This window comes from Flavobacterium sp. GSP27 (genome assembly GCF_003970395.1).
Lineage (GTDB): Bacteria > Bacteroidota > Bacteroidia > Flavobacteriales > Flavobacteriaceae > Flavobacterium.
On record NZ_RYDP01000002.1, the window covers coordinates 288357 to 346027 of the forward strand.

Below are 57671 nucleotides of genomic sequence, written 5' to 3' on the forward strand. Positions count from 1 at the left end.
ATAAATGATACCTTAAATGGAGTCGCTGTTTTGGCTTCGCAAGTAGTCTTAACAACCGTTTCGGCTTCGAATGCTGGAATAACACTTTCTGGTACTAATGTGATTGTGGCTCCGGGTACGCCTGCGGGAAGTTACACTTTGGTATACCAAATCTGTGAAATTATAAATCCAAACAATTGTGATACTGCCACGGTTACTGTTACCGTTACTGCGCCTGCTATTGTCGCTAATGATGATGCCGGAACTGCTGTAAATGGTGCCAACGGAGGAACAGCTTTCTCCAATGTTTTAATAAATGATACCTTAAATGGAGTCGCTGTTTTGGCTTCGCAAGTGAATACGACTTTTGTGTCGGCTTCGAATGCTGGAATAACGCTTTCTGGTACTGATGTGCTTGTGGCTGCCGGTACGCCTGCGGGAAGTTACACTTTGGTATACCAAATCTGTGAAATTATAAATCCAAACAATTGTGATACTGCCACCGTTAGCGTTACCGTTACTGCGCCTGCTATTGTCGCTAATGATGATGCTGGAACGTCTGTAAATGGTGCCAACGGAGGAACAGCTTTCTCCAATGTTTTAATAAATGATACCTTAAATGGAGTCGCTGTTTTGGCTTCGCAAGTTGTCTTAACAACCGTTTCGGCTTCGAATGCTGGAATAACGCTTTCTGGTACTGATGTGATTGTGGCTCCGGGTACGCCTGCTGGTAACTATACATTGGTGTACCAAATCTGTGAAATTATAAATCCAACCAATTGTGATACTGCTACCGTTACTGTTACCGTTACTGCGCCTGCTATCGTCGCTAATAATGATGCCGGAACTCCTGTAAACGGTGCCAACGGCGGAACAGCTTTCACTAATGTATTGGTTAACGATACTTTGAACGGGGTCCCTGTTTTGGCTTCGCAAGTGGTCTTGACTACGGTTTCATCTTCGAATGCTGGTGTGACTTTATCCGGTACTGATGTGGTAGTGGCTGCGGGTACGCCTGCCGGTTCTTACACTTTGGTTTACCAAATCTGTGAAATACTAAATCCAACCAATTGTGATACAGCTACCGTTACCGTTAGCGTTACCGCTCCTGCTATCGTCGCTAATGATGATGTTTTTTCAATCGAAAATTGTACTTCAGTAGGATTGTTAGGAAGTGTTTTAATAAATGATTCAATAAACGGAAACCCGGTAGTGGCTTCAGCGGTAAACATCTCTTTAGTTTCTGGACTAAATTCAAACATTCAATTGGATAACCTTGGAAACATCAATATATTAAACGGAACAATTCCTGGAACGTACGTTTTAACGTATCAAATATGCGAAAAATCAAACACTGAAAACTGTGATACTGCTGTAATAACAATAATCATTAAAGATAGTACTGCGCCTGTCTTTGCATCATTACCAGTGCCATCAACGATACCATGTAGTACTACTCCTGATTTTGCACAAGCAACAGCTACTGATACCTGTAGTTCTGTTACACTAACATTTGTTGACGCAACGGTTCAAGGAAGTTGTATTGGTTCTTATACGATAACAAGAACATGGACCGCTACTGATTTAGCAGGAAATGCAACTACTGCTTCTCAAAGGATCAGTGTACAAGATACTAACGGCCCAACCACAACAACTGAGTTTGCATCTAATATTAATGTAAATTGTGATGCTATTCCTTTGAAACCGGAACTTATATTTACAGATAATTGTTCAACTGTTTCCCCCGCACTATTTACTGAAAAAATTACTAACAGCTCTCTTAACTCCTACTCAATTGTCAGAGAGTGGTCTGTTTCTGATTCTTGCGGGAATGTTTCTAAATTTACTCAAATTGTGAATGTAACAGCATCAAATAACTCCACACCAATTGTAAGCTCTGCGTGTAATGGTGACTCTTCAACAATCAATATCTTTAATTTGTTACCCGAGGGAACTCCAATAAACGGAACTTGGACAGATGTTGATAATACTGGCGCATTGCAAGGAAATATCTTATCGCCTTTTGGTTTGACTTTAGGAAACAAAGTTTTTGAATATCGAATTAATGACGAAACGTGTCCAAAAAGCATCCAGTTAACAGTGAATATTAACGATGATTGTATCGTTTTAGGATGTGGAAACATAAAAGTCCATAATGCTTTTTCGCCAAACGGAGATGGAATAAACGAAGTATTTGTAATCGATAATATTGAAAGTACAACTTGCTACCCAGAGAATACGGTAGAAATATATAACCGTTGGGGTGTATTAGTTTTTGAAACAAAAAACTATAATAATCAAACTAATAATTTTGAAGGTATATCTCGTGGAAGAACAACTATTAGTCAATCTTCTGGATTACCTACCGGTACTTATTTTTACATCTTAAATTACAGTGCTATTAATGGGAATGGCAAAGTGGAAATCAAAAAATTAGACGGGTATTTATACCTTAGTAAATAATCTTGAATTAATTTAAAAATCGGAGGATTCTTTTTTGTCTTTCGGTTTTAAAAATGAATTAGCACTATTCTTTAACAAAAATAGAATTGACATTATCCTAAATACCCTTTTGAACCTTTTTTAAATAATTAGTTCAAACAAAATAAAAAAGCAACTATGAAAACAAAAATATTTTTAATCCTATTGATGTTTACAGCATTTACAAGTTATGCACAACAAGATGCTCAATTTACACAATATATGTACAACACAATCAATATCAATCCGGCCTATGCAGGATCTAGAGGAGCATTAAGTATTTTTGCTATGCACCGCACGCAGTGGGTGGGTTTAGATGGTGCTCCTGTAACAAATGTAGCTTCGATTAATACACCGCTAAATAATAACAATCTAGGTTTAGGAATTTCTTTTATCAATGATAAAATTGGTCCCACCAATGAAAATACTATTTCTGCCGATTTTTCATATACCATACAAACCTCAGAAACATTTAAACTTTCTTTTGGCATAAAAGGTACCGCAAATTTATTCAATTTGGATATATCTAAATTAAATCCTGTAGATGCTTATCCTGTAGACCAAAGTATACAAAATATTGATAATAAGTTTTCTCCAAATATTGGTACAGGTGTTTATTTACATTCGGATAAAGCGTATGTAGGTTTTTCTATTCCTAACTTTATTGAATCAGACCGCTATGATAATAATGAAGTTGCCATATTCAAAGAAAAAATAAATTATTATTTAATTGCAGGATATATATTTGATTTAAATAGAACCATAAAATTTAAACCCGCGGTTCTGTCAAAATTTATTGAAGGTGCTCCTCTTCAAGTCGATATTTCAGGAAACTTTATGTTTAACGAGAAATTTGTCGTTGGTATTGCCTACAGATGGAGTGCTGCACTTAGTGCTATGGTTGGTTTCCAAATTTCTGACGGGATGTATATAGGATATGGGTATGACAGGGAAACCACTCGATTAAACAACTATAATTCTGGCTCGCATGAATTTTTCTTGCGCTATGAAATCTTTAAAAATAATGGTAAAATTATAACTCCAAGATTCTTCTAAAAAAATTAGTATGAAAAATAATATACTCCTTTATACAATTGTAATAACTGCTTTATCTATTCATGGATACTCACAAAAAGGGGAAGTTACTGTAGCCGACAAAAAATATGACAACTATGCCTACATTGATGCCATAAAAACCTACGAAAAAGTAGCCAAAAAAAAATACAAATCGGCTGATATGTTTAAGAAATTAGGAAATTCTTATTACTTTAATGCAGAGTTAGAAAAAGCAGCCAGATGGTATGGAGAGTTATTTGCAATGAATACTATCGATTTAGAACCTGAATATTATTTTCGTTATGCACAGTGCTTGAGATCCATTGGTCAAAATCACAAAGCCAATGATCTATTAGAACTATTCAATCAAAAATCTGGAAACGATAGCCGCGGCAAGATTTTTATGAAAAATGTAAATTATCTTGACGCAATCAAAGCAAATTCCGGAAGATATAAAATCGAGGATGCTGGAATAAATTCTATATATTCCGATTACGGTACTGCATTTCATGCAAATGAAATCGTATTTGCATCGGCAAGGGACACCGGAAGTGTAGGCCAAAGAAAACATAAATGGACAAATCAATATTTTACCAATTTATATACTGCCAATTTAGGGGAAAATAGGAATCCGGGAAACCCTCTCCAGTTCGATGCCCATATAAATTCTAAATTTAACGAGTCTACTCCTGCTTTCACAAAAGATGGAAAAACCATGTACTTCACCCGTAACAACTATCTTGATGGAAAAAAAGGAAAAGATGCTAATAAAATTACTTTAATAAAAATATATAAAGCCACTTTAGAAAATGACAAATGGTCTAATATAACCGAACTTCCTTTTAATAATGATAATTACAGTACGGCTCATCCTACACTAAGTCCAGATGAGAAAACATTATATTTTGTCTCGGATATGCCCGGAACTATAGGTCAATCTGATTTATTTAAAGTAATAATACACAATGACAAAAGCTTTGGCACTCCAGAGAATTTAGGTGCTGTGATAAATACTGAAGGTAGAGAAACATTTCCGTTTGTAAATGATGAGAACGAAATATATTTTGCATCAGACGGCCATCCTGGCTTAGGAGGTTTAGATGTTTTTGTTGCCGCTATAAATCCCAATGGAACTTTTGGTGAGGTACAAAATGTGGGGGCAGATATTAATTCTCCAAAAGATGATTTTGCCTACTTAATTGATACAAAATCAAGAAAAGGTTTTTTTTCTTCCAATAGAGATGGTGGTTTAGGATATGATGATATTTATAAATTTTCAGAACTGAAAAAAATTATTTGCCAACAGTTATTATATGGTGAGATCACTGATATTGCTACAAAAGAATTCCTTCCGAACACTAAAATTACTCTATTTGACAATCATTTTAACATTGTAAATACAACCCTTTCAGATGATAAAGCTAATTATTTTTTTCCTGTTGAATGTGGTAAAACATATTACGTAAGGGCTCAAAAACCTGAATATACTGCAAAAGAACAAAAGATTACAATAGCTGATGAAAATGGAAAGACATACGTACCAATCGCATTAGAAGATGCAAAGTGCAAAGTAACCATAGGGGATGATTTAGGTAAATGTTTTAATATAAAAATGATTTATTTTGATCTGGATAAATCAAATATCAGGCAAGAGGCAGCTTTTGATTTAGAAAAAATATTAGATGTTTTAAATCAAAACCCAACGATGAAGCTTGATATTCGTTCTCATACAGATAGCAGACAAACGTTCAAATACAATGAAGCGTTATCTGACAGAAGAGCTAAATCTACTATTAACTGGCTGATAAAAAATGGAGTACATACAAGCAGATTAATTGGAAAAGGATATGGTGAAACCCAACTGGTAAACAAATGTGTAGACGATCTAGAGTGCACTGAGGAGGAGCATCAACTTAACAGAAGAAGTGAATTTATTATTACTGATTTATAAAAAAAATTATCAAAGTAGCTCCTACACTGCTAACTATGCTGCAACATTATCTTTATAGAAATAGGAACACAAAATGATGGTATTATTTAATTGCCTTGCTAACCCAAGCATCGTTCAAGCTGTCATAATTAATAGGCTGTGCCGGAGTTTGATTTTGTAATCTTCCTGAATCAAATCCTCGTACTAGTATAGTTTCTATTAAATAATCCTCGTTGACATAGTAGGGTTCGTATTTTGTTTTTAGATTAATGTCAAACATGCTTGCTGCAGTATTGGACCAAAAAGCTTTCCAGCCACTTTTAAGGTTTTTTACTAACTCATAAGTGGTAGTGCCTGTTTGACGGTGAATTAACTTTACCAATATTTGACCTTGTTTACGAGATAGCTTTTTAAGTTTAGCTTCGAACTCCTCACTCAAATAACTTTCTACTATCTTAAAGTATTTTTTTTTCTCCTTATTTGTTTTAAGGTTTGCCATTCCTTTATTAAGAATCGTCAATCGCTCCGAAGCTAGTTTTGCATAAGGATACGTTTTATAAACCCGACTTTGAAGTAATAAAAATTGCTTTCTTGCTTCGGGATCTGTTTTTCCTTTGTATATTATTATTTCTGGTAATTGAATGGTGTCATTAAGAATCAATTCGTCATCTTCTAACTCATTCCCTATTTTTGTAGTATCCTGCGGCATTACCTGTGCATTAACAGACAAAGTTATCAATAGAAAAAACAACAAAAATTTAATTAGCTTCATATTAGGAAAGTTTAATTGCCAAAATTATACATTATATACGCAACTGTAATGCCAAATTTATAATTTAGCAAAAAAATAATTTTATGAGCACAAAATCAATATTAAACAAGTCGTCACTTGAGTTTTTAGAAAACTATCTTAATAATGCCTCGCCTACCGGTTATGAAAGTGGTGGACAAAAATTATGGATGGATTATTTAAAACCTTACGTTGATACTTTTATAACAGATACTTACGGCACAGCGGTAGGAATTATAAATCCGGATGCACCTTATAAAGTAGTAATTGAAGGTCATGCAGATGAAATTTCATGGTACGTAAATTACATTACAGACGATGGATTAATCTACGTGATCAGAAATGGTGGTTCCGATCACCAAATAGCACCTTCAAAGCGCGTCAATATTCATACTAAAACAGGAATTGTAAAAGGTGTTTTTGGCTGGCCTGCTATTCATACACGAATGAGAGACAAAGAAGAAGTAGCTAAAGTTAACAATCTATTTATTGACATTGGTTGTGAAACCAAAGAACAGGTTGATAAAATGGGCGTTCATGTAGGTTGTGTGATTACCTATCCTGATGAATTCATGATTTTGAACGAAAATAAATTTGTTTGTCGCGCGATTGATAATCGTATGGGTGGGTTTATGATTGCCGAAGTGGCTCGTTTGCTACACGAAAACAAAATAAAACTTCCTTTTGGATTGTATATTACGAATTCAGTTCAGGAAGAAGTAGGGCTTCGCGGTGCCGAAATGATTACCAAAACCATCAAACCGAATGTAGCGATCGTAACCGATGTTTGTCATGACTCTACTACTCCAATGATTGAAAAGAAAATTGAAGGAGATACAAAAATTGGTAAAGGTCCTGTAGTTACTTACGCTCCTGCTGTTCAGAATAATTTGAGAGAATTAATTTTAGAAACCGCCATGGCAAACGAAATTCCGTTCCAAAGATTAGCTTCATCTCGTGTTACGGGTACTGATACCGATGCTTTTGCGTATAGTAATGGCGGCGTAGCTTCTGCATTAATATCGTTGCCGTTGCGATATATGCACACCACGGTTGAAATGGTGCATCGTGACGATGTTGAAAATGTAATTAAATTAATTTATGAAACCTTATTGAAGTTAGAAAACGAAGAAACATTCTCTTATTTCAAATAGTTTTAGGAGCTAATCCCGCTATCCGTTTTAAATGAAATTCACTGAACTCAAATAAAAATAAAAGTATAGTGAAGTAATCTTTTCCTTTTTAAAGTAAAAAGGAAAAGGATTTCCACTTTTATCGGGGCTAAAAACCGCAATTCATAATTATGAATTGCGGTTTTGCATTTATCTTTTAAAAAAACAATTATCTATTGGCTAGATATTCCAAAACATTTTTCTCTATTCTTTGATCTATATTGGTGATATCTGCTTTTACAAATTTCTCTCCTAAGATATTTTCATATAATTCAATATATCTTTCAGAAACTGTTTGAATGTATTCGTCCGTCATATCAGGAATTTGTTGTCCTTCTAATCCTTGAAAACCATTTTCGATTAACCAACGACGAACAAACTCTTTCGATAATTGTTTTTGTTCCTCACCGTTGTTTTGGCGTTCCTGATATCCTTCAGCATAAAAATAACGAGAAGAATCCGGCGTATGAATTTCGTCAATCAAGACAATTACCCCTTCTTTGGTTTTTCCAAATTCATATTTGGTGTCAACCAAAATCAAACCACGACTGGCTGCAATTTCAGTTCCCCTTTGAAATAGATCTCTTGTGAATTTCTCTAAAACCACATAATCTTCTTCAGAAACAATTCCTTTCGATAAAATATCCTCACGAGAAATATCAGCGTCATGTTCGCCATTATCCGCTTTGGTAGTCGGAGTAATAATAGGTTCCGGGAATTTATCATTTTCTTTCAAATAGTCAGGCATTGTAACTCCGCAAATTTCTCTTTTTCCAAGAGCATATTCTCTGGCAGCATGACCAGAAAGATAGCCCCGAATGACCATTTCTACTTTAAAAGGGGCACATAAATGCCCTACCGCCACATTAGGATCAGGAGTTGCAATCAACCAGTTAGGAACAATATCCTGCGTCAGCTCCATGAATTTAGTAGCAATTTGGTTTAGAATCTGACCTTTATATGGAATTCCTTTTGGCAAAACTACATCAAAAGCCGAAAGCCGATCCGTAGCTACCATTACCAAAAGTTCATCATTGATATTATATACTTCTCTTACTTTACCGCGGTAAACAGATTGCTGGTTTGGAAAATTAAAATCAGTAGTTGTGATGGTGTTGCTCATTATACTAGTTGTGTGTGTTTTTGTTCTTGCAAATTTAAAACTATTTCATAGAGTTTTGCAAAGAAGCGAACTCATAAATTTCACTTTTATCTCTAAAATTATTTTTTAAGCAACGTATCGTTGAATAAGTTTAAGATTCGGCTGTATTCATCAACCCAGGAATAGGTTTCTTTAAAACCATGAGCTTCAACGGGAAAACTAGATAAGCTCCATTTTTTCTTTCCTAATTCGATAAAACGCTGAGACAAACGAACAATATCTTTATATTCAACATTGTCATCTACCATTCCATGAAGCATTAATAAATCGCCTTGTAAATTATCTGCAAAATAGATTGGAGAACTTTTCTTGTAAGCATCTGGATCCGTTTCCGGAAAATTAAGAATGTTTCCGGTGTAGCCATGATTGTAATGCGCCCAATCAGTTACAGAACGCAATGCAGCACCCGAAGCAAACTCTTTTGGAGTAGTTAACATTCCCATCAACGTGATGAAACCGCCGTAAGAACCGCCATAAATCCCAACTCTTGTCGCATCGATTCCATGATTTTCAACTAGGTATTTCTTTCCGTCAATTTGATCTGTTAAGTCCTTCCCGCCCATAAAACGGTAAATTCCTGTTCTAAAATCACGTCCATATCCATCGCTGCCTCTATAATCAATATCTAAAACAGTATAGCCTAAATCGACCAATAAATTATGAAACATGTATTCTCTGTGGTACGTACTCCAATAGTTGTGCGCGTTTTGCAAATAACCGGCACCATGAACAAACAAGACAGCTGCTTTATTCGCATTGGCATTTTGTGGTTTGTACAATCTAGCATGTACAGAAGTTCCATCCTGCGCTTTGAAAGTAATCACTTCCGGTTCACGCCAAGAATATCCTTTGAAACTTTCCGATGTGGAAGACGTTATCTGATTTAAGTTTGTATTCTTTTTATTAGGCGCTACATACAATTCCCAAGGTTTATTTTTATACGAGTAACGAACCAATAAAGTTTTTTCGTCTGGAGACAAACTTACTTCATGAGCACCATCTTTAGTTAAAATTGGCTGTAAAACCATATTTGCCACTTCGAATTTATAGAAATTTCTGTTTCCGGGATGCGTGGTCGTTGTGGTCAAATAAAAAGACTTTTTATCTTTTGCTAAACTCACGTTGCGCACTTCCCAATTTCCTTTAGTCAGTTGAGTTTTCTTTTTTGATTTTAAATTATAGCTGTACAAATGCGAATAACCAGTTTCTTCGGATTGGAAATAAATGGTTTCATTGTCTCCCAAAAACCCCAGTGTTCCTCTTCCATACGAATTAGAAGGAATTCCGGGCCCGCCAATCCAAGATTCGTCATGCTGATGGTCTAATTCCTGAAAAGTTCCTTGCTCTAAATTCAAACTTACAATCCATCGGTCTTTGTTGTCCTGACTTCTTATTTCGGAAATAGCGTAAGAGCCATTTTCATTGTAAATAGGTTCCTGAACTACAATTAGTTTATTCTTTTTTTCTGTCGTTTTTGATTTTTCATACAACTCAAAATATTTAGGAACATCCTGAATGTGGCTTAATGTTGAAAAATTTATCAAATAAACAGAGTCTTTGGCAATGTTGTACACTCCGAATTTAATTGGCAACAAATTATCTACAGAAACTTTCTCCTTAGTATCTTCAATTTGGTTGTAGCCATCAGCAGTTATGAAAAGTTCCATTTTTTCACTTTTACGTTCTGAATCTTCTATTAATCTGAAGGTGGCGAAGTTTCCTTTTGGATCTACTTTTAAGCTTCCAAAGGTGTTTTTTCCATAATAATAAGGCTTTGGAAAATCAGATTTTGTAGTTTTTGATTTTGCCAAATTCCATTTTTTCAGTGCTTCCTGATCTCTGACAAATTGGAATAATTCTGCTTGTTGACTTTTCAAAAAAGATTCTTTATCTGTGGCTTTCTCATCTAATTTTCCTTTACGAAAGTTTGTGATTTGAATGATAGAACCTTCATTGGTATTGAACTGAAAAAGATTTTCATTTTGCCTGAAATAAAGCACTCCTGGTACAGAACCCATTTGCAAATTAGCAATCGGACTGCTTTGTTGGTACAGTTTTTTTGAGATTTTACTTTTTACAGCATACGAAAATAATCTTCCTTTATCGATATAATAATATAAATCTGGATTAGTTGTTTTTTTAAAATCTAGTTTTGAAAAAGCAGCTTCATCTGGAGAAGCTAATTCTGGTTTTGTTAATCCATTTTTCCAAAAATAAGTACTTGTGCCCAACTCATTGTTTGGATTCCAATCAAAATACACTTTCTGACCATCTAAAGACCATCTTTCATTTTCAGGTTGCACACCTATGAAAGTATTTCCTTTCATGATTTCTTCCAGCTTTAGCGTTTGACTTTGAATTGTTATGAAAAATAAGATACAGATAACGAAGATTATTTTTTTGTTCATTTGGTTTTAGTTTTTTTTGAAAATGGGAAAATATGGTTAGTTAAAAACATTAATTATTCAATAATTCCTGCGCTATATATTTGGCGACTCCGTCATTATCATTAGTTAAAATTACCTCTAAATGAGACAATTTATTTTTCAAACTATCAGGTGCATTCCCCATCACTAAACCTTTACCGGAAGAATTAAGCATCTTTTCATCATTGTAGCCATCACCAAAAGATAGTGCTTGCTGAAAAACAAAATTTTCCAGTTCCAAAATTCTGGCAATCGCAACACTTTTATCTACAGATTTGTCCATAAATTCCAGGCAAAGCGGAAGACTAAAAGCATGGCTAAAAAGTCCGGTATGATTTTCTAAAATTTGATCTCTTAATTCGATTAATTTTGAATGTCGATCGTGCGTAAAAAATACTTTTATAGCACTCAAATCCTCTAAGTTTTCAAAATCAACGAGTTCTGGATGATAATTTACTTCTGGTTGAAACTCATTTAATTTTTCATTGTGCTTGTTCGTTTGCCAAACATTTTCTCTGAATAATACGGTTGTAATTTCAGGATCAATATCTAAAGACAAGACGGATTTAACGGCCTCACTTTCCATATTATAAGAAAAAATCAGCTCTTTTTCAGGAGAATGTATCCGTGCTCCATTTGAAGTGACTAAATAAACAGGAACATCCAATCCTGCTACAATAGGCATTGCATCCAGATGATGACGACCAGTTGCTATAATTATTAGGTAATTTTGATTATGGAGTTCTTGAAAAACAGTTTTGGTGTATTGGGATATTTTGTGATCTGAGTTTAGTAACGTTCCGTCTAAATCGCTTATTACGACTTTTATTTTTTCTTGTAGCATCTTTCGGTTTTCACTGTCATTTTTAATATTTCCAAATTTATTCAATTTTAAAGAGAAACGCAAAAATTTATAAAAAGTTTAGGTTAACCTTTCTTGACGATATTTTGATAAATATAGCTATTTATTTGTTGTATTTTAAATACAACAAATAGAAAATGATTGCTATCTTTGTAAAAAATAAATTTCAATACCATGAATGCAAGTCAAAAAGAATTAATAAAAGCAACTGTGCCAATTTTAAGAACAAATGGAAATGATTTGATAACCTATTTTTACCAAAGAATGCTATCCAATAATCCAGAGTTGAAAAACATTTTTAATATGGCAAATCAAGCTAGTGGAAAACAACAAAATGCTTTAAGTGGAGCTGTACTTGCTTATGCTGAAAACATAGAAAATCCTACTGTTTTGATCAATACGTTAAAATCAATTGGAAATAAACATGTAAGTTTAAATATTCAACCAGAGCAATATGATATTGTTGGAAACCATTTAATCGGATCGATAAAAGAAGTCTTAGGTGATCTCGCAACAGTAGAATTAATTGAAGCCTGGACCTGTGCTTACAATGAATTGGCTCAGATAATGATTAGTATTGAAGCTGAAATGTACCAAAAAACAATTAATAAAAAAGGAGGATGGAATGGCTGGAGAAACTTCATAATCTCTAAAATTGTAAAAGAAAGCGACGAAATTAATTCATTTTACCTTAAACCGGAAGACAACAAAGAAATTGCTGATTTCTATCCGGGTCAATATATATCTGTGAGTACGTATATTCCAGAATTAGGTCATAAACAGCCTAGACAATATAGTCTGTCGTCTTATTCTAATAATGAATATTATAGAATTTCAGTAAAAAAAGAAATTAGTCAAAACACATCTCCCGATGGTATTGTTTCCAATGCTTTACATAACAAAAAGGAAGGTGACAGTATCGAAGCTAGTGCACCAGCGGGGGTGTTTTTTGCAGATCCAGACGCAAAAAATCCTTTAGTACTGGTTAGTGGAGGTGTTGGACTTACTCCTATGATGAGTATGGTTGAAACCAATAAAAATTCACTTCAAAAAAATAAAACAGTTTGGATTCACAGTTGTCGCAATGAAAATGTTCACGCGTTTAAAGATACTATCGAGGAATTAAACAACGAAAATGAGTGGTTAACTTCTTTCGTTTTTTATGAAACTTTGCCCGAATCAGAAACAAATGCTATCGAAGGAAGAATTGATTTGCAGCAAATAAAAGAAGAAATCCTTATTGAGGATGCAAAATATTATATTTGCGGACCGGCTATTTTTATAAAAGTTCAATATCAATCTTTGGTTGCACTTGGCGTAAATAGAGAAAATATTCTGTATGAAGAATTTGGCCCTCAATTATTAAGCCTTAATTAGTAAATTTTAATATGAAATTGAATCACTTTACCGATTTTAGTATGCGCGTTTTGATGTATCTAAATCAAAAAAAAGATACTCCACAAAGTTCTCTAGATGATTTAGCGACTACATTTAAAATCTCGCGAAACCATCTTATAAAAGTGGTTCAATTTTTATCGGCAAATCAATTAATTCTCACCAAAAGAGGAAAAAATGGCGGAATAGTGATTTCTGAAAAAGCAAGAGAAATTCGATTAGGCGATTTGATTCACCTATTAGAACAAGACGATACGCCCATCGTCAACTGCGATTCAAAACCTTGCATCTTTCAATCACACGATTGCAAACTAAAATCATTGTTCAATACCGCTTATCAAGCTTTTATTGAAAGTTTAAATCAGTACACACTTTCTGATATAGAATTCAAGAATTGGAGTGCTATGTTTCAGGATTAATAAAAAAAATTACAAAAGGAGGCTTTTTCACAAAGCCTCCTTTTGTTTTAATCATTATTCTCAATCATTTTGTAGGCATCAATTACTTTTTTAACTAATCGGTGTCTCACAATGTCTTTATCATCCAGATAAATGATTCCGATTCCCTCAACGTCTTTTAAAACCAATAAGGCTTCTTTGAGTCCGGATATGGTTCTTCGGGGTAAATCGACCTGACCTGGGTCTCCAGTAATCATGAATTTAGCACTTTTTCCCATACGGGTTAGGAACATTTTCATTTGAGAATGCGTTGTGTTTTGGGCTTCATCCAAAATCACAAAAGCATTATCCAATGTTCTACCACGCATAAATGCCAATGGTGCTATCTGGATAATTCCCTTTAAAATATAATCTTCCAGTTTTTCGTTGGGTAACATATCGCGTAAAGCATCGTAAAGTGGTTGCATATATGGATCTAGTTTTTCCTTCATATCTCCTGGAAGAAAACCAAGGTTCTCCCCTGCCTCTACCGCTGGTCTTGTCAATATAATGCGTTTGACTTGCTTTTCTTTTAGCGCTTTCACTGCCATAGCAACTCCGGTGTACGTTTTTCCTGTACCGGCAGGTCCTACTGCAAAAACCATATCATTTTTTTCCATGGTATCCACCAACAATTGCTGATTGGGAGTCATAGGTTTGATGATTTTACCACCTACACCATGCACTAAAATTTTATCCTGTCCTTGAAATTTTTTGTCTTCCTGAACATCACCACGAATAACACGCTCGATTACATTATTATCAATGTTATTGTATCTTGAAAAGTGCACCATTAATCGTTGAAAACGTTTTTCAAAGTCGTCTAAAACTTCTTTTTCACCAAAAGCTTTTAAGGTTGTTCCCCGGGCGACAATCTTTAATTTTGGATAATATTTTTTAATTGTTTCAAGATGAGTGTCTTGAGCGCCCCAAAAGTCTGTTGGAGCGATGTCTATGAGCTCGATTATTCTTTCGTTCAAATGAGGTTGTTTTTAAATTAAATTAAGTAAATCAATAAATTTGTTATCAATGCGAATAATTGTAGTATTAATTTGAATTTGTCTTTTGTTTTTTGCTTTTTTGAATTTACTATTATTAGCTTTGCGTTTCTCAAATTTAATGAAAATTAGGTTTACAAAACACCAATAGTTATAAACAAATTTATGTCAATAATTACCCTAACTACCGATTATGGCTTGAAAGACCACTTTGTAGGTGCGCTGAAAGGGAAAATTTTGTCTGAGTATTCCGAAGCTGTAATTATTGATATTTCACATGATATTGATCCATTTAACACGTTAGAAGCTAGTTATGCAATTAGTGCCTCATATGCTAGCTTTCCAAAAGGCACGGTTCATCTCATAGGTGTGGATATAGAAGCCAATAAGGAAAACCAACATATTGTGATGCAATGGAATGATCATTATTTTATTGCTGCTGATAATGGTATTTTAAGCATGCTTTCGCAAAAAATTGTTCCGCAAAAAATGGTGGCAATCAATATTCATGATCGTTTACCGAGTGATGCGGCTGATCTTGATGTGTTTGTAAAAGTAGCCTGCCATTTAGCCAAAGGGGGTTTGATGAACGTCATTGGTAAAGAAATACACACTATTAAGCAAGTTACAAATCTGCAAGCCACTATTTCGGATGATGGGAATTCATTAAAAGGTCATGTGATTTACATTGATCATTTTGGGAATGTAATTACAAATATTACTAAAAAATATTTTATTGAAGTCGCCAAAGGAAGGGCGTATGAAATTGTTTTGAAAACTAAAAATATCAAAACAATTTTGCCCAATTATTCCGCAATTGCCAGTTCCGATAAATATCCGATTAAATCGTATGAAGGAGAAAAATTAGCCATTTTCAATGAAGCCGGTTTTCTTGAAATTGCAATTTTCAGAAGCAATCCTTCTAAAGTAGGTTCAGCGAATAGCTTATTGGGATTGAATTATAGAGATATAATAAATATAATATTCAGATAGCTGTGTTCAGTAATCAGTTTAAAAATCTAAAATCTTTAATCTAAAATCATAAATCCAAAATGTTTGTACGAATAGTAAAATTGAGTTTTCATGAGGAAAATATTCCTGCTTTTTTAGAAAATTTTGAATTAATGAAAGATAAAATACGAAATGCGCCCGGTAATCGTTTCTTAGAATTGTATCAGGACAAAAACAACAAAAGCATTTTCTTTACCTATAGTTATTGGGAAACCGAAGCCGATTTAGAAAATTACCGAAATTCCGAACTTTTTTACGATGTTTGGACATTCACCAAGAAATTATTCAACGACAAACCAGAAGCATGGAGCGTGGATAAATTAGTTACTTTGGTTTAAAGTTTTTTAGTTTAAAGTTGAGCAACGTTAAACTAAAAAAACTTTAAACTTTAAACAAAAAATAAAACATGAAATCAATAGTTTTACGAGAGATAAAATCCTTTTTCGGTTCGCCCATCGGCTACTTAGTTATTGCCATTTTTTTAATTATTAATGGATTGTTTCTTTGGGTTTTCGAAGGAGATTATAATATTTTGAATACCGGATTTGCTGATTTGACTCCGTTTTTTACCTTAGCGCCATGGATTTTGATATTCTTGATTCCTGCAGTAACCATGCGTAGTTTTTCGGATGAAAAAAAACAAGGAACAATAGAATTATTGCTGACGAAGCCATTGAGTATTTGGCAAATTGTAAACGGAAAATTTCTTGGTGCTTTACTTTTAATTGTCATGGCAATTATTCCAACCTTCATCTATGTAGCCGTTATTTCGAGTTTAGGAATGCCGGAAGGCAATATTGATATGGGAAGCACAATTGGTTCTTATTTTGGATTATTATTCTTAATTGCAGCCTATTCTGCCATTGGGATATTCACTTCAACATTGTCGGATAACCAGATTGTGGCATTTATTATTGCCGTATTTTTATGTTTTTTCTTCTATTTTGGGTTTGAAGGGTTAGCTGCTGTTGTTCCAAATGTATCTTCCATAATCGCGTCATTAGGAATGCAAGATCATTTCAAAAGCATGAGCCGAGGCGTATTAGATACCAGAGATATTCTTTATTTTACCAGTATAACCGTTGTCTTTCTTTCATTTACTGTTTATAATCTAAAATCTTTCAAATCGTAATGACTACTTCTAAGAAAAACAACCTAAAATCAGTATTGATTGTCCTTGTCCTTGTAGTTCTTGCGAATGTAATAGGAAATTCCTTTTTTCATCGTTTTGATTTAACAAAAGACAACAGATATACTCTTTCTCCTACTTCTTTGACTATCGTAAAGCAAGTCCAAAATCCGTTGTCTATAAAAGTATATATGCAAGGTGATTTACCGGCTGAATTCAAGCGTTTACAACAAGAAACGAAACAATTACTGGAAGAATTTCAGGCCTATAACTCCAATATTATTTTTGAATTCGTAGATCCATTGGAGAATGATGACGCCAGCATGGACAATATTAAAGACTTGTATCGAAAAGGGCTTACGCCAATAAACATAACCGTTGACGATAAAGGAAAGCAATCTCAAGCGATGGTTTTCCCGTGGGCCACAGCCGTTTATGACAATAAAGAAGTTAATATCCCCTTGTTGAAAAATATTATGGGAGCTACAACTACCCAAAAAGTCATTGGATCTGTTCAGCATTTGGAATATTCTATTGCTGAAGGATTGAATAAAATTACCAAAGCCAAACAAAAGAAAATTGCTGTTATCAAAGGAAACGGTGAATTGCAAGATATCATGATGGCTAAATTTCTTTTGCAAGTGCGCGAAAGTTACCATATTGGTCCTTTTACTTTAGATTCGGTTGCCAAAAATCCGATTGGAAGTTTAGAAGCTTTAGAAAAATATGACTTGGCAGTTATCGCTAAACCAACTGAAACGTTTACCGATGCGGAGAAACAAGTTTTGGATCAATTTATCATCAACGGGGGAAAAACATTATGGTTGATTGACCAAGTTACGGCTGAAATGGACAGTTTGTACAATGCTTCAGGAGCTACTTTAGCGTATCCAAGAGATTTAAATTTAAATGATATGTTCTTTAAATACGGCATCCGAATCAATCCTGATTTAGTAAAAGACGAACAGGGAAGCCCCATAAAACTAGCCACTGGAGAACAAGGAAGTGCGACACAATTTCAGGAATTCAACTGGAAGTTTGCGCCACAAGTGTATCCAAATAGTGTACATCCGATAGTTAAAAATTTAGGTGGAATCAAATTTGATTTTGCGAATCCAATCGATACTTTGAAAAATGGAATTAAGAAAACTATTCTGTTGGAATCGTCTCAATATTCGAAAAAAATAGGAACTCCAACAGAGATCAACCTGAATAGTGTTGCCGAAGAAACTTCGCCAAATGATTACTTGAACAAAGGAAAGATTCCGCTTTCTGTTTTATTGGAAGGTTCGTTTCGTTCTATGTTTGAAAATCGAGTGTTACCATTTAAACAAAAAACATTTCAAACGACAGGAAAAGAGAACAAAATGATTGTGATTTCGGATGGAGATTTGATAAAAAACCAATTGGATAAAAACTTTCAACCCGTAGAATTGGGTTATGACCAAAGGTCTGGAAATTTGTATGATAATAAAGATTTCCTGATAAATTGCGTGAATTATTTACTCGATGATACAGGACTTATTAACATTCGAAGCAAAGATCTTGATTTACCTTTATTGGATAAAGAAAAAGTTTATGAAAACTATACCCGAACACAAATCCTAACTATCGGGCTTCCAATTCTTATTTTGGTACTTTTTGGGATCTTATTTACTTTTCTTCGAAAAAGAAAATACAGCAAATAGATGTTAATAAAAAAGTTTCGAAACTAGAATAGTTTACGATATATTTGTAAAATGTAACGTATTTCGAATTTAGAGAAATACCTTAAAAAATAAAACAAAACAGATGAAATTTATAGTATCGAGTTCGTACTTATTGAAGCAATTACAGGTTTTAGGTAACGTTATCAACAGCAGTAATACTTTGCCTATTTTAGATAATTTTTTATTTGATTTAGACCATAATGTGCTAACAGTTTCTGCTTCTGATTTAGAGACAACCATGTCTGCTACTTTAGGAATTGATTCAGAAAGTAAAGGAAGCGTTGCTGTGCCTGCAAAATTACTTTTGGAAATCCTTAAAACGTTCCCTGAACAACCCTTAACTTTTACAGTTGAAGAAAACAGTACGATAGAAATCAGTTCTAATTCTGGTAAATATGCGTTGGCTTATGCTCCTGGAAATGAATTTCCAAAATCGGTTAACTTAGACGACCCATCTGTAACGCTTGTTCCTGCTGATGTTTTGGCAACTGCTATAAGTAAAACTATATTTGCGGCCGGAAACGATGATTTACGTCCGGTAATGTCTGGTGTATTTTTTCAGTTTTCGCCACAAGGATTGACATTTGTTGCAACTGATGCACACAAATTAGTAAAATATGCGCGTACCGATGTAACCGCCTCTCAGGTGGCTGATTTCATCATGCCAAAAAAACCTTTGAATATCTTAAAAAATATTCTTGGTACTTCGGATGCTGAAGTAAAAATTGAATATAACGATTCGAATGCTACTTTTTCTTTTGATAATTATGTTTTAATGTGTCGTTTGATTGATGGAAAATATCCAAATTACGAAGCAGTAATTCCAAAAGAAAATCCGAATAAATTAATGATTGACCGTTCTCAATTTTTGAGTTCTGTACGTCGTGTTGCTATCTTTTCGAATAAAACTACACACCAGATCCGTTTGAAAATAGCAGGTGCTGAATTGAATGTTTCTGCTGAAGATATTGACTATTCAAACAAAGCCGAAGAAAGATTGACTTGTGATTATCAAGGTGATGATATGCAAATAGGGTATAATTCTCGTTTCTTAACTGAAATGTTGACTAACTTACAATCGGATATGATTATGCTTGAAATGTCATTGCCAAACAGAGCCGGAATTCTAACTCCTGTTGATGGATTAGAAGAAGGTGAAACGGTAACGATGCTTGTAATGCCAGTAATGTTGAACAGTTAATTCAATTTAAAATACGCTATTAACCAAACCATTTTTATATTTAAAAACCGTCTCGTTTAATTACGAGACGGTTTTTTTGCTTATTCACTATGAATAAAATAAAACTTTGTATTTCCTTTTTTTATTGATTCTTTCGCATCTTTATGATTTTTTTCAAATGTTTCTAAATTAGTTCCTTTACAAATTCCATAAGAATAATGATATTTTAGAATTTCAAGATCTTTCGTTCCAAATTCTTTTTTATCTGATTTACAAATTGAAAAGTAACTATTGCAATCTGAATAATCTAGTTCTTGATAAAAATAACCTAAAGATCGTATAAAATTAACTTTCAAAGTAGTTAATATCTGCTCTTCATTTAGATTTTTTTTTGCGTTAATTTTTAATGAGCAACTATAAATATTTTGTTTGTTATTCCATAAAAGATAATATCCGTCATTCCCTTTAATTCTTATATCTAAATTGACATCATTGGTATCGTCTATAGAATAAATTAAATAGTTTGATTTTTCTTTATCTTTTACCACTGTAATTTTTAGTGAATCAATTTCGTTATCAAGATAATGAATAAATTTACTAAGCTTTTTACTATTATATTGGCTAACTGATTTGTCAAAATAAATTTTTACTTCATCTTTCCAAATTTTCATTCTTGGTTTTAATCTCTCTTCTTTTTTTTGATATTTTTTATTGAAAACTAATTGTTTATAGCGTTCTAAAAATATAGAATCTTTTTCTTCATACAAAACTTTTACTCCTTTCTCATCATATCCATTAATAATGATTAATGTATCACTCTTGACAATATTAAAACCAATTGAATCTATAACTTTATTACCACTTTTTTTCAATGATTTATAATTTTTGTATTCCATGTAAATAACTTTACTATGCAAATTCAACTGATTGTGCTGAGAAAAAATTGCCGAGGTGAAGGCAAATAACAAAAATACACATATATTTTTTTTCATAAATTTTATCTTTCTTTTGAATTATGAAAGTAATAATTTAAATTAATTCATTTTATTTTTTTTAATATTTTTTTAGAAAAATGGATTTTTAAATCACTCCCATTTTCTTCATCAGGAAAGTAGCACTTCTATTTTTACAAATTCCGTCCCGAAGTTTGTAATCAAAATGGAGTTCATCATTGATAATCTCTACTTCAAAACATTTGTTGGTTAATATATTTGGATATTCATTGGTTGTCAGGCAAACTTCGATATCGTGCGTTGCAATAGCTCCAACGGCTTTCTTACTAATTACTTTTTTGACCACTTCAATTGTTCCGTTGCGTTTATCATCTGAATTGGTACCACGTAATATTTCGTCCAATAAAACAAATGCCGGTCTATTTTCCAATTCGTCCATAATTTGCTTTAAGCGTTTGATTTCGGCAAAGAAATACGATTCGCTATCGGACAACGAATCAGATAATCGCATGGAAACTAAAACGGGTAACGGATGTACACTAGCCTGACGAGCACAAACCGACGAACCTATTCCTGACAAAACCATATTGATTCCTAAACTTCTTAGAAAAGTACTTTTACCGGACATATTAGAACCTGTTAAAATCATAAACGATTCGGGATGAAAACGCACGTCATTTCCTACTCTAGTTTTTTCATTTAATAAAGGATGGCTTAAATCCTTGAAATCTATTTCGAAATTACTGTTCAATGTTGGATATACAAACTCCGGATTGTTATACGAAAAATTGGCCAAACTGTTCAACATTTCGAATTCACCAATAACTTCCAACCAATTTTCTAAAGCTTGGGCATGATCTTTTTTCCATTGAATTAATGATTTTAAAACATGTAAATTAAAAAGGAACGTTCCATTGAATACGATAGCCGTAACAAAATTTGAGATACTGTCCATATTAGAAAACAAACCGGCTAACTGTTTCAAATGCACGCTGGCATTTTCTTTTTTGAACATTAATTTTTGTTGTAAATCGATTAATTTTTTCGACTGAAAAGATTCATTTTCTATTTTTTGCAACAATAAACTATATTGATGAATGGTTTTATCTATATTCGTAGAATTAGCAATTTCTGCCTGGATACGCTTCATAAACCGACCCAAAACAATTAAATTAAATACAAATAAATACGATAAAACGGAAGCAAAAACAGTAGTCGAAGTTACTAAATAGGCAATCAAAACTCCCAGAAAAAGAAGTGGTGAAAAATAAGAAATGAAAACACTCATTTTAGCCAAGGGCGTACTATTAAATGTACACCACTTGAGCAGAGTCTCATAATTCGATTGATTGTCGTTGCTTATTTTGGCGAAAGCCAAAAATTCCTGACGCCAGTCTAATTTTTTGGTTAATTCTTTTACCGCTTGATGATTTCTAAGAATCTCTTCATTGGGCAAAATTGATAAAAGCTGGTTTGCGAATGTTTTTTTACCAATAAAAGTAGCGGTTCTATTCAAGTTTTGGAACAAAGAATGCTCGCCAAAAATATCTAAATCATAGGCATACGGATGGTGAAAATCATTGAATTCCTGTCCGTTTTCAAAAGGGATTTTATTTCTTTCCAGGTAGGAAATTTCATTTTCATTAATATCAAGTAAGGCTTGATTGACATGTTTTTCGAAAACTAATTTAGAATGAATGCGCATAAATACTACGAATAGTCCAAAAAGAAAAATGGCGGCAATTATGAAAATAATTTCGCTGTTTTTGATGTAGTAATAAATAGAAACCAAAAAAAGTACAATAGAAAGAAGTCTTAAAATACTTATACTATTGTACTTTTTATTGATTGCAGTCAATGCTGTTGAAAAGCGTATCTTTTTTGCTTTGTATATTTCCATAATTCAATTAATGAATTGCAAATATAACGAAATAGATTACTTTGAAGACTAAATTAAAAGGCAATGGCGATGCCGCACTATATAGAATTCAAGATTTCAATTGAATTAAAACTGAATCAATCAATAGGAATCGCTAAAATTGGGATATCAAAATTCGTAGCTATTTTTTTTGTTAAACTAGGTTTGAAAATCCCTTCAAAAAAACCTCTTTTATACGTAAGCATAGTCAGTACATCAATTTCTTTGTACATTATAAAATCCAGAATTGTTTCTTTGACTTCGTCACTATTGATCACAAAAAACTCAACGGGTTCATTAATAAATTCTTCCTCCCAAGCAGTTACTGTATCATTTGAAACATCGGAATCACTAGTTTTTACATACAAGCATTTTACTTTAGCTTTCGTTTTTTTAGCGATATCTAACACCATTTTCAATGCTTTTTTATCTTTAGTTCTAAAACGGGTTGTAAATCCAATAATTTCTGTTTTTTTGAATTTTGCTTCTAACGGAACACACAACATAGGAATATCTATTCCAGAAATAACAGCACCTGTATTGGTACCCATAAAAAAAGCTTCCCATCCTGTAGCTCCTGAAGTACCCATGATCACAAAATCTATTTTATCTTCTTTAATTGATTTTTTAATATTATAAAGCAAATTCCCATCCATGAGCCTATGAGACATTTTTATTTTGTCCAAATGCCACTCATCGGCTATGGCGCGCAATTTTGGGATTTCATCTTTAAACATATCAAATTGAGCTAAGGCCAAGGAATCATAAATGACGGCGTAATTTTCGGGAAAAAACTGATTGTCATAAATGGGCAATTCAAAGGTGTGCAATAAAACGAGTTCGCCCTGAACTATTTTTGCAAATTCTAAAGCATGTACAAAAGCATTAGTAGCCACTTCAGAAAAGTCGGTTGGAAATAGAATTTTTTTCATTTTATCTTTTATTAAAATAATTGATTTACTAAAATAAAATATTGGTGTCTTTACGTAGTCAAATCAGAATATTTTTATTCATGAATAGCAAGAATGGGTACATTGATATGAAATGCTAATTTTTTTGAAAGACTAATTTCGAAAAGTTTCTCAAAGAAATTTCTGTGATACACATGCATTGCAATCAAATTAATTTTATGCAAATCGATAAAATTTAAAATAATTCCTTCTACATCTTCTCCTTTAATGGAGTGAAATGCAACTCCATTATTTTCTACTAATACCTTCCAATCTTCTCTACTGTCCTCTTTAACTTCATGATGCGGAGACTCGACACGCAGGCAATCAATATGTGCTTGAAATATTTTGGACAAAGACAGAACTCTTACAAAAGACCCTGTGTCCTCCAATTTATATTGCGTAATGAACAGTATTTTTTCAATAGGATGATATGTACAATGCTCCGGTATTGCCAAAACTAATGCTTTGACATCATTCATTACTTTTGTGGCTATCGTACCGAAAAAAGTTTCCTTTATACCAGTGGCGCCTTTAGTACCCATAACTACGAAATCAAAATTTTCATTCTCAGTTATTTTTTTAATTTCGGGAACCAAATTTCCCAAAATCAAAACATGGCTTATTTTGATATGACCTAAATTATTTGCTTCCGCAATTTTTCTTAAAAGTGGCACTTCATCTTTATAATTTTCAAAATTACTGAGTTCTGTAACCTCATAAATTTCATGTAAATACTTAGAAACATTAACATAATTGGCTTGTGAAAATTGGTACACATGCATTGTAACTATTTCAGCATTAATAGATTCTGCCAATTTCAATGCATAGATAAACGCATTTTTAGACACTTCCGAAAAGTCGGTAGGAAATAAGATTTTCTTCATACTATAGTTAATTTATTGCAAATTAATTATTTATATAAATTTACAAAACAAAAAACAAAATAGTATGATAATTATCACTTTGGCTAATTTTTAACAAAAAATAACCTTAATGGTTTACTACAAGAGACTTGTAGCCATGTCAAATTTACTTACTTTTACACCAAATTGACTTTAAATATGATACCTCACGATTCCATAGTGGCACTGGCAACTCCTTCGGGAGCGGGTGCTATAGCCGTAATTCGGATTTCCGGACAAGATGCCATTGCTATTGGAAATTCTGTTTTTAAATCCATTAAAAACAAAGAATTAACAACCCAAAAAACGCATACGTTACATTTAGGGCATATAATGGATGGTTCCAAAACTTTGGATGAAGTCCTGGTCTCCATTTTTAAAGGACCAAATTCCTATACTGGCGAAAACACGATCGAAATTTCCTGTCACGGTTCTACTTATATACAACAACAAATTATTCAATTATTGCTTCGAAAAGGCTGTCGAATGGCAGATCCTGGCGAATTTACGTTGAGAGCATTTCTAAACGGAAAACTGGATTTGTCCCAAGCAGAAGCTGTTGCCGATTTAATTTCATCAGATAATGAAGCTTCACACCAAATTGCAATGCAGCAAATGCGTGGCGGTTTCTCTAATGAAATAGCAAAATTAAGAGAAGAACTCTTGAATTTTGCATCACTAATCGAACTCGAATTGGACTTTGCCGAAGAAGATGTAGAATTTGCTGACCGAACCCAATTTCATGAATTACTGAACCGAATCGAATTTGTCCTAAAACGATTAATCGATTCATTTGCCGTAGGAAATGTGATTAAAAACGGAATTCCTGTAGCTATTGTGGGCGAACCCAATGTAGGTAAATCGACACTTTTGAATGCTTTATTGAATGAAGAGCGCGCCATTGTTTCGGAAATTGCGGGAACGACACGTGATACCATTGAAGATGAGTTAGTGATTGGCGGCATTGGTTTTCGATTCATTGATACGGCTGGAATTCGGGAAACGGAAGATGTGGTAGAAAGCATCGGGATTCGTAAGACTTTTGAAAAAATTGAACAAGCGCAAGTTGTCGTTTTTCTATTTGACAGTTCCGAGTTTAAAGTTTCTGGTTTAAAGTTAAAAGTGGAACTGGAAAAAATTAAAAACCAGTTTCCGTTGAAACCTCTTGTAATCATTGGTAACAAAGCCGATAAATTAGAAGAAAGTGAAATAGGAAATTTGAAATCAGAAATTCCTGAAATCTTACTGATTTCTGCAAAAGAGAAACTAGGCGTTGAGGATTTAAAAAATCAATTACTTTCATTTGTCAATACCGGAGCATTACGAAATAATGAAACAATTGTAACGAATACCAGACATTACGATTCCTTATTAAAAGCGTTAGATGAAATACAAAAAGTAAAATTTGGTCTTGAAACGAACTTGTCCTCCGATTTGATGGCATTAGATATTAAGGAAGCTTTGTACCAATTTGGAATGATTACGGGACAAGTAACTAATGACGAATTGTTAGGGAATATTTTTGCTAATTTCTGCATCGGAAAGTAATTCCACTTCTCTTATTTGTTAACTACCTATTTTTGTTGACTTTACAACAAACATTCTTCTCTTATTTGTTGCCCATAATCTCTTTATTTGGTATATTTGTTGTTCAGTTGTTGCCCAATGTACGTTTTTGTTGCCCAAATTGAATGGGCAACAACCGTGGACAGATGATGCTACCTATTGCTACATTTCGCTACATAACGCTACATTTCGCTACATAATATTTGGATTATGAGTAGTAATATGGCTATCCCGAAAACCTGTACATATTGTGGCAAAGCCTATATCGCTAAAACTACTTTAACCCGCTATTGTTGCCTAAAATGCAATTCTAGGCACTGGAAACAAAAAGCCAAAGAAGAGAAAATCCAAAACTCTTTAATTGCACAACAGCAAACAATGCAAAGTCAGCAAACCTTGCCAACTGCAAATCCAGCCTCATTACAATCAAAAAACTATCTATGCGTTCAAGATGCCGCCGAATTAATTGGTGTTAGCAGATGGACAATAAACAGGATGATTAAGCGTGGTGATTTGATAATTCACAAGTTTGGCAGGAAGAAAATAATTGAGCGTTCACAAATAGATAAACTTTTTAATTGATGGTACTATGAAAGTAACTTTAAGACAAAGACAAAAAGGCAACAAAATTAGCCTTTACCTCGACTATTATAAAAATGGTAAGCGAGATTATGAATATTTGAACTTGTACCTCATCCCGGAACCTGAAAAAGGAAAATTAACTTTTGCTCAAAAAACCGAAAATACTAAAATACTTTCTCTTGCGGAAAGCATCCGTTCCAAAAAACATTTAGAAATACAAAACGGAATGTATGGATTCAATGATAAAGAGAAACTGAAAGGATTCTTCATTATCTATATGGATACATTAGCCGAAAAGAGATTAGAAAGCAAAGGTAATTATGATAATTGGGATAGTACTATCAAGCATTTACGAAAGTTTTGCCCGAGGGATATTTCTTTTGGTCAATTGGATAGCAAGTTCGTTGAAGGCTTCAAAGAGTATTTAACTAAAACTGCAAAAACACCTAGCGATAAAAACCTTTCAGCTAATTCAGCTCAATCTTATTTCAACAAGTTCAGAGCAGCTTTAAAACAAGCTGTAAAAGATGGCATCATAAGAACAAATCCAGCTGAACAAGTAGACGGCTTACCACAAGGCGATAGCGAAAGAGAGTTTCTGACATATGAGGAATTACAAAACGTTGTGAAACACGAATGTGAAATCCCTATTCTTAAAAAAGCTTTTATATTTAGTTGTCTGTCGGGATTAAGATGGTCGGATATAAACAAAATGGTTTGGTCTGAAATTCAACATTCTGATGATTATGGTTGGTACATCCGTTTCAGACAAAAGAAAACCAAAGGAGCTGAAACTTTACCTATATCAGATCAGGCTCGTGATTTATTAGGGGAAATCGATGAACCCATCGAAAGAGTTTTCAAAGGATTAAAATACAGTGCCTGGCATAATCTTAAACTTCAGCAATGGGTTATGAAAGCGGGTATTAGTAAAACAATTACTTTTCATTGTGCCAGACACACTTATGCAACCTTGCAATTGACGTTCGGAACTGATATATTTACAGTATCTAAATTATTAGGGCACAAAGACATACGAACAACTCAGGTCTATGCTAAAATAATTGATGAAAAGAAAATGGAAGCGGCGAATAGAATTAAACTTGATTTCTGATATGGAACTAACAATTTTTAAAAGCATTATTTATGGCGAATTAAAACCTTGGGCAAGTAATGCAGTTAATGAAAAATTTTACCGCCAAAACTTATCACCAAGCTTCATAAAACCCACACATTCTATTAGTGAGTACTACAATGCATTAAAAGAGCTTCAAAAGGATAAACCCAATTTATTCAAAGAAGATGGTTTAGAAATCTATTTAGCACAGCCAGACACCGATATTCAGCACGAAATACTTTATCCATTAATGGATTTTTCTTTAGAAGGTCCCATAACCTCAACCCAGAAGTTTTATCACTATCTTCTATACAATGAAACTACACGATTAACTGACAGAGTTTTTAAATGTATCAATAAAGACATTGAAGAAATTCAAAAAAAAGAGATCATTCAAAATCTAGTAAAATCGTGTAAAGATCTATTACTAAGAATTGGAACAGACCAACAACATTTTCAAAAAACAGAGTTAAAAGAGTATGTTATTCCTCAACTCATTACCAGTGTAATTCGTTTTCTAAAAGAAACCGAAAAACTTTACCCGCAATACCTGTACGATTTACCGGCTACTATAAACGAATTATTTGGAGAATTACTGCAACAACCTACTCCGGACTTAAACATAGATAAAACTACTCCTGAATTCCAAACAGTATCCGATATTCTTCTAGACATTGATAATTATACGTTAGAAAAAGATACTCGTTTCTCATTTGGTTTCAATGGCGATACGGAAAAATTAAAATCAGTTTTATTAGCTTTAAACAAACATATTGAGCTTCTATATGATGGGAAAACATCCGTTGATGAATTGGTTACCGTTCTAACCAGTAAGAATTTAGACTTAGGTGCTCCACAAATTCATATCGGATGTCAAACTAACATATTCAATCATGTTTGGCGTAAATTAAAACCAAAATTTAATAATCTTGGGGCGACTTCACTAGCGGCTTCAAAACTTTTTTATTCTAAATCCGAAATCTTATTAAGTAAAAGCAATTTAGAAAAAAAGGTTAGTGACTATCCTGAAAATATTGAAACTATTAACAACATTATTAATCAATTATAAATAAAAACAGTAAGTACAGTAAGTTTACATAGTAAGTCCTTACATACCAATTAATTACCAGTGTGTTACGAAATAATTTAGCCCTCAGCAATGAATGCTAAATCACTTAAAACGTAACACAATGAGTAACGAAAACTTAATTTTAGAAAAGCTCGAAAGATTGGAGCAAAGGATCGGGGAACAAAACCTCTTGATGAAAGAAGTGCTTAACTTCAATGATGCCTGCAGCTATTTAGACATTAGCGCGTCACACCTTTACAAATTGACCAGCCAAAAGCAAATACCTCACTTTTGCCCTCAAGGAAAAAAATTGTATTTCAATCGTACCGAATTAGACGAATGGTTACAACGGAACCGTCAATCGTCTACGGACGAAATTGAAACTATGGCAGCCAACTATTTACTAACCAATAGAAGGAAATAGGATGCCATACTACACTCCCACCGAAGAAATGCTGGATAAAATTCATTCACGCATTAGCGAATTGGCTTTGAATGTAAAAACAAAGCAGCATCTAGAACCTCAAGATGTTTTTTTCGACAATCAAGAATTCCTGCAATTGATGAACATCAGTAGGCGTACCGCACAAGTTTGGAGAGACTCGGGATATATCGGTTATTCCCAAATGGGCAATAAAATATATTATCGCCTGATAGACATTCAAGACTTATTAAACGAGAACTATAACCCGAAGAAGAAATGAGTGAAGTAGCAAACAACAAACTGATGGTCAGTGTGTATCAAAATTTCGGGACAAAGTTAGAAGATAGAAACCTCGTTGAAGTACTTCAGGAAATCAAATCCAAAAAATACCTAAGCGACATCAATTCCATCCGATACGCATTACATAAAGGAGACGAAAAAACGGCCGATAAAATCAAAAGCGGATTAACTGGATTTACAATGTCTGGCACCTTTGGAACAAGCAGAACCAAAGCAAACCTCCTCTCCTATTCCCAAATAATAGGATTAGACTTTGACCACATTCCGGTTACAGAACTCTACACATTGGTAACACTGATAAACGAATGCAAATACACTTTTGCTTCGTTTATTAGCCCAAGTGGCGAAGGAATTAAAGTATTCATTAAAATCAACTCCAATGCAACACAACACACTATTGCTTATAATCAAGTGGCAACTTATTACAAAAACCTTTCAGGCTATGATTTTGATCCAAAATGCAAAGATAGTACCCGATTGTGTTTTGTTTCTTCTGATCCAGAATTACATCTAAATGAAAACGCAACTGTTTTCGAAGTTCAGGAAGAAGCAAAACAACTTCCGATAAAACAAAAAGTAGAAACAGTACAATTTCAATCCACAGACACTTTACTGGACAATTGCCTGAAATTCACAGAACAAAAAGAGCAATACAGTAAAGGAAATAGAAACAATTTTATTCATCTATTTGCGTCTAATGCCAATCGTTTTGGGATAGACGAATCTAATGTGCTAGACTATTGTATTACTAATTTCGATTTAGACGAAAAAGAAATTAAAACTACAGTCAATAGTGCCTACAAAAACCAAAGCTCTGATTTTGCTAAGTTTGCCGACTTTGCCAAGATGCAAACTAAAGAGATTGTGATAAAAGAAACAACCTCTACTAAACCCTTAGTCGAGGAAGAAGATTATCTAAAAAGTACACCGATAATTCTGCAATCAGTTTATGACAATTTACCGCCAATATTATTCGAAAGCTGTAAAGCATTCAAAGAAGCGAGAGAAAAAGATGTTTTTCTAACAGGTGCATTAGCCATTCTTTCGGGGTGTTTACCCAATGTTTCTGGTTTGTATAGCGGCAGTGTGGTTTATCCAAGTTTATTTTCTTTCATATTAGCACCAGCCGCATCAGGAAAAGGAGCATTGAAATTTGCTAAAGCGTTAGCCGATAAATACCATAGTAATCTTCTAGAAGCATCACAAGAAGCTCGCAAAATATACGAAGAAAAATTGGCGGCCTACAAAATGTTAAAAAGCAAAAATAAATTAGAAGGAAATCAAGAAATGCCACAAGAGCCAAAATTCAAAGTAGTTTATATTCCGGCAAATACCAGTAATGCAAAAATAATTCAGCATTTAGATTGGAACGAAGGAAAAGGAATTATTTGCGAAACGGAAGCCGATACTTTAGGACAAACCTTTAAAAATGATTGGGGTTCTTATTCTGATATGCTTCGAAAATCATTTCATCACGAAAAAATATCAGTAAGCCGTAAAACGGATGCAGAATTTGTTGAAGTAAACGAACCACAACTTTCAGTGGCGCTGTCAGGAACTCCAAAACAGGTCTTTAATATTATTGCATCGGCAGAAGATGGCTTATTTAGTCGTTTTATTTTTTATGTATTCAAAACAGATGCCGTTTGGCTAGATCCTTCACCCAAAGGCAATCCTGTGAATTTAACGGAATATTTCAAAACACAATCCAATCAAGTTTTTAAAATGGTAGAATTCTTCGAAAGAGACGAAATGGTTTTATTATTAACCGATGAACAATGGGATAAATTTAACCCTATTTTTAGTGCCTATTTAGTACAAATAAGCACTTTTGTTAGTGATGATGCTCAAAGTGTAGTTAAGCGGCTAGGAATCATTTTATTTCGTTTGTGTATGATATTTACAGCCATTAGAAAATTTGATACAAAGGATCATCACAAAGAAGTGTATTGTTCTGATATTGATTTTGAAACAGCTCTGACGCTAATAAAAACCTATTTGCAACACAGCATCATAATGTTCGAAAACTTGCCAAAACAAGAAGAAGGTGGAGTTTTTAAATCAGGGCAAAACAAAAAATTATTCTTTGATGCACTACCGCAACGATTCACCCGTGGAGAAGCAATTGAATTAGCAAAGAATTTCAATATAGCCGAAAGAACAGCGGGAACTTTCCTAAAATCCTGCTTAGGGAAATACTTACAACAGCCTGAATATGGTGTGTATGAAAAGTTTGTGTAAATGCTAATAAATACAAGATAAAACAAGTTAATATTTACTATTTTTGAAAGTTGCCCAAATGACTTAAAAGTGCAAATTATATTTAGCATTTAAAAACAAGAAAATTAATCTGATAATTAAAAAAAATGAGTTCAGAAATACGAAAACAAAAACTTACGGGGCTCATTGAAGAATACAATAGGTTTAAACAAATAGGTAAACTAGATTTAACATCTGAAGAGACTATAAGAACATGGTTAAATCAACTACTTGAAATATTTGATTGGGATGTAAGAGACACTTCTCAAATATTACAGGAAAAAGTTTTATCTAAATCTGAGAAACAAAGAGTAAAAGATATTGGCTCGCAAAATACAAGACCTGATTATACTTTTAAGATAGCTAAACAAAAGCTTTCCTTTTTAGATGCAAAAGATATTACTGTAAAATTATTAAATGATTCGGATGCTGCATTTCAAATAAAATCATATGGATGGTCAATATTAGCACCATGTGCTTTTATTTCAAATTTTGAAGAATTTGCAATATATGACTGTACTTATGAACCAGAAAAAGGTCAAGATCCAAATTTAGGAAGATTGTACTTTACAATAGATTCGTTACTTGACAATTACCAAATTTTAGAAGATCATTTATTAAAAGATAATATTTATAGTGGGAAGTTAAATGAACTATATTCTGAAACATTACAAGGGAATAAACATGTTCAAAGAATTACACCTGATGTTAAGTTCGCAGCTCAACTTTCCGAATTTCGCTTGGCCCTAGCAACTGATATTTTATATAACAATAAATCATACATTGGCAATAACTCAACCAATTTGAGTTATATAACTCAAATAATTATAAATAGAGTTTTATTTATTCGAGTTTGTGAAGCGAGATCAATGGAAGAGGATGGATTGTTGCTTTCTTTTCAAAAGCAGGGCTTTTGGGAATCTTTTAAAAAATCTTCATACTTTGATTTTTATGAACACTATGATGGTCCACTATTTGACAGGATAAATTCTATAAACGAGTTAAAGATTTCAAATAAAGTCTTTAACACATTAATTCAACACCTATATTATCCTTCACCTTATAAGTTTGAGGTAATTCCAACAAAGCTTTTAAGTGATATTTATGAACTATTTCTTTCAAAAAAATTAGTTATTGAAGATGACACAGTTAAAGATGAAATTAAAGACGAATACTTAAAAACTAATGGCGCTGTTACAACACCACAATATATCGTTGAAGAAATTATTAGAAGAACAATTAATAGAAATGAATTAATTGAATCAGGTATCGAAAACTTGCTATCTGTAAAAGTTTTAGATATTGCCTGTGGTAGTGGTGTTTTCGCAACAATATTATACGATTATTTAGAGGATGTTTTTTTAGAACTTTATGCAACAACAGCACATCCTGATTTTTCTAAATATTTTCACATCACAGAAAGAGGTGAAGTTATAGCGAATGTTTTAGCTAAGAAAGCGATAATAGATAATTGTATTTTTGGCGTTGATATAGACCCAGAAGCTGTAGAAGTTGCTAAAATGTCTTTATCCTTAAAAATTATAGACACTTCCGACTACAGAGAATCATATAGTGAAATAGGAGTTTTTGGAACAAAAATATTAAATGGTATAGGTAACAATATTAAATGTGGTAACTCACTTGTTGAGTCAGACATATTAATTTTATATCCTAAATTATCAGAAAATATAGAGGAGTTAATAAAGACAAATATTTTTGATTGGAATGATGAAAATGGCTTCAAAGAAATTTTTGACAAAAAAGGAGGTTTTGATTTTATTGTTGGCAATCCTCCTTATGTAGAAGTAAAAAACTATAATGCTGATTTACCCTTTATGCATAAATACATAAAAGGAAAATTTCCATCATCAAAGAATGGTAAAGTTGATCTAGCAATTCCATTTATTGAAAAATCAATAAATCTGCTTAATGAAAATGGAAGATTAGGATTTATAATTCAAAAAAGGTTTTTTAAAACAACTTATGGAAAAAAAATTAGAGAAATAATTACTAATGAAAATTATCTTTCATCAATTATTGACTTTGATCAGACTGATATTTTTAGAGACAGAATGACTTATGTAGCTTTATTAATATTGGATAGAGCTTCTTCAGAAAATTTCTCATATAAATGTTTTACAGGTAAAGTAGAATTACTTGGATCAGATTTGAGAAGAACTCAATTACCAGAGATTTCTCCAGATGATTATTTGATACTTCCATCTAGTAGTATTGGGGCAAATCCTTGGAGTTTTGATGACACAAAACTTATAGCTATTAAATCAAGACTTTCTAGTTTTGGAAATCTAGGGGATTTTGCTAGTGTTAGAGTGGGTATTCAAGCACTAAAAAATGAGGCTTATCACATTAGACCAATTTCTATTAAAGATGGTGTTTTAACTGGTAAAACACATTTAGAAGATAGTTTTGAAATAGAATTAGAAGCTTGTTGCCATTTACTACCAAATGAAAATTTCTATCCTTATAGAAGTGATTTGGCTGAGTCATATTGTATTTTTCCTTATAAAGTAGAAAATGGAATTTCATCGGAAATTTTATTTACTGAATTTTGTCTATTATATCCTTTAGCAGGAAAATATTTAATTAGAAATAAACCAACTATTCAAAAATTAGTTGAAACTTTTACTGGTGAGCGATGGCATTTATACACTAGAGCAAATAACATTGGTAGAAATTTTCCAAAAGTCTATATTCCCATGACTTCATTAGATACATTTGCAGCAATAACTTTTTCTGAAAAACATTACTGTGATAATGCTAATGTAAATTTTATTGAGTTACCGGTAATAGATGAATTGAATCTATATGCTATGTCAGCAATAATCAATTCAGTTGTTTTCTCGGTTCTTGCAAGATCAATAGCAAACCCTCAATCAAAAGGGTATTTTAAATTTAATAAACAGTTTTTAGAACCGGTTCCATTTCCTAAAGACACTTTTATAAGTAATAACGAAATAAAAGAGAACTTAAGAGATATTGCAAAAAAAATCGAAGTGTTACAAAATAGATTTGTTGCGGCATCACCACATGAAAAAAGAGCATTGAACTCATTACTCTCTGCACATTGGCTTGAATTAGATAAATTATGTTATCAAATATATGGTCTTACTCATGAAGAAGAGGCTTTTTTTAATGAAAGAGGTAGAAATATAAATAGAATTGAAATTCTAAAATAAGAAAAAGAATGCATCAAAAAATTAAAAATATAATCAATAACTACAAAGATGAGGAAACTACTTTGAATAAAATTATTGTATCTATATTTATTAAAGTTAATAAAATTGAGGTTAAAAAAAATGATTTAATCAGGTCTCTTTTAATTTCAAAAAATTCAAATCTATCACAAGTTATAGATGAAATTGATTTTGCCTTCAATTTTGATGATTTAATTGAGGGATTTGAACTTGCAATACCAAGTTCTGAAAAAACTACTAATGGTGCAGTATACACTCCTACTTATATAAAAAACTTCATAGTTGATAAATCACTTGATAAAATCAGTAAATCATATCGAGAATTAATTACCGGAGATGTTTCATGTGGTTGTGGTGCATTTTTATTTACGATTGTAAATAAACTTAAACTAGAAACTAATAAATCCTTTTATGATATTTTTAAAGATAATATTTTTGGATTAGATATTAGCAAGAGTAGCATTGAAAGAGCAAGAATATTACTTTCATTATTAGCAATTTATTATAGTGAGGATGTTGAGGAATTTGATTTTAATCTTTACATTTCAAATGCACTTTCATTTGATTGGAATAGTATTGAAAAAATTAAATTTAATAAAGGATTTGATTTAATAGTTGGTAATCCTCCATACGTTAGAGCCAAAAATATCGATATTGATTCAAAAGTATTACTTAAAAATTGGGCAGTCACTAAATCTGGTAATCCTGATCTATACATTCCTTTTTTTGAAATTGGGTTGAAAAATCTAAACGAAAAAGGAGTATTAGGATATATAACGGTTAATTCCTTTTATAAAAGTGTAAATGCAAGAGAACTAAGAAAGTATTTAGGGCAAAAAGAATATAAAATTGAAATCATAGACTTTGGTAACGAAAAAATATTTATTGGTAAGTCAGCATATACCTGTATTTGCTTTATTTCTAAAGAGAAGTCTAAATCAATTTATTTTAAAAAAGAAACTGGAAAATCATTAGTTAATAAAGTCCAAAATCAATTTAATAAAATTCCTTATCTTGATTTAGATTTTCATAAAGGTTGGTTATTAAATGATACCGAAATAATTAAAAACATTAAGAAAATAGAATCTGCAGGTAAGAGTCTGGGAGATAAGTATGTTATAAAAAATGGTATCGCAACTCTAAAAAACGACATATATATATTTAAACCAATAGAAGGAAAGAATGATTATTATATTTTAATGCAAAATGGGATAAAGTTTGAAATTGAAAAAGCAATATGTAAAGATATTATTAAACCTAACATTTTAAAGTACGAGCACGAAATTGAATCTATTAAGGAAAAGTTGATTTATCCATATACAAATGGAATTAGCCCATTTTCCATAATGACTGAAGAATATCTTTCAAGTAATTTCCCAAAAGCTTATAAGTATTTATTATTCAATAAAAAAGATTTGGAAAAAAGAGATAAAGGTGAGGGTAATTATTGTGCTTGGTATGCTTTTGGGAGAACACAAGCTTTAGCTGATAAAGGTCTTAAACTACTTTTCCCTTATATGGGTAAAAAACCTCATTTTGTTTTTACTGATCAGAAAGATATGCTCTTATACTGTGGATATGCAATCTTTAATGAGTCATCAGAAGATCTAAAAATATTAAAAAGAATACTAGAGTCCAAAGTCTTCGAATATTACGTGAAAAATACCAGTAAGCCATATTCAGGAGGGTATTTTTCATATGCTAAAAATTATGTTAAGAATTTTGGAATTTGTGATTTGAATGATAATGAAAAACATTTTCTTTCTAATGGCTCAACAAAGGATGAAATAAATGACTTTTTGATAAAAAAATATAATTTAGTTATTTGATAAAATATAATTTTTGATCGATAGGAAATATCAAGTTGAATAAAAGTAATAACAAGTACTCAGCCAAATTAAAAGAATTACAAAAAACGTTGCCAATTCTTGAAAATGCAGAATAAGAGGTAGAAAAAATGATATTGGGTTAATTTAAATATTATAAAAAAAAGATTATGAAGTTTTTAGTTATTTCGGGTGCGCCAAACACAGGTAAAACAACTGCGATTAATAAAATTGTAGAATGGATAACAATTAGCGGAAGTGTTACCACTGATACTTCAGGAAATCCATTACCTCCTTTTCTTCCCAACTCAAAAGGAGAATATCAGGATTTTTCAATTGCTTTATTTTATAAAGGCAGAAAAATAATTATTCATTCCGCTACAGACGATAAGGCATGTATGGATAAGTTAATTAATTTAATAAATATAAATACCGATATTGAAATAGTTATTACATCATGCAGAGATATTAATCGGGAAAGGAGTTATTTTACAGATACTGTAAAACCATATTCTACTTTCTTTTTGGAATCTCCTCTAGGGAAAATTAATCGTAAAAGTGATAAAAATAAACCGGCTGCCCACAAGTGGTACAAAGACACATTATTACTATTACATCAACATATTTTATCAAATAGTCCTTTTAATATATAACTTAATACTACTGTTTTAAATAGCCTCTTTATAAGTTAAGTCATGAAAGCAAACGAATTACCAATAATTACCTTCCTACAAGCAGTTAACGTACAATTTGTAATACCAGTATATCAGAGAAATTACGACTGGAAAAATGCAGAGTGCAAAGAATTACTAAATGATATTATATCGGTTGAAACAGAGGATAGAGGAACGCATTTCATTGGGAGCATAGTATTTGTTCACGAAGGAACTTATAGCACCAGCGAAGTAAAAGAATTAGTTATAATAGATGGGCAACAGCGTTTAACGACAATCAATATTTTGTATGTGGCATTGTATCGTTTTGCAAAAGAAAACAGTAAACCACAGGATGCGGACAGATTGTACAATATGTTTTTGACCAATCAATATGTTCAAAATGAATCAAGCAAATTAAAGCTAAAACAAACAGATACGAATTCATTGGCATTTAAAGCAATAATGCTAGGAACACAAAATGAATTTGCTACATTCTCAAATGTGATAGAGAACTACAACTATTTTAGAAGCGCTATCAACGATGAAAATTTTGATCTGATACTTAGAGGTTTAAATCGTTTAATATTTGTAGAAATCTCGTTAGAAAGAGACAAAGACGATCCACAACGTATTTTTGAAAGTTTAAATTCAACAGGCTTAGATTTATCACAATCAGATTTGATTCGTAATTTTATTTTAATGGACTTACCTCCAAAAGACCAAAACAGGATTTTTGAAACCATCTGGAACCCAATTGAAGAAAATGCAAAAGACATCGTAAAACAAAACTCGTTAGTTTCAGAATTTATCAGAGATTACCTGACACTACGCAACAAGAAAATACCAAATAAAAACAAAGTATATGCGGAGTTTAAAAGCCTGTATAGCAATAAAAAAGAAGAGGTTTATCATCAGGAATTAGAAAACATAAAATCTTTATCCGTTCATTATAAAAAATTAGTCAATCCATCTACGGTTTCAGATGCAAGCATCAGAAAAGAATTAGAATACATCAATCGTTTAGAAATAAATGTGGCATATCCTTTTTTATTACAAGTATTTGAGGATGCTGAAAATGGTATGCTAAGTAAAGAGGATTTAATAAAAATCCTGAAACTAATTCAAAGCTATACTTGGAGAAGGTTTGTTGTAGGTCTTCCAACCAATGCCCTAAATAAAATATTTATGAGCCTGTATGCAGAGGTAGATACAGAGGAATATTATGATTCTATTGCTAAAGTATTGCTCAAAAAGAAAGGAAGTGCAAAATTCCCAACAAATGAAGATTTAAAAACAGCACTAAAGGATAAGGATTTGTATAACACCCAACCTAAAAACAGAAACTATCTGTTTGAAATGTTGGAGAATTACAACAACCGTGAATATGTCAATACCAACAATGAAAACATTACGATAGAACACATTTTCCCAAGAAACCCAAATGAGATTTGGAGTACAGATTTATCATCGGAAGAGTATTTTTCATTCAAGGAAAAACATTTAAACACGATAGGAAATCTAACACTTTCTGGAAATAATAGTGCGCTAAGTAACAAATCATTCTTGGCCAAAAAGGAAATGAATAAGGACGGTAACAAGCAAGGCTACAATTACAGCAGATTGTGGTTGAACTCGTATTTACAAAAAATAGATAATTGGGATGTTTCCAAATATGAGGAACGTCTAAACATCATTTACGAAAGGTTTTTAAAAATCTGGGAATACCCTGATGTTGTAATTATTGATAGTGATGATTTATCAGATGAACAAAATATTTTTGATGCTGAAAGTCCCAAAAATAAAAAACTAGATTATTACATCTTTGAAAACACCACAGTGATAGAGAATACTGTTTCCCAAATGTATGTAGATGTGATAAGAAATCTTTATGAAAAGAACTCGCAATTGCTTGTAAACAATCAAGATATTTTCAAAATTACCAGAAACGCTTCTGATTTTAGATCACCACAAGAAGCAACAAATGGTTGGTTTGTTGAGGCTAATATGGACAGCAGCAATAAGTTTAGTAGTTTAAAAAGACTGCTTACTTTGTTTGATATGGAGGACGAATTGTCAATCAAATACGCAATAGGAACAGAAAACGAATCAGAACCAAATCGATTTGGTGTTAGAAAAAGGTATTGGCAACAACTATTGCCATTAATAAATAATACAACCTTATTCAATAATGTAAGTGCTTCTAAAGACCATTGGTTATCTACTGGAGCTGGAACTGCAGGTGTTTCATATACATTTGTAGTAACAAAATCGTATGTAAGAATTGAATTGTCCATTCTAAATTCAAGTAAGGAAACGAACAAAATATACTTCAAAAAATTACATAAAAACAAAGAAGCAATAGAACAATCCTTTGGTAGCGCTTTAGTTTGGGAAGAACTTCCAGAAAACAAAATGTGCCGTATTAAAATAGAAGAACAAGGCGTTAATTTATACAATGAATCTGATTGGGAAACAATGAATGAATTTATGGTTACTAATCTTCCAAAGTTTGAAAACGCATTGAGTCCGTTTATTAAAAATTTGAGGTAAACCGTAAAATTATAAACTGCAAAATGATTTTATTTGAATAAGGTTTAGAATAGCAAAACACATCAGTATTATTTGGATAAAAACATTTAAAATTTGGAAAATCTTAAAATTAACATCATCCCATTCGAACATTCAGTAAAAGAACTTGAAATAGGTTTTTACAAACAAGATAAAAAAGGCTTCTATGCCCTTTGGAAAGGAGAATATCCGCAATCTTTTTGGGATGATTTTAATGCAGAAATGCAAGATTGTAACAAACTATATACAAACTTCAAAGACACCTTAAATTGCGATTATAAAGCAACAGTAGATTTTACCAAAAACACAAGGTTAGCTGCACACTATTACACTAGATTAATTTATGATTATTTTGAAACTGTAGCCGATGTGGTAAAAATAAGTTTCGTAAAAGACATACAAATATGGTTTAAAGATGAAGCCAAAACAACGACTGCGTATACTTCGTACAAATGTTTTACTGTAAAAGTACAATTCAAGAAAGTTACAGCATCTCCAGAATTATTAATATCTTATGATGGCAATACGACAGTATATAACAAATCAATAGCAGAATTTGATAACTTCCCTCCTGAACTAATTAACCTCGTTAAATTCAATAAACAAGTAGTTAAATATGAATTTGCAGAAGATGCGGTAAAACAACATATTGAAGAGTTGTATCCCATACTTTCAAATACGATTAGAGATTATCTTAAAATTGATCGTCCACCATTTACTAGAGGTAATAAATATCTTCCCTACTTTAAAAACATAAATGATTTATATGATATCTACTTGAATTCTAAAGAATTTAGAGCAATAATCCCGCTTGCAAAAGAAGGCTTTTATAAAGTACCACAACACCATATTCATAGAACTTCTTTCAATTCAAACAAACTACGTTTCTTTAACGGTACAGATATTGTTCCTCATAACGGAATGAAAAATATAGGACCATATAAAGCAAGTCCACATAAAAATGTTGAATTCTTTTTTATTTATCATAAACCAGATAGAAACTTCGCTGTAAAAACGCTTTACACCTATTTTACTGAAGGGTACAAATCTCCCGAAGGACACCTCTATTTTAAATCACTCAAAACCTATATAAAACAACCTTTTTTAATAAATGAAGGCACAAGTATTTCATTTGATAATACAGAAACGGCATTAAGTGCTGTTAAACAAGGTTTACTAAATCTGGAAAAAAAGCCCAACACAAAGTACGTAGCAATTTATGTAACTCCAGTTCACAAAACAGAAACTGACCTACAGAAAAAAATGCTTTACTATCAAGTCAAAGAAGAGTTATTAAAACACGATATAAGTTCACAAGTAATCTATAAAGAAAACATTGGCCATAAAGATTTTAGTTACTACTTACCAAACATTGCAATTGCTTTATTAGCTAAAATAGATGGCATTCCGTGGCGTTTAGACAGAGATACCAAAGAAGAATTGATAGTTGGTGTAGGTGCTTTTACTTCATTAAATCACAATATTAAATATGTAGCAAGTGCCTTTTGTTTCAATAATAATGGGGAATTTAAAGGTTTTGATTGTTTCAAAGCAAATCAAACCGATTTATTAGCAGGAACAATTGGAAAGCAAATATTAAAATATGTTGTAGATAATGGAGAAAGTGCAAAAAGGCTAATTATTCATTTCTACAAAAAGATAAGCAATAAAGAATTGCAACCTATTTTGGAGATGCTGAATAAATTGAATTTAAACATCCCTGTTGTCGTAGTAACAATAAATAAAACAACATCCGAAGATAATGTTGCTTTCGACCTCAATAGTAAAAACTTAATGCCGTTAAGTGGTACTTATTTAAAAATTGGTTGGGATCAATATTTATTATTCAACAACATAAGATATAAAGCAGATGATATAGTAAATGACAATCCGTTTCCTGTCAAACTTTCCTTTTCTTCAACGGTAGACAACTATTTTGATGATCGAACAGTAATTGAAGAATTAATAGATCAGGTATATCAATTCAGTCGTATGTATTGGAAATCCGTAAAACAACAAAACTTACCCGTAACCATAAAATACCCTGAAATGGCAGCAGAAATATTTCCTTTCTTTGAAGGAGATAAACTACCGGACTTTGGAAAGAATAACCTTTGGTTTTTGTAATACAATTAAATGAAAACATCCGTAAATAACTTAAAATGTTAGAATTATCAAAAAAATTAAAATTAGATATAATACGGGCAATATTGCCTGAAAAAGAATTATTTGGTAGACCTGATAGTGATGAAAATATAATCAAGTTTTTAGACGAAATGCTAAACTTAAAAGCATTGCCATCTGAAGACTCTAGATTTAGTAATGCCTATGATGATGCATACCAACATTTAGTGAACAATTACGATTGGGAATACGAATATGTATTGACTGAAAGGTTCAACATAATTGATAATAATGAAATATTTATCGAGTTTTTAAATAAAATTATTCATCCAAGCATTAGAAACGATGACGACGATATTTTACGTTTTTATATATTAATTAATCCCTATCTTGAAAAAGAAAAGTTAAATTACATATTAACTTCTTACCATGATAATGGTCTACCAATATATAATGTAGATATATATGATGATAACAATATCACTCCACCAAATATTATTGAAAATAAAATTCCTTTTTTTGTTGAAAATACACCAAATGGTTATTCCGACAATATAAACGCTCACAATAAACCTAATATATTTCCTTGTTTTGTTCTTGTTAATAATAGAGATTGGAATGACCTCTTCAAATTCACAAATTATTTTTTGTTTTTCTACCCATCAATAAATGAGTGTATAAAAATAGGTTCGGTAAAAATAATAAACAAAGAAGTTGAAAATACTCCAGATATTTTAAATAATACATTTTATAACCTTGATAAAAACTTTTGTTCATTAGGTATTGAGTTCAGCTACTATGATAATATTAAATCACTTTTTGGTAAAGCTTATTATAGTATATTTTGGGCATTAAAAGATGCTGCTATTTTTTCTGATATTTTGGAAGAATTTGAGAATGAGTATTATTTTAATAATTCTTTGATTAGGTTCGACGAACAAGAACAATTATTAAGAGAGGCTAAATATCGTTTGGAAGATTATGATATAAAAAACTTATATAGTTTTAAATATAACTTTAAACCGAAATTTTCAGATGACTCCGTTTTAATTGATTTTGATTTTGATAGTGAAAAAAATATTCCATCAAGAATATTCGCTTTAATTGGAAAAAATGGAACTGGGAAAACTCAATTAATAACTACGTTACCTATTGATATATCAAAGAAAAAAGAGGATGTTTTCATTCCCAAAACACCATTATTCAGTAAAGTAATAGCGGTATCATATAGTGCTTTTGATACTTTTGAAATTCCAAAAAAAACTGCTGATTTTAATTATGTGTATTGTGGTATAAGAGACCCAAAAGGTGAGTTATATTCAGAGAAAGGACTGAAATTGAGGTTTCATAACTCTTGGAAAAAAATAATAAAAAAAAATAGATTTGATAAATGGTTAATTCTTCTTCCATTATTTATGGAACAAGAATTAATTAGTGAATTTATAGTTGAGGATGAAAATGAATGGAACTATAAAGTTGATATTAAAGGGTTTAATAGTGTGTCGAAAAAATTAAGTTCTGGTCAAAGTATTTTACTCTATATAATAACTGAAATTGTAGCAAATATTAGATTTGATTCACTCATTATTTATGATGAACCGGAAACACATTTACATCCAAATGCAATATCACAATTAATTAATACAATTTATGAACTAACGAAGGAATTTCAATCATACTGTATTATTGCAACACATTCACCCTTAATAGTCAGAGAATTACTATCTAGAAATGTTTATATAGTCGAAAGAGAAGGTAATATTATCTCACTTAGAAAACCATTGATAGAAACTTTTGGTGAAAATCTTACTATGATAACGGAAGAAATATTTGGCAATAGGGATATTCAAAACCAATATGAAAAAATATTATATAGATTAGCTGAAACAGGTAAGAGCTTTGATGAAATACTATCAATTATTGAATCTGAAAATATTCCTTTAAGTTTAAATGCTCGTATTTATTTAAAAAGTATCATCAATGAAAAATCTTAATGTATTTAATGGAAATACACATGATTTTTTAGATGATGTAGTAAATTCAAAAAAAAACACCATAGAAGACCCAAATTATAAACAAAGACTAACTGTTTTAACACCTAATATAAAAGTATGCTTCAATTCATTTGATACTGCTCAGAATACAAATAATCATATTTCACTTGTTCCTTATGGCTATATTACGGCAGATAAGAATGATCTTTTAAAATTATATAATCCAAAAGCAAAAAAACTAGTTACTTTTAAAAATAATGCAACAACTATTTTAGACAATAGAGCATCAAATGTATGTCAGTACTGTACAATAAATTCAGCAAATACTTTAGATCATATTATTCCTAAAAGTGAATTCTCTGAATTTGCAGTAAATCCTAAAAACTTATTACCAGCATGTTCAGAATGTAATGGTTATAAATTAGATAGATTTAAAAACAATAATGATAGGCTATTTTTAAATTTATATACTGATATTTTACCAGCATCTCAATATTTATTTGTTGATATTCAAATTACAAATGGCGTCGTTGTAGCAGATTATAGGTTGTCAAATAGTAATAATATCAATGTTCAATTGTTTAGTATAATTGAAAGTCATTATGGAAAATTACACTTGTTCAGAAGATTTAAAAGTAAAACAAACACTATTATTAGTGAAATGACTAACTCAATTAATGCTTCTATCGGTAAAGTTTCAAAACAAACCTTTTTAGATATAACTTTAGATAAAATTAATCGAGACAAATTATTACATGGTGGCAATCACTACAAATTAATATTAGAAGAAGAACTTTTAAATAATAACGCGTACTTAAATTTATATTTCATTTAAAACAATAGCAATGTTTGATTTTGTAAAAAGAATTCCTGACCCAAATCTATTTGGTTTGTCTTATGAAGAATACCTTCAAAAAAAGTATTATAAAATAAGTAAAGTGGCTTTGGATATATTAAAATTTGAAGAAGAGAATAACAATAGTGAAGAAGATATTAAATATAGAGAAATTGATAATAAACTAAATTATTTAGCCAATTGCTTTGAAAACCTCATTGGTAAAAATGAGGAAATTAATGAGATATGGTTATTAATAACCAATTTCATTGATGAAACCAATATTGAATATTTGGAACAATACTACAATACTTTTATACAGCACATTATTTCCTATTCTGTTGAAGCTAAAATTAGTAAGGAAGAATTAGAAAAACTGGACAATATTTTACATCATAAAATATGTGATTCAATTAAATCAATCTTTAACAACTATAAAAATATACATCCTGTAATGCTAATCAATTTTTGGTTTTCTAAAAGAGAAACATTTTTAAAATTCATGAGTATTGGTCATTTAACTGGGGATAGCACAATGATAAAGCATATTTATTATAGTAATATTAAAACATTTAATGAGTTAGAGAGTTTAAACCCTTATAATTACTTTGTTTTCATTCATTTCTTTAAAATTCAATTTAAAAATGACCCTAAAGATTACAAGCATAAAAATTTAGACTTCTACAAAGAAATGTGTTTAAAACATGTTTTAATTGCCAAAGATAATGGATATTTTAAAAATTATTATGAACTACTAGAAGATTATTACACTTTAAATTTAAGTAAATGTAAAAACTGGTTATTCAAATATTTTATTGGATATGGTGAAAAGCCCCAAAACTTAATTTTACCATTTATAGGTTTCAATTTGTTGTTTTCTATAATTTTTGTTATTTTCAACTTTAATTTTGAGTTTGGAATTAATCTATGTCATGCCACTTGGTACGATAAACTTTTTAATTTTATATATTTTAATAATACAACAATGCTAACTGTTGGGTATGGTGATATTTACCCGTTAGGATTCGTATCTAAATTATTTGTATTTATTCTTCAAATTTTAGGATTTACTTTTTCAAGTAGCTTTGTTGCTTTATTACTTAGAAAATTACTCCGTTTTTAATTAACCGTTGATAATCATTTTATAGATCACTTTATAATGTAAATAATGGAAAACACACAAGTCATAACAAGAGAAGAACTTTACGTTTTAGTTTGGGAAAATCCCTTGTCTAAATTATCAAAGAAATATAACCTTTCAGATAATGGCTTAAGAAAAGTGTGCAAGAAATTGGATATACCATTACCCAAAAATGGTCATTGGCAAAAAATTCAATTCAACAAAAAGGTTATTAAAGAAAAACTACCTGCAAACAACACAGTGGATGATTCTGTAACTTTGATATTCCGAGATGATTCTGAAACTATTATAAATGGGGAAGGAAACGAATTAAATCAACTAACGAAAGAAATAAAAAGCACTCTACAAAATATTATCATATTTCCCGAAAAATTAACAAAACCCACTCAGTTAATTATTGATGCTAAAAATGACTTAAAAACTAAAGAACCTTCTTATTATCATAATATAAGAGGACTTTTAAATACTTCCTCTGGTATTATCAATATTACTGTAGCACCAGAAAATGTAAAAAGAGCATTACTGTTTATGGATGTTTTTATAAAAGCAATACAAAAAAGAGGTCATACTATAATTGTAAAAGAAGGAACTAAAATAGTAATTGATTCTACTGAATTAAGTATAGGTCTTAGAGAAAGATTGAAAAGAAAAATTGTAAAAGGCACATATTATGATTCAACAGAATTATACCCTTCAAATATTTTATCGTTTACTCTAGATGTTTACCCCGCAAAAGAATGGACAGATTCTAATACTAGTAAATTAGAAGATAAAATCCCTAACATAATTGCCAAATTAGAATTACAAGCCGTTAAGGAAAAACAAGATGCAATTGAAAGCGAAATTAGACATATCGAATACGAACGTGAGCGTAAAATTGAAGAGGAACTTGAAGCTAAAAGAAACTTTGAACTAAAAGAGTTTAAAGGCCTATTCCAAAAAGCGAACAGGTGGCATCAGGCAGAAATTTTAAGAAAATATATCGCTGAGGTAGAAATCAAAGCAAAAGAAAATAACTCTTTAACTGAAGAGGTTGTCAATTGGCTAAAATGGGCAAATGTTAAAGTAGAATGGTACGACCCTTTTACTGAAAAAGAAGATGAAACATTCAACAAAGTAAATAGAGAAACATTAGAATACAAAAGATGGTAACTAACATCACGAGCAAACAAGCGGTCTCACTACGGTCGTTCCCTTTGTTCCGTTCGGCTGTTCCAGTCGGTCAACCTTACATTCTTTTAAGACTATTTTCCATAAATAAGCTATTTATTATTTCAATTCAATAGTTAGGTTTCTCTCCGTTCCACAGACACTTCACAGCACTACAAAAACAGCAGCTTAAAAATAAGCAGCTATTTTTTAGCACTGTTTCGTTCCTCATCTTCACACGCTCTCTTCCTGCGTTCGGTCGGGCTTATGCATCCACAATACCGCTTCATTTCGTTACAGTCATTCATTCGCTTATCGCTCCATTCCATTCCGCTAAAAGCTCTCTCATTCGTTTCACTGCATTCCAGCCGTATTATGTATGCCGCCCTCTGCTTTTTCAGCGGTTGCTCCTTCGCACAGCCATCGGGGTTGGCACCGCTTACCTCATTTTGATTTTTAAGAAACTCTTGGATACTACTCACAAATAACTTCTCAATATTCACTTCCGATTCGGTCGCTTTGCCCTAAATCAAGGAACGCCAAAGGCTATCTTTTATTTTTTCCCCGCCGTTTCACGCTTCTATCCCTTCTCTATCACTTCGTCCCGTAAAAAGACGGGACTACGTTTCGTTCTCGGTCTAGAGTGGCTGTTCGATTGCCGCAACCCCGCCACTGCGCTCCTCGAAAAACAATAATTTCCGCTATCGCTACAATTATCATTTTCTGCGGTGCTTGGGGGTGTTTAAAATCTTCACGAGAACTATTGTGCATTTTATCGAAAAGAAAGATAAAAAAACCCAGCAAATATAGAGTCCATTCCTCACTTTCAGTCGGTCGTGCCTCCCTCCGTTCTCGTTCGTCATTTCCTCTAATGTAGCAGCTTTCTTTTTTTCTCTTTTTTCTTTTCGAAAAATTAAGGTCGAATCTTTAACACCAAAGCACTATGCCGAATTTCATCATCAAAACACACCAAAAAAACACTGCCTATAAGGGAAACCAAATATTCATTCTCAACAAAGGGTTGAACGCTGGAAAACCCCAACAAGAACCTTTTACCAACAGCTTCGTTATCATATTTCCTTCCGACGAAGAAGCCGAAACTGTTTATTGGTTAGCCTACAGCCTTTGGAAAGCCAAATTCTGGCACCAATCGCTTTACGGTTCCGTAATTCCTTTTTTACGGATTACAGATTTCAAAAAAGAATTCAACCTAAGAGTGAACCAAATGATGGAAGAACACGAGCAGCACAAAAAAAATGTTCAAGCATTGAAAATACTGAAACTCAAAGAAGAACAATTTTACGAAAATATCAAATTAATTAGCGAACTAAGAAGAGTTATTTTGCATCATTACTGCAAATAGATTGACCAACACTTATTCCACACTTAAATGCGCTATAAGTCCTATATGACTGCGCACTTTAGACAAATTAGTGCAAAAACAAAAAACCCTCTCTTTCGAAAGGGTTTACTTTGCAATATTGCGAACTTTGCAGACTTGCAAACTGATGGTGTTTTTAGAAAACGTCCTGTATTTTTAAAGCGTTACCTGAATTGAATAGGTAATAATTTGAACCTACCATTTGATAAAATTCAATTCCTATACTACCCAAAACTGCAACATTGATTGTCATAGTTGGAGCATCCGGTAAAGTAGCAGTTACATCAATTAGAGCAGTTACTGAATCTACTGGAGTATAATCCGAATACGCAATATTAGATACTTCATTTAAAAGAGGCTCAGCTGGTTCATAAGATCCCGTAGTAGGATTGTAAACAGTATCTGAAACAACGGATAATGCATTGATAATTCTAAAATGTGTTGCGCCAGATGGAATGTTTAAATAATTTAGAGGATTGAAATCTGGAATACTAAAAGTACTCTCGTTTCTGTCAACCGTAGCATTTAATGTAAATGGAGCTCTGAAAATACCATTAAATGAAATGTTACGATTAAAATCCAATCCTTTCAAATATTGAGGTTGTTGCGAAACTAAAACTGCTCTTTGTCCTCTCGCTTCTGAACCATCTTCAATATTTATTTTTTTCATAATTGCCGTAAGTCTTCCTGTAAGTTGACTATCCGACATTTGCTTCATTAATGATGATAAACCAACTCGAACTGCTTTTCCAGCATTAGCGCAAGCAGCAAATTCACTCATATTTTCACGAGTACGAATAAAGCCAGGATCGTTTTTTATTTGCTCCCCTGTTGGTCCACCTTTTAAACCTGCAAAGTAGCCTTCATTACCTTTAATTTTGAAGTGTCTCACTTCTCCCAATGTTCCGACATATTTAATATGTCCTTTCTGTCTTGCCATTTTTTTATATGTTTTATGTTAAAAATATTTATTAAATTTACAACGTAAAACAATAACAATCAATTACTTAAATAATGCTATTTAAAGCATTATAACGCTATTAAACTTATGACACAAAATATTATTCTTAAAGTAAAAAGATTTGTAGATGGAGACGGATTAATTGCCGAAGATTATCTAACAAAAAGAGAGTTTGAAATTCGTTTATATGGAATTGACGCACCTGAAATGACCTATTGCAACAAAATTAAAAATGATGAAAAAGCACTACAAATGCCAGCTGCTCTATTAATCAAACTGGGATACCTATCATTTAACTTTTTAAAAGACCAAGTTAACTTAGGTGATATTTGTACGTTGGTTCAGGAAGAAAATAATTTAGTTGACAAATACGGTAGATCCCTTGGCTATTTGATACTAGATGACGGTAGAAGTTTGAATGAAATAATGATTCGAGAAGGATATGCAAAACCTTATAGCAATGTATTTTGTAAAATGCTACCTTTGTACCAAGAATGGAGTTTAGAAGCTAAAATCACATCAAAAGGACTTTTTTCTTTAGTGAGTAAATTTTAATAAATATTGTTAATTATTGTCTTGTATTTATGGTTTTTATCGATTATTTGATGGCTATTTGTTGCCCAATCTTCGTTAAGCACTGTGAATATTGACTACTTCATATTCTGTATCGGGAAATAAAAGCACTTTCTTTAACTTTACTTTGCTTTCTATTAGTTGACTCCCATTGATTTAGCAGTATTTTAGTTTTCTTCTATTAAGTTTAATTCATACATTTGTTACACTTCAAAAACTACCTGTTAATCAAATTTAATGAATGCGGTGAATAAGTTGCTTATTCACCGCATTTTTGCGGAGATTACTAAAACATCCCTACCCTACTTTCCAACAACTCCAAATACTTCTCTTTCATTCTATCAGTAAGAAAAGAAATTTCAAGCAGCTCCTTCCATTCAGGAGTTGCTTTTTTCATTTGTTCGAGAATACTTGCTATAATTTTTTCGTTGAGTTGTAATCTTTCCTTGCCGTAGTAATCTATAAAATCAGTTGCTCTTAAATTACTTTTTTTTCCTTTCAAAGTTAGAGCAATTTCTTCGTCAGGATTTTTAATCGCTATTGTAGAATTTAGAAAATCATAAATAGGTGTCAGTGTTGTTTTTCCATTTTTGGTAATTAGCGAAAAATTTTTCAAATGCATGTCTTCATTTCCGGTCAGATAGCAAAAAAGAAATCTTTTAAAAAAATCAGCTTTTTCAATTGCGGGAAATGAACAATATTCATCAAGTACAGGAATCAATTTTTCCATCGTAAAACGATACTTTGTGTCTCTTGTATTCCCAGTCAATTGAGCAAAATCTTCTGTTGCGAACTTATTTCCTTTACCGTAGCGGTCAAAACGTTTAATGAAATAAGACAAACTACCATCTTTGCCATATAGCATCCCGTGAAATGGCACTTCTAAACCAAACACTTTCGCCATTCGCATAGTTACATCTTCATTTTCCGGTAATTGTGGAAATAAATCATTTTGTGGCTTAATAATGTACGTTCCAAATTGGTCCACAATTTTAAATTCTTGATCCACTATTGAAATAGCCGCACTAAGCTTTGGTTGCACTCCCTGAATGGATAGCTTTTTAGCTCTATTTGCGGCTTCCTGACGAAGTTCAACAGCTGTATAAGGTAAATCATTTAAATAAGCCAGCTTAGGAGCTATCATGCGTAATCCTTTTTCACTGTACTTATCTGTACCACACAAGTCATACGTAATAGGACATCTATTCATCTTCCATCAATTTAACCGTTACTGCTCCCACTAAATCATTTCCCGTTGCTATCAGTTGAGAGAAGTAATCTTTTTTGTCAATTTTGACAATACGTAGTAATCCCTCTAACATTACACCTTCAGGTAATAGCCCTTCAAAAAACGGTGGAAAAAATGTATAGCTATATTTTTTCTGAGTTGTAGGCATAGTCAATGAAACCGCTTCGCCATCATAATTTTCATCGTACTCAAAATGATAGTCGTTAGCAGCAATTTCCGTTAAAATTCCAGCTCTTTTTCCGTGTGCAAATACAATTGCTCTTCTCATAATTATTTATTTAAAGGACTTTTGAATTCTACTTTAATATTTAGCACTCGGAGTACTGCAAAAAGATTATTCAAACGAACTGTCTCTTTATTTTTTTCAATATCAAAAACAGTGGTCTTGCCTACTCCAGCTAAGTCGGCTAGTTCAAGCTGTGTAAGTCCTGCTTTTTTTCGATGGTCTTTAATTAAAGCACCTAAATCAAAATCATTCATTATATACTGTTTTAGCGGTAAAAATATACAATTTAATAACACGCACGGCTTAAATCATTAAAAAATTTATTATTTTACTGTTATGGCAGTAAAATCATTGTTAGGACGTGACATAGCATCTAATTAAAGAAACAAAAGGACGAATTACTGTTAAGGCGGTAAAATTAACTAAAATATAAATGATAAATTTGTATCAGTGTTAGACTTGAATGAAAAGCAACTTAGCTTTGTATATAACAAAATTGAATAAAAGTTGTCAAAAGCTAAGCGATTCATTTCAATATTTTTTCCATCACAGAAAGAACGTTTTTTATCATAAAAACAAAGTATAGAACTCAGCAGTTTTTGAATGAATAAAAAATACAAATTGTTTTTACTAACACTAAAGATAGTTACTTGATCAAAATCAGTACTCCTTTTGTACACCTCTACCCTTCTAACCCCTTATAAATATAGATAAAATATCTACCATTGAATACATTAGTATGTACATAGCTATAAATGACACCACTATCATAATCGTCAATTTTTTGTACATAGTTAAACTTGATTCTTGTGTATGCTCTTCTGTTGTGTGTTTCATTTTCATAATTTTTGATTTAAAATTAATTTATTTATTCAATAGTAACTCCATCTCTAAAATTTGTTTTTTGAGTGATTCTACACTTTTCATTTTTTTAAATTCTGCTATAGATAAAGCTTTTTTACCTGCTTCAATTGCACTTGGATAGTCTTTTAATTCCGTTGCTATTTTTTGTCTCAAATTAGGATAATAAAAATTATCTGGATCCAATTTTGCGGCTTCTAAAAGCCAAGCCACTGCTTGTTTGTAATCTCTGTTTGTACTGTAATAATAGTTTGCTGCTTGAAATAATAAATTAGCATCAAGGGTTTTTTCTTTAATGATGTTTTTATCTATTACTGTTAAAATAGTTTCATCTGCTTTACTTTTTAATGGAATTTTAATCATCGAATTTTCCCATATTATTTTTAGAAACCCCTCTCCTTTGCTGTTAATATCATTTATTTCGATTGTAAATGTTTCATAGAAATTAGATATGCTTTCTACAGGAACTGTTAAACGAAAAACATCTTTTTTGGCATCATATCCAGTTTCGCCGTGTAATGTTGTATCTGCATTTACAATTATTGTCCACTCCTTTTTAGAAGGTATTGTGAATATTGAGTAGCTACCCATTTTTAAAGTAGTATTTCCAAATACAATATCTTCGTTAGTAGTTATTAAAGTGCAATCACTAGCGCCAGTTCGCCAAAGTTTTTCAAAAGGCACTAATTCACCAAATATTTTTCTGCCTCTTGCTAGTGGTCTGCTGTAAGAAACTTTAATCATTGTGCTACCCAATTCTTGTTCAAATGATGCAGATGGACTTGCCGAAGTTAGTTTTATTTGAACTTTTTCTTGTGCCGAAATTACTAATGCTTGTAAAATAAAGAAATGTATTAGAATTATTTTTCTCATAGTTTTTGATTTTAAATTGATTTTATGGTTTGTTTTATTATGTTAAATTATTTTTTTATTTTCTTCCAGATTATTCTAACGGTAGGCGAAGAGATATACCAAAGTAAAAAACCACTTAAAACAGTTATTAACCCTAACAATGAAAATAGTCGCAAAACAATATTATTCATATTATCTCGACCTTCATAATCCATGGTATGGGTCATCCATAAAAAGTCAAACCATCGCCAATTTCTATGTCTAATCGTCTGAAAACCTCCGTCATTGACTGAAATATAAACTTTTAAATTATCCGGTTCTTGGTATGAAATAACGTAGGCAGGTAGTAAATGCTCTCTATATTCATGGTGTTTCCCTACTTCTTTAATGAGTTGTATTTCTTTTACTTTTAAACCCGATATAATGTATTTATCTGCAATTGACAATGCTTCTTTTTTAGAGATCCCATTTTTTAATTTTCCAGTTTTCGCATTATAAAGCATCTTCTCATTCACCCAATAAAAAGGTTGATTATTTATTTTCCTTAATTCGATAGATTGAATTGCTATCGAAGGATGAAGAAGTGAAGGACTAATTAAACCTGAAAACGACTCAGCAACAATTCCTTTTTTATGAAATTGCATTCCATGAATGTCATCAATGTTTGACCAACTAAAATATAGTCCACTAATAGTCCACATTAAGAATTGAAGACCCAAAAATATCCCTAAATATCGGTGAGACTTCCTAATCCATTTTGCTTTTTTTCCTTTAATCATTTATCTTGTTATTTATTTATTTATTTTTGAAATTGTTAAATAAACTGAACCAACCTTGAAAATCGCATTAAACTTGCAATTATATAAAACAACATATATTTGAATATTTAGTGCTTAATTTTCTATTCCATTACACCAGTTTCGGACCAATAACTTATTGTAAGTAAGTCGAAAGTTTAAAAGTCGTAAAGTCAAAAGAATTAACTTTAAGTAAAACAGCTTTAAATCAGATTGTTACATAATTTTATCCTGATTTTAAAATACGACATTATACCATGGTTATTACTTATACGGTAAATTATAAAAAAAACAATGATTCTGTAAAATTAAATGCAAAAAATATCACTTTTTTATGAAACCTTTTTTTTATGGAATTTTGATTCGACTGTAGATCCGCTTTTAGATCGGATACTTTTGCCTTAAATGCAATCAAAAAAACCAAAAATTGTATATGAAAACTCTTTTAGTTGCAACTTATTCTTTAAATGATCTGCGAGATTACGATTAAAACAATCGCTATTAAAGCTAGAAAAAGTCCAGCAAAATTCATTTTAGTTAGTTTTTCCTTAAAAATAAAAATCCCAACAAGACTTCCCATTACTATTACACCCATGTTCATACCGGCAAAAACCGTTGAAGGATTTTCAGCGAAAGCCTTATGCGCTTTTAGATAGAAGAGTATGTTTCCAAAGTTGAAAACACCTACCATACCACCAAAAATAATATTTTTGAAGTTTAATGAGACTTTAGTTATCATCACGTTATAAATAACAGCGCCAATCATAATAAACAACGCAATTCCAAAAACTACAAATAATGACGTTGTATATGGCAAAGTGGTGTGAAGGGCAATTTGCTTGAAAAGGATGTCTATAATTCCAAATCCTAATAGCACTACTGCAGGATAGATCCATTTATTTTTTGTGTTTTCAGAAGGTTTAGCAAGGATTAGCAACAGCGCTGGAAATGCTGCCAAAAGCGCCGCTATTTTTAGGATAGTAAAATCCTCTTTGAAGACCAGCCAAGCCGCTAAAATAGGAATAAACAAAGATAGCCTTTGAGCAGCATCCGTTTTTACAATCCCTACTTGTTTGATTGAAGCCGCCAAAAAAAGGAAGATTGCTGGCAACAAAACCCCAAGAGAAACATAAATTCCCCAAGGTGCTAAAGTGCCAATATTGGTAAGATTTGGACTGAAGAAAAAATAACAAAGAATAAGCGCAAATACATAATTCCAAGCAACAATTTGAATAGGACTGACTTCATATCCGCGAACCATTTTAAACAACACTCCCACAGTGACACTGCAAATAATACTTAAAACAAGAAATAGCATAGCGAATTTTTAGAGGGTAAAACTACCATTTATTGTCTTTCCTTTTGCTCTTTTATGAAAGTATTGAAAGTAATATTTCCAGAACAAGAATAGTACGCATCCGGTTTCAGTAGTACAAAAGGAGAATTTAGCCATCAAATTATGGCAATCTTAAATCCTTCCTTGTTCTTTGAGTTTCCAATACCGCAATAAACCATTTACAGACATCCAGCTTGGATTAGCAAACTCATAGGTTTGAATTTCTTCCGCATCGAGTCCTTTGTCCAAAAACTGCTTTCGGGTGTATTCCATAAATTGAGGAACTATACTTTCTGGCGGAGTTTGATTGTCATAAAAAGGTTTGATAAAACTAGCCCAATCATCCAGAACTATTTCTAATCCTGATAGTAATTCATCCGGATTTTTTTGAAAATCAAAATGTGTTAAATACAAGGCTCTGGGCTTTAAATCTTTTAATTTTCTAAGGGATTGTTTCCATAATTCAATATTAATATCCGGTGGAGGACAAGGAGGAACAACGGGACCATCTCCTATTTTTACTCCGGCCACATCCCCAGTGAATATCACATCCTCAATTTGATACGAATTATGATGCACGGCATGACCCGGTGTATACCATACTTTTATTTGAATATCTCCCAAGTCTACAACATCACCGTCCGTAACCCCAATCAATTGTTGCTCTGGGATAGATTCCATTGTCCCCCAAAGAAGCTCCATCTTATCGGTATAGATCATTTTGGCCGAATTCCATAATTTTTCTGGATTAGCTAAATGTGGAATTCCAATGGGGTGTACGTATATTTTAGCGCCATTTTGTGCCAATTTCCAAGCTGCTCCGGCATGGTCAAAATGAATGTGCGTCAGGAATACATGCTGAATATCTTTGATCTCATACCCTATCTTCTGGATTCCTTTTTCAAGATACTCCCAAGTAGATTCCGGTCCGGTTTCGATAAGTATCGGACCTTTTTCGGTTTCAATTAAAAAAGCACCAATAGAATGTTTTTCGGATTGAAAGTGTAAATCAATAGTATGAATTTTATACATAGCTTGGTTTATTTATTATGGGACAAGATAGCACATATTTATTTTAAAATCTCTACTGATCAGTATAGTTTTATTTTAAGATACTTTTTCAAGTACAATAAAAAAAAGTGTAATTCACACCAAAAATTTACTACTGGTCATCAAGATATCTATTGATTTCAGCTACTTTTACAGAATGGATTCTTTTACTCAAGTTGCTTTAGGAATTGCCATTGCCGAAGTATGCGCAGGCAAAAAGCTCAAAAATAAAACAATTTTATATGGTTCAATTCTGGGCACAATTCCCGATTTAGATATTGTAGTGGGATTGTTTTTAAATCCTGTAGATGCCATCCTGATTCACCGCGGCATCAGTCATTCTCTTTTTCTTTTTCTATTTTTATCGCCTGTTTTGGGTTGGATTATTTCAAAAATAGAAAGAGATAAAATCAACTTTTTTCAGGCAACTCGTATGGCGTTTTGGTGTTTGTTTACCCATGTGTTATTGGACATGTTCACTTCTTGGGGTACACAAATTTTATGGCCTTTAGACTATAGATTTGCGTTAAAAACCATTTTTGTAATTGACCCGTTGTACACCATTCCACTAATTATTACATTGATTGTGACTTGGAAAACAAAAAACGCAGTACTTCGCAAAAAATATATAATTAGAGGATTATCCATCAGTAGTGCGTATCTCCTTTTGTCCTGTTTTATAAAAGTATATGCCTTGAACCAATTTGAAAAAGCATTAACAAAACAAAAAATTCAGTATTCTGAAATCATCGTAAAACCCACCGCTTTCAACCTCATTTTGTGGAATGCTAACGTAGCCACAGCAAAAAATTACGCATTAGGCGACTACTCTCTTTTTGACACGCAACCCATTTTATTTACTGCTTATAGCAAAAATAAATTTCTAGAATCGCAGCTAAAAGGAAATTCAGATTTTGAAAAACTAAAAAAAGCGAGCGAAGGCTGGTATATTATTTCTAAAAAAAATCAATCTTTATATTTCAATGATTTGCGCTTTGGACTGTTAAATGACGATTCAAAAAACCCTCAATTTGCTTTCAGCTATCAATTTATTGCAAGCAAAACGGAACTAAAAGCGGTTGAAGTTCCTAAAGACAAAAGGGACGGAAAGCGATTA

47 protein-coding genes (2 of these 47 cut by a window edge) are annotated in these 57671 nt (G+C 32.0%); 30 read left to right on the top strand and 17 right to left on the bottom strand.

Features of this window, described 5'->3' with window-relative positions; translation table 11 throughout:
• From EKM05_RS03250 to EKM05_RS03260, 3 genes are all read left to right on the top strand, one after another.
• Nucleotides 1-2442 carry the final stretch of a gliding motility-associated C-terminal domain-containing protein gene (locus EKM05_RS03250; protein WP_126553446.1) on the top strand. The gene continues 4857 nt to the left of window position 1, outside the view, so only the last 2442 of its 7299 coding nucleotides appear in the window; its start codon lies off the left edge, out of view; it ends in the stop codon at nucleotides 2440-2442.
• Between the two features lie 156 nt (nucleotides 2443-2598).
• Nucleotides 2599-3516, top strand: coding sequence for a type IX secretion system membrane protein PorP/SprF (locus EKM05_RS03255; RefSeq protein WP_126553448.1), 918 nt, complete (start codon nucleotides 2599-2601; stop codon nucleotides 3514-3516).
• 10 nt (nucleotides 3517-3526) lie between these two features.
• Nucleotides 3527-5467 (top strand): OmpA family protein, encoded by a 1941-nt coding sequence (locus EKM05_RS03260; RefSeq protein WP_126553450.1) that lies wholly within the window; start codon nucleotides 3527-3529, stop codon nucleotides 5465-5467.
• Nucleotides 5468-5549: 82 nt separating this feature from the next.
• Here EKM05_RS03260 and EKM05_RS03265 read toward each other — a convergent pair whose 3' ends face one another.
• A complete protein-coding gene (locus EKM05_RS03265) occupies nucleotides 5550-6218 on the bottom strand; it encodes a DUF4294 domain-containing protein (RefSeq protein ID WP_126553452.1) in 669 nt (222 codons plus the stop codon).
• 83 nt (nucleotides 6219-6301) lie between these two features.
• Between EKM05_RS03265 and EKM05_RS03270 the strand changes: the two genes are divergently transcribed.
• Nucleotides 6302-7390, top strand: coding sequence for a M42 family metallopeptidase (locus EKM05_RS03270; RefSeq protein WP_126459203.1), 1089 nt, complete (start codon nucleotides 6302-6304; stop codon nucleotides 7388-7390).
• 187 nt (nucleotides 7391-7577) lie between these two features.
• Here EKM05_RS03270 and EKM05_RS03275 read toward each other — a convergent pair whose 3' ends face one another.
• The 3 genes from EKM05_RS03275 to EKM05_RS03285 all read right to left on the bottom strand — a co-directional run bounded on the left by EKM05_RS03275 (nucleotide 7578) and on the right by EKM05_RS03285 (nucleotide 11885).
• Complete coding sequence (locus EKM05_RS03275; protein WP_126553454.1) at nucleotides 7578-8531, bottom strand: phosphoribosylaminoimidazolesuccinocarboxamide synthase; 954 nt, start codon at nucleotides 8529-8531, stop codon at nucleotides 7578-7580.
• A 98-nt stretch (nucleotides 8532-8629) separates the two neighbouring features.
• A complete protein-coding gene (locus tag EKM05_RS03280) occupies nucleotides 8630-10978 on the bottom strand; it encodes a prolyl oligopeptidase family serine peptidase (protein WP_126553456.1) in 2349 nt (782 codons plus the stop codon).
• A gap of 49 nt (nucleotides 10979-11027) precedes the next feature.
• The gene (locus EKM05_RS03285) at nucleotides 11028-11885 is read right to left on the bottom strand and encodes a Cof-type HAD-IIB family hydrolase (RefSeq protein WP_370275723.1); all 858 of its coding nucleotides are present in this window, start codon (nucleotides 11883-11885) and stop codon (nucleotides 11028-11030) included.
• A gap of 147 nt (nucleotides 11886-12032) precedes the next feature.
• Between EKM05_RS03285 and hmpA the strand changes: the two genes are divergently transcribed.
• Nucleotides 12033-13235 (top strand): NO-inducible flavohemoprotein, encoded by a 1203-nt coding sequence (gene hmpA, locus EKM05_RS03290; RefSeq protein WP_126553458.1) that lies wholly within the window; start codon nucleotides 12033-12035, stop codon nucleotides 13233-13235.
• An 11-nt stretch (nucleotides 13236-13246) separates the two neighbouring features.
• Nucleotides 13247-13672, top strand: coding sequence for an Rrf2 family transcriptional regulator (locus EKM05_RS03295; protein WP_126459191.1), 426 nt, complete (start codon nucleotides 13247-13249; stop codon nucleotides 13670-13672).
• Nucleotides 13673-13719: 47 nt separating this feature from the next.
• Here the strand turns inward: EKM05_RS03295 and EKM05_RS03300 are convergent, their stop codons facing one another.
• Nucleotides 13720-14670, bottom strand: coding sequence for a PhoH family protein (locus EKM05_RS03300; protein WP_126451687.1), 951 nt, complete (start codon nucleotides 14668-14670; stop codon nucleotides 13720-13722).
• A gap of 183 nt (nucleotides 14671-14853) precedes the next feature.
• Between EKM05_RS03300 and EKM05_RS03305 the strand changes: the two genes are divergently transcribed.
• The 5 genes from EKM05_RS03305 (at nucleotide 14854) to dnaN (ending at nucleotide 19738) form a co-directional block, all read left to right on the top strand.
• On the top strand, nucleotides 14854-15681 hold the full coding sequence (locus EKM05_RS03305) for an S-adenosyl-l-methionine hydroxide adenosyltransferase family protein (RefSeq protein ID WP_126459188.1): 828 nt from the start codon (nucleotides 14854-14856) through the stop codon (nucleotides 15679-15681).
• 59 nt (nucleotides 15682-15740) lie between these two features.
• Nucleotides 15741-16037 carry a putative quinol monooxygenase gene (locus EKM05_RS03310; RefSeq protein WP_126459184.1) on the top strand — a complete coding sequence of 99 codons (297 nt, stop codon included), beginning with the start codon at nucleotides 15741-15743 and terminating at the stop codon, nucleotides 16035-16037.
• Between the two features lie 68 nt (nucleotides 16038-16105).
• Complete coding sequence (gene gldF, locus EKM05_RS03315) at nucleotides 16106-16831, top strand: gliding motility-associated ABC transporter permease subunit GldF (protein ID WP_126459181.1); 726 nt, start codon at nucleotides 16106-16108, stop codon at nucleotides 16829-16831.
• Nucleotides 16831-18516, top strand: a complete 1686-nt coding sequence (gene gldG / locus EKM05_RS03320; protein WP_126553460.1) for a gliding motility-associated ABC transporter substrate-binding protein GldG — start codon at nucleotides 16831-16833, stop codon at nucleotides 18514-18516. Before gldF ends, gldG begins: the two co-directional genes overlap by 1 nt.
• Nucleotides 18517-18619: 103 nt before the next feature.
• Nucleotides 18620-19738: a DNA polymerase III subunit beta gene (dnaN, locus tag EKM05_RS03325; RefSeq protein WP_126459175.1), complete on the top strand. Its 1119-nt coding sequence runs from the start codon at nucleotides 18620-18622 to the stop codon at nucleotides 19736-19738.
• A gap of 80 nt (nucleotides 19739-19818) precedes the next feature.
• On the opposite strand, the gene EKM05_RS03330 is transcribed toward dnaN, so the two are convergent.
• The 4 genes from EKM05_RS03330 to EKM05_RS03345 all read right to left on the bottom strand — a co-directional run bounded on the left by EKM05_RS03330 (nucleotide 19819) and on the right by EKM05_RS03345 (nucleotide 24425).
• Nucleotides 19819-20709, bottom strand: coding sequence for a hypothetical protein (locus tag EKM05_RS03330; protein WP_126459171.1), 891 nt, complete (start codon nucleotides 20707-20709; stop codon nucleotides 19819-19821).
• Nucleotides 20710-20797: 88 nt separating this feature from the next.
• On the bottom strand, nucleotides 20798-22570 hold the full coding sequence (locus EKM05_RS03335) for a DNA mismatch repair protein (protein ID WP_126553462.1): 1773 nt from the start codon (nucleotides 22568-22570) through the stop codon (nucleotides 20798-20800).
• A gap of 116 nt (nucleotides 22571-22686) precedes the next feature.
• Nucleotides 22687-23520: a universal stress protein gene (locus EKM05_RS03340; RefSeq protein ID WP_126553464.1), complete on the bottom strand. Its 834-nt coding sequence runs from the start codon at nucleotides 23518-23520 to the stop codon at nucleotides 22687-22689.
• Between the two features lie 74 nt (nucleotides 23521-23594).
• Nucleotides 23595-24425 carry a universal stress protein gene (locus EKM05_RS03345; protein WP_126553466.1) on the bottom strand — a complete coding sequence of 277 codons (831 nt, stop codon included), beginning with the start codon at nucleotides 24423-24425 and terminating at the stop codon, nucleotides 23595-23597.
• A gap of 177 nt (nucleotides 24426-24602) precedes the next feature.
• Between EKM05_RS03345 and mnmE the strand changes: the two genes are divergently transcribed.
• The 17 genes from mnmE to EKM05_RS03430 all read left to right on the top strand — a co-directional run bounded on the left by mnmE (nucleotide 24603) and on the right by EKM05_RS03430 (nucleotide 48631).
• Nucleotides 24603-25991, top strand: a complete 1389-nt coding sequence (gene mnmE, locus EKM05_RS03350; protein ID WP_126459159.1) for a tRNA uridine-5-carboxymethylaminomethyl(34) synthesis GTPase MnmE — start codon at nucleotides 24603-24605, stop codon at nucleotides 25989-25991.
• Nucleotides 25992-26219: 228 nt separating this feature from the next.
• Nucleotides 26220-26591, top strand: coding sequence for a helix-turn-helix domain-containing protein (locus EKM05_RS03355; protein WP_126553468.1), 372 nt, complete (start codon nucleotides 26220-26222; stop codon nucleotides 26589-26591).
• Between the two features lie 7 nt (nucleotides 26592-26598).
• Nucleotides 26599-27705, top strand: a complete 1107-nt coding sequence (locus EKM05_RS03360; protein ID WP_126553470.1) for a site-specific integrase — start codon at nucleotides 26599-26601, stop codon at nucleotides 27703-27705.
• Nucleotide 27706: 1 nt separating this feature from the next.
• Entirely contained in the window at nucleotides 27707-28777 is a 1071-nt protein-coding gene (locus EKM05_RS03365; RefSeq protein ID WP_126553472.1) for a DUF6617 family protein, read from the top strand.
• Between the two features lie 121 nt (nucleotides 28778-28898).
• Nucleotides 28899-29201: a helix-turn-helix domain-containing protein gene (locus EKM05_RS03370; RefSeq protein ID WP_126553474.1), complete on the top strand. Its 303-nt coding sequence runs from the start codon at nucleotides 28899-28901 to the stop codon at nucleotides 29199-29201.
• Between the two features lies 1 nt (nucleotide 29202).
• Complete coding sequence (locus EKM05_RS03375) at nucleotides 29203-29481, top strand: helix-turn-helix domain-containing protein (protein ID WP_233590868.1); 279 nt, start codon at nucleotides 29203-29205, stop codon at nucleotides 29479-29481.
• Nucleotides 29478-31742 carry a DUF3987 domain-containing protein gene (locus tag EKM05_RS03380; RefSeq protein WP_126553476.1) on the top strand — a complete coding sequence of 755 codons (2265 nt, stop codon included), beginning with the start codon at nucleotides 29478-29480 and terminating at the stop codon, nucleotides 31740-31742. Before EKM05_RS03375 ends, EKM05_RS03380 begins: the two co-directional genes overlap by 4 nt.
• A gap of 125 nt (nucleotides 31743-31867) precedes the next feature.
• Nucleotides 31868-34957, top strand: a complete 3090-nt coding sequence (locus EKM05_RS03385; RefSeq protein WP_126553478.1) for an N-6 DNA methylase — start codon at nucleotides 31868-31870, stop codon at nucleotides 34955-34957.
• 8 nt (nucleotides 34958-34965) lie between these two features.
• Complete coding sequence (locus EKM05_RS03390; RefSeq protein ID WP_126553480.1) at nucleotides 34966-36804, top strand: Eco57I restriction-modification methylase domain-containing protein; 1839 nt, start codon at nucleotides 34966-34968, stop codon at nucleotides 36802-36804.
• A gap of 167 nt (nucleotides 36805-36971) precedes the next feature.
• Nucleotides 36972-37454, top strand: a complete 483-nt coding sequence (locus tag EKM05_RS03395; RefSeq protein WP_126553482.1) for a hypothetical protein — start codon at nucleotides 36972-36974, stop codon at nucleotides 37452-37454.
• Nucleotides 37455-37496: 42 nt separating this feature from the next.
• Nucleotides 37497-40007 (top strand): DUF4268 domain-containing protein, encoded by a 2511-nt coding sequence (locus EKM05_RS03400; protein ID WP_126553484.1) that lies wholly within the window; start codon nucleotides 37497-37499, stop codon nucleotides 40005-40007.
• Nucleotides 40008-40100: 93 nt separating this feature from the next.
• Nucleotides 40101-42152, top strand: a complete 2052-nt coding sequence (locus tag EKM05_RS03405) for a Piwi domain-containing protein (protein WP_126553486.1) — start codon at nucleotides 40101-40103, stop codon at nucleotides 42150-42152.
• 35 nt (nucleotides 42153-42187) lie between these two features.
• Nucleotides 42188-44143 (top strand): AAA family ATPase, encoded by a 1956-nt coding sequence (locus tag EKM05_RS03410; protein ID WP_126553488.1) that lies wholly within the window; start codon nucleotides 42188-42190, stop codon nucleotides 44141-44143.
• Nucleotides 44130-44978: an HNH endonuclease gene (locus tag EKM05_RS03415; RefSeq protein WP_126553490.1), complete on the top strand. Its 849-nt coding sequence runs from the start codon at nucleotides 44130-44132 to the stop codon at nucleotides 44976-44978. Before EKM05_RS03410 ends, EKM05_RS03415 begins: the two co-directional genes overlap by 14 nt.
• Before the next feature lie 10 nt (nucleotides 44979-44988).
• Nucleotides 44989-46101, top strand: coding sequence for an ion channel (locus EKM05_RS03420; protein WP_126553492.1), 1113 nt, complete (start codon nucleotides 44989-44991; stop codon nucleotides 46099-46101).
• A 45-nt stretch (nucleotides 46102-46146) separates the two neighbouring features.
• Nucleotides 46147-47271, top strand: a complete 1125-nt coding sequence (locus tag EKM05_RS03425) for a hypothetical protein (RefSeq protein WP_126553493.1) — start codon at nucleotides 46147-46149, stop codon at nucleotides 47269-47271.
• A 940-nt stretch (nucleotides 47272-48211) separates the two neighbouring features.
• Nucleotides 48212-48631: a hypothetical protein gene (locus EKM05_RS03430; RefSeq protein WP_126553495.1), complete on the top strand. Its 420-nt coding sequence runs from the start codon at nucleotides 48212-48214 to the stop codon at nucleotides 48629-48631.
• Nucleotides 48632-48785: 154 nt separating this feature from the next.
• On the opposite strand, the gene EKM05_RS03435 is transcribed toward EKM05_RS03430, so the two are convergent.
• Nucleotides 48786-49589: a hypothetical protein gene (locus EKM05_RS03435; protein ID WP_126553497.1), complete on the bottom strand. Its 804-nt coding sequence runs from the start codon at nucleotides 49587-49589 to the stop codon at nucleotides 48786-48788.
• Nucleotides 49590-49697: 108 nt separating this feature from the next.
• On the opposite strand from EKM05_RS03435, the gene EKM05_RS03440 reads away from it, so the two are divergent.
• On the top strand, nucleotides 49698-50165 hold the full coding sequence (locus tag EKM05_RS03440) for a thermonuclease family protein (RefSeq protein WP_126553499.1): 468 nt from the start codon (nucleotides 49698-49700) through the stop codon (nucleotides 50163-50165).
• A 304-nt stretch (nucleotides 50166-50469) separates the two neighbouring features.
• On the opposite strand, the gene EKM05_RS03445 is transcribed toward EKM05_RS03440, so the two are convergent.
• The 7 genes from EKM05_RS03445 to EKM05_RS03475 form a co-directional block, all read right to left on the bottom strand.
• Complete coding sequence (locus EKM05_RS03445) at nucleotides 50470-51393, bottom strand: HipA domain-containing protein (RefSeq protein WP_126553501.1); 924 nt, start codon at nucleotides 51391-51393, stop codon at nucleotides 50470-50472.
• Nucleotides 51386-51700, bottom strand: a complete 315-nt coding sequence (locus tag EKM05_RS03450) for a HipA N-terminal domain-containing protein (protein WP_126463299.1) — start codon at nucleotides 51698-51700, stop codon at nucleotides 51386-51388. The genes EKM05_RS03445 and EKM05_RS03450 overlap by 8 nt, the downstream gene beginning before the upstream one ends.
• A 2-nt stretch (nucleotides 51701-51702) precedes the next feature.
• Nucleotides 51703-51912, bottom strand: coding sequence for a helix-turn-helix transcriptional regulator (locus EKM05_RS03455; protein WP_126463301.1), 210 nt, complete (start codon nucleotides 51910-51912; stop codon nucleotides 51703-51705).
• A gap of 610 nt (nucleotides 51913-52522) precedes the next feature.
• Nucleotides 52523-53392: a DUF2911 domain-containing protein gene (locus tag EKM05_RS03460; RefSeq protein ID WP_126553503.1), complete on the bottom strand. Its 870-nt coding sequence runs from the start codon at nucleotides 53390-53392 to the stop codon at nucleotides 52523-52525.
• A gap of 47 nt (nucleotides 53393-53439) precedes the next feature.
• The gene (locus EKM05_RS03465) at nucleotides 53440-54150 is read right to left on the bottom strand and encodes a PepSY domain-containing protein (protein ID WP_126463305.1); all 711 of its coding nucleotides are present in this window, start codon (nucleotides 54148-54150) and stop codon (nucleotides 53440-53442) included.
• Between the two features lie 481 nt (nucleotides 54151-54631).
• The gene (locus tag EKM05_RS03470; RefSeq protein WP_126553505.1) at nucleotides 54632-55486 is read right to left on the bottom strand and encodes an EamA family transporter; all 855 of its coding nucleotides are present in this window, start codon (nucleotides 55484-55486) and stop codon (nucleotides 54632-54634) included.
• A 150-nt stretch (nucleotides 55487-55636) separates the two neighbouring features.
• Nucleotides 55637-56536 (bottom strand): MBL fold metallo-hydrolase, encoded by a 900-nt coding sequence (locus tag EKM05_RS03475; protein ID WP_126553507.1) that lies wholly within the window; start codon nucleotides 56534-56536, stop codon nucleotides 55637-55639.
• Nucleotides 56537-56711: 175 nt separating this feature from the next.
• On the opposite strand from EKM05_RS03475, the gene EKM05_RS03480 reads away from it, so the two are divergent.
• Nucleotides 56712-57671 carry the 5' portion of a metal-dependent hydrolase gene (locus EKM05_RS03480; RefSeq protein WP_126553509.1) on the top strand. It continues 36 nt past the right edge of the window, so only the first 960 of its 996 coding nucleotides appear in the window; the start codon lies at nucleotides 56712-56714; its stop codon lies beyond the right edge, outside the window.

Bases quoted from the DNA above. Each gene is read 5' to 3' on its own strand.
- EKM05_RS03295 (WP_126459191.1), top strand. From the start codon at position 13,247: ATGAAATTGAATCACTTTACCGATTTTAGTATGCGCGTTTTGATGTAT.
- EKM05_RS03385 (WP_126553478.1), top strand. From the start codon at position 31,868: ATGAGTTCAGAAATACGAAAACAAAAACTTACGGGGCTCATTGAAGAA.
- EKM05_RS03430 (WP_126553495.1), top strand. From the start codon at position 48,212: ATGCCGAATTTCATCATCAAAACACACCAAAAAAACACTGCCTATAAG.
- EKM05_RS03265 (WP_126553452.1), bottom strand. From the start codon at position 6,218: ATGAAGCTAATTAAATTTTTGTTGTTTTTTCTATTGATAACTTTGTCT.
- EKM05_RS03260 (WP_126553450.1), top strand. From the start codon at position 3,527: ATGAAAAATAATATACTCCTTTATACAATTGTAATAACTGCTTTATCT.
- EKM05_RS03425 (WP_126553493.1), top strand. From the start codon at position 46,147: ATGGAAAACACACAAGTCATAACAAGAGAAGAACTTTACGTTTTAGTT.
- EKM05_RS03280 (WP_126553456.1), bottom strand. From the start codon at position 10,978: ATGAACAAAAAAATAATCTTCGTTATCTGTATCTTATTTTTCATAACA.
- EKM05_RS03345 (WP_126553466.1), bottom strand. From the start codon at position 24,425: ATGAAGAAAATCTTATTTCCTACCGACTTTTCGGAAGTGTCTAAAAAT.
- EKM05_RS03355 (WP_126553468.1), top strand. From the start codon at position 26,220: ATGAGTAGTAATATGGCTATCCCGAAAACCTGTACATATTGTGGCAAA.
- EKM05_RS03415 (WP_126553490.1), top strand. From the start codon at position 44,130: ATGAAAAATCTTAATGTATTTAATGGAAATACACATGATTTTTTAGAT.
- EKM05_RS03435 (WP_126553497.1), bottom strand. From the start codon at position 49,589: ATGGCAAGACAGAAAGGACATATTAAATATGTCGGAACATTGGGAGAA.
- EKM05_RS03380 (WP_126553476.1), top strand. From the start codon at position 29,478: ATGAGTGAAGTAGCAAACAACAAACTGATGGTCAGTGTGTATCAAAAT.
- EKM05_RS03440 (WP_126553499.1), top strand. From the start codon at position 49,698: ATGACACAAAATATTATTCTTAAAGTAAAAAGATTTGTAGATGGAGAC.
- EKM05_RS03340 (WP_126553464.1), bottom strand. From the start codon at position 23,520: ATGAAAAAAATTCTATTTCCAACCGACTTTTCTGAAGTGGCTACTAAT.
- mnmE (WP_126459159.1), top strand. From the start codon at position 24,603: ATGATACCTCACGATTCCATAGTGGCACTGGCAACTCCTTCGGGAGCG.
- EKM05_RS03420 (WP_126553492.1), top strand. From the start codon at position 44,989: ATGTTTGATTTTGTAAAAAGAATTCCTGACCCAAATCTATTTGGTTTG.
- gldF (WP_126459181.1), top strand. From the start codon at position 16,106: ATGAAATCAATAGTTTTACGAGAGATAAAATCCTTTTTCGGTTCGCCC.
- EKM05_RS03375 (WP_233590868.1), top strand. From the start codon at position 29,203: ATGCCATACTACACTCCCACCGAAGAAATGCTGGATAAAATTCATTCA.
- EKM05_RS03365 (WP_126553472.1), top strand. From the start codon at position 27,707: ATGGAACTAACAATTTTTAAAAGCATTATTTATGGCGAATTAAAACCT.
- EKM05_RS03400 (WP_126553484.1), top strand. From the start codon at position 37,497: ATGAAAGCAAACGAATTACCAATAATTACCTTCCTACAAGCAGTTAAC.
- EKM05_RS03395 (WP_126553482.1), top strand. From the start codon at position 36,972: ATGAAGTTTTTAGTTATTTCGGGTGCGCCAAACACAGGTAAAACAACT.
- EKM05_RS03470 (WP_126553505.1), bottom strand. From the start codon at position 55,486: ATGCTATTTCTTGTTTTAAGTATTATTTGCAGTGTCACTGTGGGAGTG.
- EKM05_RS03360 (WP_126553470.1), top strand. From the start codon at position 26,599: ATGAAAGTAACTTTAAGACAAAGACAAAAAGGCAACAAAATTAGCCTT.
- EKM05_RS03465 (WP_126463305.1), bottom strand. From the start codon at position 54,150: ATGATTAAAGGAAAAAAAGCAAAATGGATTAGGAAGTCTCACCGATAT.
- EKM05_RS03275 (WP_126553454.1), bottom strand. From the start codon at position 8,531: ATGAGCAACACCATCACAACTACTGATTTTAATTTTCCAAACCAGCAA.
- EKM05_RS03330 (WP_126459171.1), bottom strand. From the start codon at position 20,709: ATGAAAAAAAATATATGTGTATTTTTGTTATTTGCCTTCACCTCGGCA.
- hmpA (WP_126553458.1), top strand. From the start codon at position 12,033: ATGAATGCAAGTCAAAAAGAATTAATAAAAGCAACTGTGCCAATTTTA.
- EKM05_RS03305 (WP_126459188.1), top strand. From the start codon at position 14,854: ATGTCAATAATTACCCTAACTACCGATTATGGCTTGAAAGACCACTTT.
- EKM05_RS03410 (WP_126553488.1), top strand. From the start codon at position 42,188: ATGTTAGAATTATCAAAAAAATTAAAATTAGATATAATACGGGCAATA.
- EKM05_RS03310 (WP_126459184.1), top strand. From the start codon at position 15,741: ATGTTTGTACGAATAGTAAAATTGAGTTTTCATGAGGAAAATATTCCT.
- EKM05_RS03450 (WP_126463299.1), bottom strand. From the start codon at position 51,700: ATGAGAAGAGCAATTGTATTTGCACACGGAAAAAGAGCTGGAATTTTA.
- EKM05_RS03460 (WP_126553503.1), bottom strand. From the start codon at position 53,392: ATGAGAAAAATAATTCTAATACATTTCTTTATTTTACAAGCATTAGTA.
- EKM05_RS03370 (WP_126553474.1), top strand. From the start codon at position 28,899: ATGAGTAACGAAAACTTAATTTTAGAAAAGCTCGAAAGATTGGAGCAA.
- EKM05_RS03445 (WP_126553501.1), bottom strand. From the start codon at position 51,393: ATGAATAGATGTCCTATTACGTATGACTTGTGTGGTACAGATAAGTAC.
- EKM05_RS03270 (WP_126459203.1), top strand. From the start codon at position 6,302: ATGAGCACAAAATCAATATTAAACAAGTCGTCACTTGAGTTTTTAGAA.
- EKM05_RS03335 (WP_126553462.1), bottom strand. From the start codon at position 22,570: ATGGAAATATACAAAGCAAAAAAGATACGCTTTTCAACAGCATTGACT.
- EKM05_RS03455 (WP_126463301.1), bottom strand. From the start codon at position 51,912: ATGAATGATTTTGATTTAGGTGCTTTAATTAAAGACCATCGAAAAAAA.
- EKM05_RS03255 (WP_126553448.1), top strand. From the start codon at position 2,599: ATGAAAACAAAAATATTTTTAATCCTATTGATGTTTACAGCATTTACA.
- dnaN (WP_126459175.1), top strand. From the start codon at position 18,620: ATGAAATTTATAGTATCGAGTTCGTACTTATTGAAGCAATTACAGGTT.
- EKM05_RS03475 (WP_126553507.1), bottom strand. From the start codon at position 56,536: ATGTATAAAATTCATACTATTGATTTACACTTTCAATCCGAAAAACAT.
- EKM05_RS03390 (WP_126553480.1), top strand. From the start codon at position 34,966: ATGCATCAAAAAATTAAAAATATAATCAATAACTACAAAGATGAGGAA.
- gldG (WP_126553460.1), top strand. From the start codon at position 16,831: ATGACTACTTCTAAGAAAAACAACCTAAAATCAGTATTGATTGTCCTT.